Annotated in this window: 52 protein-coding genes; 17 read left to right on the top strand and 35 right to left on the bottom strand. The window is 46.7% G+C overall.

Features of this window, described 5'->3' with window-relative positions; all coding sequences use genetic code 11:
• Positions 1-108: 108 nt before the first annotated feature.
• The 6 genes from tyrS to rpmE form a co-directional block, all read right to left on the bottom strand.
• Positions 109-1,437 carry a tyrosine--tRNA ligase gene (gene tyrS / locus EV211_RS05110; protein WP_133528347.1) on the bottom strand — a complete coding sequence of 443 codons (1,329 nt, stop codon included), beginning with the start codon at positions 1,435-1,437 and terminating at the stop codon, positions 109-111.
• A gap of 170 nt (positions 1,438-1,607) precedes the next feature.
• Positions 1,608-2,237 carry a uracil phosphoribosyltransferase gene (gene upp / locus EV211_RS05105; protein ID WP_133528346.1) on the bottom strand — a complete coding sequence of 210 codons (630 nt, stop codon included), beginning with the start codon at positions 2,235-2,237 and terminating at the stop codon, positions 1,608-1,610.
• 23 nt (positions 2,238-2,260) lie between these two features.
• Positions 2,261-2,695, bottom strand: a complete 435-nt coding sequence (rpiB, locus tag EV211_RS05100) for a ribose 5-phosphate isomerase B (protein WP_133528345.1) — start codon at positions 2,693-2,695, stop codon at positions 2,261-2,263.
• A 2-nt stretch (positions 2,696-2,697) separates the two neighbouring features.
• Complete coding sequence (locus tag EV211_RS05095; RefSeq protein WP_133528344.1) at positions 2,698-3,696, bottom strand: L-threonylcarbamoyladenylate synthase; 999 nt, start codon at positions 3,694-3,696, stop codon at positions 2,698-2,700.
• Positions 3,696-4,760, bottom strand: coding sequence for a peptide chain release factor 1 (gene prfA / locus EV211_RS05090; protein ID WP_133528343.1), 1,065 nt, complete (start codon positions 4,758-4,760; stop codon positions 3,696-3,698). Before prfA ends, EV211_RS05095 begins: the two co-directional genes overlap by 1 nt.
• 174 nt (positions 4,761-4,934) lie before the next feature.
• Positions 4,935-5,135 (bottom strand): 50S ribosomal protein L31, encoded by a 201-nt coding sequence (gene rpmE, locus EV211_RS05085; protein WP_133528342.1) that lies wholly within the window; start codon positions 5,133-5,135, stop codon positions 4,935-4,937.
• 186 nt (positions 5,136-5,321) lie between these two features.
• Between rpmE and EV211_RS05080 the strand changes: the two genes are divergently transcribed.
• Positions 5,322-6,023, top strand: coding sequence for an ABC transporter ATP-binding protein (locus tag EV211_RS05080; protein WP_133528341.1), 702 nt, complete (start codon positions 5,322-5,324; stop codon positions 6,021-6,023).
• A 4-nt stretch (positions 6,024-6,027) separates the two neighbouring features.
• Complete coding sequence (locus EV211_RS05075) at positions 6,028-9,024, top strand: FtsX-like permease family protein (RefSeq protein ID WP_133528340.1); 2,997 nt, start codon at positions 6,028-6,030, stop codon at positions 9,022-9,024.
• Positions 9,025-9,068: 44 nt separating this feature from the next.
• Here the strand turns inward: EV211_RS05075 and prmC are convergent, their stop codons facing one another.
• Genes prmC through rho form a run of 3 tightly spaced genes read right to left on the bottom strand, consistent with a single transcriptional unit; the run spans position 9,069 to position 12,757 of the window.
• Positions 9,069-9,986, bottom strand: a complete 918-nt coding sequence (gene prmC / locus EV211_RS05070) for a peptide chain release factor N(5)-glutamine methyltransferase (RefSeq protein ID WP_133528339.1) — start codon at positions 9,984-9,986, stop codon at positions 9,069-9,071.
• A complete protein-coding gene (locus tag EV211_RS05065) occupies positions 9,983-11,026 on the bottom strand; it encodes a DUF1385 domain-containing protein (RefSeq protein WP_133528338.1) in 1,044 nt (347 codons plus the stop codon). The genes prmC and EV211_RS05065 overlap by 4 nt, the downstream gene beginning before the upstream one ends.
• A gap of 6 nt (positions 11,027-11,032) precedes the next feature.
• Entirely contained in the window at positions 11,033-12,757 is a 1,725-nt protein-coding gene (gene rho, locus EV211_RS05060) for a transcription termination factor Rho (RefSeq protein ID WP_133528337.1), read from the bottom strand.
• 305 nt (positions 12,758-13,062) lie between these two features.
• Here rho and EV211_RS05055 point away from each other — a divergent pair, with 305 nt between their 5' ends.
• A complete protein-coding gene (locus EV211_RS05055) occupies positions 13,063-15,318 on the top strand; it encodes a S8 family peptidase (RefSeq protein ID WP_133528336.1) in 2,256 nt (751 codons plus the stop codon).
• A gap of 75 nt (positions 15,319-15,393) precedes the next feature.
• Here EV211_RS05055 and EV211_RS05050 read toward each other — a convergent pair whose 3' ends face one another.
• Genes EV211_RS05050 through EV211_RS05040 form a run of 3 tightly spaced genes read right to left on the bottom strand, consistent with a single transcriptional unit; the run spans position 15,394 to position 19,268 of the window.
• Positions 15,394-15,903: a hypothetical protein gene (locus tag EV211_RS05050; protein WP_133528335.1), complete on the bottom strand. Its 510-nt coding sequence runs from the start codon at positions 15,901-15,903 to the stop codon at positions 15,394-15,396.
• A 52-nt stretch (positions 15,904-15,955) separates the two neighbouring features.
• Positions 15,956-16,339, bottom strand: a complete 384-nt coding sequence (locus EV211_RS05045) for a (deoxy)nucleoside triphosphate pyrophosphohydrolase (protein ID WP_133528334.1) — start codon at positions 16,337-16,339, stop codon at positions 15,956-15,958.
• 1 nt (position 16,340) lies between these two features.
• Entirely contained in the window at positions 16,341-19,268 is a 2,928-nt protein-coding gene (locus EV211_RS05040; RefSeq protein WP_133528333.1) for a DUF3427 domain-containing protein, read from the bottom strand.
• A gap of 192 nt (positions 19,269-19,460) precedes the next feature.
• Here EV211_RS05040 and EV211_RS05035 point away from each other — a divergent pair, with 192 nt between their 5' ends.
• Together EV211_RS05035 and EV211_RS05030 are read left to right on the top strand one after the other, a co-directional pair.
• A complete protein-coding gene (locus tag EV211_RS05035) occupies positions 19,461-20,378 on the top strand; it encodes an SseB family protein (RefSeq protein WP_133528332.1) in 918 nt (305 codons plus the stop codon).
• A 136-nt stretch (positions 20,379-20,514) separates the two neighbouring features.
• A complete protein-coding gene (locus tag EV211_RS05030) occupies positions 20,515-22,080 on the top strand; it encodes a sensor domain-containing diguanylate cyclase (protein ID WP_133528331.1) in 1,566 nt (521 codons plus the stop codon).
• 2 nt (positions 22,081-22,082) lie between these two features.
• Here EV211_RS05030 and EV211_RS05025 read toward each other — a convergent pair whose 3' ends face one another.
• Positions 22,083-22,982 (bottom strand): LysR family transcriptional regulator, encoded by a 900-nt coding sequence (locus EV211_RS05025; RefSeq protein WP_133528330.1) that lies wholly within the window; start codon positions 22,980-22,982, stop codon positions 22,083-22,085.
• Between the two features lie 162 nt (positions 22,983-23,144).
• On the opposite strand from EV211_RS05025, the gene EV211_RS05020 reads away from it, so the two are divergent.
• Complete coding sequence (locus EV211_RS05020; protein WP_133528329.1) at positions 23,145-23,423, top strand: hypothetical protein; 279 nt, start codon at positions 23,145-23,147, stop codon at positions 23,421-23,423.
• Positions 23,424-23,544: 121 nt separating this feature from the next.
• Here the strand turns inward: EV211_RS05020 and EV211_RS10685 are convergent, their stop codons facing one another.
• Positions 23,545-23,706 (bottom strand): hypothetical protein, encoded by a 162-nt coding sequence (locus EV211_RS10685; protein WP_166635376.1) that lies wholly within the window; start codon positions 23,704-23,706, stop codon positions 23,545-23,547.
• An 18-nt stretch (positions 23,707-23,724) separates the two neighbouring features.
• Positions 23,725-24,498 carry a hypothetical protein gene (locus EV211_RS05015; RefSeq protein ID WP_133528328.1) on the bottom strand — a complete coding sequence of 258 codons (774 nt, stop codon included), beginning with the start codon at positions 24,496-24,498 and terminating at the stop codon, positions 23,725-23,727.
• 201 nt (positions 24,499-24,699) lie between these two features.
• Between EV211_RS05015 and EV211_RS05010 the strand changes: the two genes are divergently transcribed.
• From EV211_RS05010 to EV211_RS05000, 3 genes are all read left to right on the top strand, one after another.
• Positions 24,700-26,625 (top strand): acyl-CoA dehydrogenase family protein, encoded by a 1,926-nt coding sequence (locus EV211_RS05010; RefSeq protein WP_133528327.1) that lies wholly within the window; start codon positions 24,700-24,702, stop codon positions 26,623-26,625.
• A gap of 4 nt (positions 26,626-26,629) precedes the next feature.
• Positions 26,630-27,835 carry an FprA family A-type flavoprotein gene (locus EV211_RS05005; protein ID WP_133528326.1) on the top strand — a complete coding sequence of 402 codons (1,206 nt, stop codon included), beginning with the start codon at positions 26,630-26,632 and terminating at the stop codon, positions 27,833-27,835.
• A 151-nt stretch (positions 27,836-27,986) separates the two neighbouring features.
• On the top strand, positions 27,987-28,805 hold the full coding sequence (locus tag EV211_RS05000) for a carbon-nitrogen hydrolase family protein (RefSeq protein ID WP_133528325.1): 819 nt from the start codon (positions 27,987-27,989) through the stop codon (positions 28,803-28,805).
• A gap of 12 nt (positions 28,806-28,817) precedes the next feature.
• Here EV211_RS05000 and EV211_RS04995 read toward each other — a convergent pair whose 3' ends face one another.
• Positions 28,818-29,876, bottom strand: a complete 1,059-nt coding sequence (locus tag EV211_RS04995) for a serine/threonine protein kinase (protein ID WP_133528324.1) — start codon at positions 29,874-29,876, stop codon at positions 28,818-28,820.
• Between the two features lie 87 nt (positions 29,877-29,963).
• Here EV211_RS04995 and EV211_RS04990 point away from each other — a divergent pair, with 87 nt between their 5' ends.
• The 3 genes from EV211_RS04990 (at position 29,964) to EV211_RS04980 (ending at position 31,716) form a co-directional block, all read left to right on the top strand.
• Positions 29,964-30,401, top strand: a complete 438-nt coding sequence (locus tag EV211_RS04990; RefSeq protein WP_133528323.1) for a hypothetical protein — start codon at positions 29,964-29,966, stop codon at positions 30,399-30,401.
• 124 nt (positions 30,402-30,525) lie between these two features.
• The gene (locus EV211_RS04985) at positions 30,526-30,891 is read left to right on the top strand and encodes a hypothetical protein (protein ID WP_133528322.1); all 366 of its coding nucleotides are present in this window, start codon (positions 30,526-30,528) and stop codon (positions 30,889-30,891) included.
• Positions 30,892-30,909: 18 nt separating this feature from the next.
• Positions 30,910-31,716: a hypothetical protein gene (locus EV211_RS04980; RefSeq protein WP_207667991.1), complete on the top strand. Its 807-nt coding sequence runs from the start codon at positions 30,910-30,912 to the stop codon at positions 31,714-31,716.
• 286 nt (positions 31,717-32,002) lie between these two features.
• Here the strand turns inward: EV211_RS04980 and EV211_RS04975 are convergent, their stop codons facing one another.
• From EV211_RS04975 to EV211_RS04945, 7 genes are all read right to left on the bottom strand, one after another.
• Positions 32,003-33,553 (bottom strand): Na+/H+ antiporter NhaC family protein, encoded by a 1,551-nt coding sequence (locus EV211_RS04975; protein ID WP_133528321.1) that lies wholly within the window; start codon positions 33,551-33,553, stop codon positions 32,003-32,005.
• Between the two features lie 59 nt (positions 33,554-33,612).
• A complete protein-coding gene (locus EV211_RS04970; protein ID WP_133528320.1) occupies positions 33,613-34,485 on the bottom strand; it encodes a serine hydrolase in 873 nt (290 codons plus the stop codon).
• 25 nt (positions 34,486-34,510) lie between these two features.
• Positions 34,511-35,275 carry a serine hydrolase gene (locus tag EV211_RS04965; RefSeq protein WP_133528319.1) on the bottom strand — a complete coding sequence of 255 codons (765 nt, stop codon included), beginning with the start codon at positions 35,273-35,275 and terminating at the stop codon, positions 34,511-34,513.
• Between the two features lie 26 nt (positions 35,276-35,301).
• Complete coding sequence (locus tag EV211_RS04960) at positions 35,302-36,657, bottom strand: amidohydrolase family protein (protein ID WP_133528318.1); 1,356 nt, start codon at positions 36,655-36,657, stop codon at positions 35,302-35,304.
• A gap of 25 nt (positions 36,658-36,682) precedes the next feature.
• A complete protein-coding gene (locus tag EV211_RS04955; RefSeq protein WP_133528317.1) occupies positions 36,683-38,071 on the bottom strand; it encodes an APC family permease in 1,389 nt (462 codons plus the stop codon).
• 213 nt (positions 38,072-38,284) lie between these two features.
• Complete coding sequence (locus EV211_RS04950; protein ID WP_133528316.1) at positions 38,285-39,112, bottom strand: serine hydrolase; 828 nt, start codon at positions 39,110-39,112, stop codon at positions 38,285-38,287.
• On the bottom strand, positions 39,081-40,868 hold the full coding sequence (locus EV211_RS04945) for a sigma-54 interaction domain-containing protein (protein ID WP_133528315.1): 1,788 nt from the start codon (positions 40,866-40,868) through the stop codon (positions 39,081-39,083). The genes EV211_RS04950 and EV211_RS04945 overlap by 32 nt, the downstream gene beginning before the upstream one ends.
• Before the next feature lie 141 nt (positions 40,869-41,009).
• Here EV211_RS04945 and EV211_RS04940 point away from each other — a divergent pair, with 141 nt between their 5' ends.
• Positions 41,010-41,876, top strand: a complete 867-nt coding sequence (locus EV211_RS04940) for a hypothetical protein (RefSeq protein WP_133528314.1) — start codon at positions 41,010-41,012, stop codon at positions 41,874-41,876.
• 1 nt (position 41,877) lies between these two features.
• On the opposite strand, the gene EV211_RS04935 is transcribed toward EV211_RS04940, so the two are convergent.
• From EV211_RS04935 to EV211_RS04895, 10 genes are all read right to left on the bottom strand, one after another.
• The gene (locus tag EV211_RS04935; RefSeq protein WP_133528313.1) at positions 41,878-42,363 is read right to left on the bottom strand and encodes a hypothetical protein; all 486 of its coding nucleotides are present in this window, start codon (positions 42,361-42,363) and stop codon (positions 41,878-41,880) included.
• Positions 42,360-42,848, bottom strand: a complete 489-nt coding sequence (locus EV211_RS04930) for a hypothetical protein (RefSeq protein WP_133528312.1) — start codon at positions 42,846-42,848, stop codon at positions 42,360-42,362. The genes EV211_RS04935 and EV211_RS04930 overlap by 4 nt, the downstream gene beginning before the upstream one ends.
• 347 nt (positions 42,849-43,195) lie before the next feature.
• Complete coding sequence (locus EV211_RS10680; protein WP_166635375.1) at positions 43,196-43,357, bottom strand: hypothetical protein; 162 nt, start codon at positions 43,355-43,357, stop codon at positions 43,196-43,198.
• A 65-nt stretch (positions 43,358-43,422) separates the two neighbouring features.
• Positions 43,423-44,319 (bottom strand): hypothetical protein, encoded by an 897-nt coding sequence (locus EV211_RS04925; RefSeq protein WP_133528311.1) that lies wholly within the window; start codon positions 44,317-44,319, stop codon positions 43,423-43,425.
• Between the two features lie 38 nt (positions 44,320-44,357).
• Positions 44,358-44,780, bottom strand: a complete 423-nt coding sequence (locus EV211_RS04920) for a hypothetical protein (protein WP_133528310.1) — start codon at positions 44,778-44,780, stop codon at positions 44,358-44,360.
• Between the two features lie 111 nt (positions 44,781-44,891).
• The gene (locus EV211_RS04915; protein ID WP_133528309.1) at positions 44,892-45,320 is read right to left on the bottom strand and encodes a hypothetical protein; all 429 of its coding nucleotides are present in this window, start codon (positions 45,318-45,320) and stop codon (positions 44,892-44,894) included.
• 111 nt (positions 45,321-45,431) lie between these two features.
• A complete protein-coding gene (locus EV211_RS04910) occupies positions 45,432-46,271 on the bottom strand; it encodes a hypothetical protein (protein ID WP_133528308.1) in 840 nt (279 codons plus the stop codon).
• Between the two features lie 209 nt (positions 46,272-46,480).
• The gene (locus EV211_RS04905) at positions 46,481-47,119 is read right to left on the bottom strand and encodes a DUF4367 domain-containing protein (protein ID WP_133528307.1); all 639 of its coding nucleotides are present in this window, start codon (positions 47,117-47,119) and stop codon (positions 46,481-46,483) included.
• Positions 47,120-47,121: 2 nt separating this feature from the next.
• A complete protein-coding gene (locus tag EV211_RS04900) occupies positions 47,122-47,661 on the bottom strand; it encodes an RNA polymerase sigma factor (RefSeq protein ID WP_133528306.1) in 540 nt (179 codons plus the stop codon).
• A gap of 2 nt (positions 47,662-47,663) precedes the next feature.
• Positions 47,664-48,917 (bottom strand): ATP-binding protein, encoded by a 1,254-nt coding sequence (locus EV211_RS04895; RefSeq protein WP_133528305.1) that lies wholly within the window; start codon positions 48,915-48,917, stop codon positions 47,664-47,666.
• Between the two features lie 326 nt (positions 48,918-49,243).
• Here EV211_RS04895 and EV211_RS04890 point away from each other — a divergent pair, with 326 nt between their 5' ends.
• From EV211_RS04890 to EV211_RS04875, 4 genes are all read left to right on the top strand, one after another.
• Positions 49,244-51,190 carry an oxidoreductase gene (locus tag EV211_RS04890; protein WP_166635374.1) on the top strand — a complete coding sequence of 649 codons (1,947 nt, stop codon included), beginning with the start codon at positions 49,244-49,246 and terminating at the stop codon, positions 51,188-51,190.
• Positions 51,191-51,309: 119 nt separating this feature from the next.
• Entirely contained in the window at positions 51,310-51,582 is a 273-nt protein-coding gene (locus EV211_RS04885) for a type II toxin-antitoxin system RelB/DinJ family antitoxin (RefSeq protein ID WP_133528303.1), read from the top strand.
• The gene (locus tag EV211_RS04880; RefSeq protein ID WP_133528302.1) at positions 51,579-51,860 is read left to right on the top strand and encodes a type II toxin-antitoxin system YafQ family toxin; all 282 of its coding nucleotides are present in this window, start codon (positions 51,579-51,581) and stop codon (positions 51,858-51,860) included. The genes EV211_RS04885 and EV211_RS04880 overlap by 4 nt, the downstream gene beginning before the upstream one ends.
• A 105-nt stretch (positions 51,861-51,965) precedes the next feature.
• A complete protein-coding gene (locus EV211_RS04875; protein WP_133528301.1) occupies positions 51,966-52,856 on the top strand; it encodes a Fic family protein in 891 nt (296 codons plus the stop codon).
• Between the two features lie 109 nt (positions 52,857-52,965).
• On the opposite strand, the gene EV211_RS04870 is transcribed toward EV211_RS04875, so the two are convergent.
• Both EV211_RS04870 and EV211_RS04865 read right to left on the bottom strand, forming a co-directional pair.
• Positions 52,966-53,538: a GNAT family N-acetyltransferase gene (locus tag EV211_RS04870; RefSeq protein ID WP_133528300.1), complete on the bottom strand. Its 573-nt coding sequence runs from the start codon at positions 53,536-53,538 to the stop codon at positions 52,966-52,968.
• Positions 53,539-53,563: 25 nt separating this feature from the next.
• On the bottom strand, positions 53,564-54,937 hold a 1,374-nt coding region (locus tag EV211_RS04865; RefSeq protein WP_330564562.1), incomplete at its 5' end, for an ATP-binding protein.

Below are 54,937 nucleotides of genomic sequence, written 5' to 3'. Positions count from 1 at the left end.
CTGTTGATGCTTTATTTGTTGTACTCTCTTTTACTTCAAAACTATTTTAAAGCTTTTTCTGTTTTTCTATTGACTATTCATAGTTGGTCTCCTTAAGATAACGGATCTTTATTTCATCACTACCTTGACGAATTTCTTCTTGCCCTTCTGGATGAGTATCTCGCCATCTTTGAACATGTCTGCAGTGACCTTAAGTTTAGGATCCGTGACCTTATCGCCGTTGATCGACAGGCCGCCCTGCTCGATAGTTCTGAATCCCTCGCCGTTGCTCGGAACCAGACCCAGTTCTTTGATCAGAGAAACAAGGCCTTTGCCTTCGCCGCCAAAGTCGGCTGCGGCAACTTCCGTCGTCGGAATATTATCAGTAGACGCACCGCCTGCAAATGCAGCGCGAGCCCCGTCAAGTGCTTTTTGTGCCTCGGCCTCGCCATGAACCAGTTTGGTAACCTCGAAGGCCAGGACTTCCTTAGCGTGATTTATCTCAGCGCCTTCCAAAGACGAAAGCCTCTTTACCTCGTCCATAGGCAGGAATGTCAGCATACGCAGGCACTTGTCAACGTCAGCGTCAGCCACGTTTCTCCAGTACTGGAAGAACTCGTAAGGCGATGTACGCTCCGGTGAAAGCCAGAGAGCACCGTTGGCTGTTTTGCCCATCTTCTTGCCCTCGCTGTTAGTCAGCAATGAGAACGTCATGCCGTAAACTTCCTTATCGCACATTTTGCGCGCCAGATCGATTCCGCCGATGATGTTTGACCACTGGTCGTTACCGCCGAACTCCATCTTGACGCCGAAGTCACGGGCCATAACGGTGAAATCGTAGGACTGCATGAGCATGTAATTGAACTCGAAGAATGACAGTCCGTCGACCATTCTCTGCTTGAAGCACTCAGCTCTGAGCATGTTGTTTACATTGAAATGTGTGCCGACTTCGCGGACGAATTCCACGTAGTTCAGCGGACGCAGCCAGTTGGCGTTGTTTACGCTGATGGCCTTGCCCGGATCAGGAGTCTTATTCTCGTGACCAGGTTTGTAAACGCCTTCATTGCCTTCATATTTCCACTCGTCATCGAAGTCCAGGAATTTGTCGAATAACTTCTTGAACTGTCTGCAGTTTTCATCTATGGTTTCTACATCCATGACCTTACGCATGTCAGTGCGTCCTGAAGGATCGCCGACCATGCCTGTGCCGCCGCCCAGAAGTACTACCGGCGTGTGGCCGAACTTCTGCATATACATCATGATGATGACCTGCATGAAGTGCCCTACGTGAAGGCAGTCTGCCGTCGGATCGAAGCCAATGTAGAATTTTATCTTTTCGTTGGTCAGTAGTTTACGTACTGCGTCTTCATCGGTGACCTGCTCGATGAAGCCACGCTCTTTCAGCACATCGTACACGTTATCGTATTTGCTTACGTTATCTGGAATAAAGTTTTTCATGAATATAGCAACCTTTCAATTGGTATAGTATTTGCGGCCGGCTGTCCGGCCTGAGTTATATCTTGCTTGCGGCCGGCTATCCGGCCCTGAGTTATATCTTGCTTGCGGCCGGCTGTCCGGCCCTGAGTTATATCTTGCTTGCGGCCGGCTGTCCGGCCCTGAGTTATATCTTATTTGGTTCCGTAAAGTCTGTCGCCTGCATCTCCCAGGCCAGGAACGATATATGCGTCATCGTTGAGATGATCGTCCTTGGCAGCAATGAAAATGTCGATGTCTGGATGAGCCTTCTGCAGGGCTTCGATACCCTCCGGTGCTGCGATGAGGCACATGAATGTAATATGAGATCCGCCTCTCTTCTTGATGAAATCTATAGCAGCTACTGCGCTTCCGCCGGTAGCCAGCATAGGATCAACGACGAATATACGTCTCTTCTCTATATCCTTTGGCAGTTTGCAATAATACTCGACAGGTTCATGAGTTTCAGGGTCTCTGTATAGTCCCACATGTCCAACCTTAGCGTTAGGCACCAAAGCCAGCATTCCGTCAACGAAACCAAGACCGGCGCGCAGAATAGGGATGATTGCGATATCCTCACCCTTCAGCATATTCACCTTAGTCTTGCAGATAGGAGTTTCTATCTCTACCTCTTCAAGGGGAAGATCCCTGGTGGCCTCAAATCCCATAAGCATGGCCACTTCCTTAGCCAGCTCGCGGAAATCCTTGACACTGGTTCCCTTCTCTCTCATGATTGCTACCTTGTGTTGAATTAGCGGATGGTCAAATACATAAACCTTTCCCATTTCATTCCTGCCTTTCTCTTTAATTACATTTCATTCAGCATATCCACGCGTCTCGAGTGGCGACCGCCGCTTTCGAACTCCGTGTCCAGCCATTCATCAGTTATTTTTATTGCCAGCTCTTCATCGGTGATACGCCCGCCCATGGCAAGCATATTGGCGTTGTTATGCTGCTTGGCCAGGTGAGCCATTTCCACTGAAGTGCAATTGGCGCATCTGATACCATGTATCTTATTGGCTGCGATGGAAATGCCTATACCCGTGCCGCAAAAAACCATGCCCAGGGGTGCTTTCCCCGCCGCTACTGCTTCGGCGCATACTTTGCCATATATAGGGTAATCCACCGATTCCTCAGATGTCGTACCCAGATCCACAATCTGATAGCCCCTGTCAATAAGGTGTTTCTTGACGGCCAGTTTCAATTTGAATCCACCGTGATCGCTAGCTACTGCAATAATCATATCTATACCTTCCTTACATTAAAACCCGCTGACTTCAGCATCCTGTTCATCACAGAAAAGCCTACGCCCTCCTGCGGCAAAGCCGATGCTAGAATCACGTCAGCTCCATTTTTATCTGCCTCACGAAGTTTGGCGAAGAACTCCCTCGCCGCTTCTTTTTGTTCGTCATCTTTGAAAACTATAACGGCTACATTTTGTCCCAGTTCTTCCCGCTGAAGGCGTTCCGCGTCTATGGCCGCCATAACCTTTTCATATGAACCATCGTAGATTATCATATCCGCCTTAGGTGCGTAATGCTTGTATTTCATGCCCGGGGCTTTCGGTTTGAAGTCCGCTCCCGGTGCCGGTCGCTGGTTCAGCGTCGGGTCCAGCAGTATGGTCTTGCCAAGTGCCCGCTCAAAATCCGACTTGGTTATGATCCCCGGTCTGAGGATCATGGGAATGTCACCGGTCATATCGATGACGCTTGACTCTATGCCCACTCTGCATGGTTCGCTCTGTATTATGGCGTCGATGCGACCGTCCAAATCGTCCAGAACGTGCTGTGCCGTTGTCGGGCTAGGCTTTCCGGAAAGGTTGGCGCTTGGTGCTGCAATGACGCATCCGCTGCGTCTAATCAGTTCTCTGGCTACCTGATTGTCCGGCATCCTGATACCCACTGTGTCCAGATTTCCTGTGGTCACATTTGGCACTATGTCCCTGCGCGGTACGATCATAGTCATTGGTCCCGGCCAGAATTCCTTCATCAGAACCTTCATATCAGCTGTCATTGTGTATGTCAGCTTAAGCATATCGCTTATCTGCGATATATGCACTATAGTCGGATTATCCGAAGGTCTGCCCTTGGCCTCGTAGATCTTCTCCACGGCCTCTGGATCCAGGGCATTGGCCCCCAGTCCGTAAACCGTCTCCGTAGGGAAGGCCACCAGACCGCCGTCCTTGATTATCTCAGCCGCCTGAGTTATATCTTCACTTGTATCTAATAATCTAATCGTTTCCATTAAAAATCATTCATCTTCTTTGCTTGGTCGTCTGTAGTCAGTGCATCTATTATCTCATCGATGTCGCCGTCCAGAATGGCGTCCAGTTTATATAGTGTGAGGCCGATGCGATGGTCGGATACTCTTCCCTGAGGGAAGTTGTAAGTTCTGATACGCTCGCTCCTGTCTCCGGAACCGATCTGGTCCTTACGTTCAGCCGCAATCTTATCAGCCTGCTCCTTCTGCATTTTATCATACAAACGGGCTTTCAAAACCTTCATAGCCTTGTCGCGGTTCTTGATCTGTGACTTTTCATCCTGGCATGTAACTACCAGTCCTGTAGGCAAATGAGTCAGTCTCACGGCGGAGTCTGTAGTGTTTACGCACTGACCGCCGTTGCCGGAAGCCCTGTAAACATCTACCTTCACATCCCCCGGATCAATGCTGACTTCAACATCGTCGACCTCAGGTAAAACAGCAACCGTCGCCGCAGAAGTATGTATCCTGCCGGAAGCCTCCGTCTCAGGTACCCTTTGTACACGGTGAACGCCGCTCTCATACTTAAGGCGTGAATAAGCGCCCTTGCCCTTTATCAGTACCTCGGCCTCCTTTACTCCGCCGATGCCCGTATCATTCATGTCCATTACCTCGACCTTCCAGCCATGCCTCTCGGCGTAGCGGGTATACATGCGCAAAAGGTCGCCTCCGAATAGTGCCGCCTCGTCGCCGCCTGTTCCGGCTCGTATCTCGAGAATGACGTTTCTCTCGTCGTTAGGGTCCTTAGGTATCAAAAGTACCTTAAGTTCGGCCGCAATGGTCTCGATATTGTCTTCCTGCTCACTGATCTCGGCCTTAGCCAGGTCTCTCATTTCCTCGTCGGACTCGTTCTCAACCATTTCCTTGGCAAAGTCCAGTTCCTCCTTGGACTTCTTATATTCCTTATACTTCTTCACGATAGGCTCCATCTCGCCCATCTCTTTCATATGCTTCTGCCAGACATTCTGGTCTGCGATCACTTCCGGATCGGCCACAACGCCTACAAGCTCGTTGTATTTATCTACAACTGTTTCCAACTTTTCAAACATGTGTTTTGTTTCTCCCTTTATATTTATCGGAGCCGCTTTCGGACTATACAGTCCCCTGCGAAACCCGATGACTTCCTAACATAATATATTACCATATTTTTCGGCCTCTGTCACCCTTAGTTACCCGAAAAAAACCGGGATCCTCTGGATCCCGGTTCAGGTTTCTTCTGATTATTACTCAAGGCCATACTTGCTCTTGAATTTCTCAACACGACCACCGCGGTTGAGGAATTTCTGCTGACCTGTAAAGAACGGATGACATGCTGAGCAAACGTCAAGTCTCATTTCTGGTTTAGTTGACTTGGTTACAAAGCTATTTCCGCATGCGCAAGTTACTTTACATTCCATATAATCAGGATGGATTCCTTCCTTCATGCTTTTGCCTCTTTCCTGCTCAGGCCCTCGCCCTTGCAAATATTGTCTGCACTTATGCAGCCTAACTATAATATCACACTAAGGGTAGATATGTCAACGGTTATTTAGCAATTGCGCCCACCCCACATTTATAGTACAATTGTAGCAACAGCGGACGCAGTCAGGCGGCCGTAACGGAGGAGCATTATGAGCTATGTCAGATTTGAAAATGTAAAGAAGATATATCACGCTGGAGAAGTGGACATCGAGGCTCTTTCAGGCGCCAGTTTTGAAGTGGAGAAGGGCGAGATTGCCGCCATCGTCGGGGCTTCCGGCGCAGGGAAAACGACTCTCCTCAACATCTTAGGCGGTATGGACAAGCTGACCAGCGGCAGAGTCTTCCTGGACAACAGAGAGATCAGCAACCTGAGCCAGCGTGAGCTGACCACTTACAGAAGATACGACATCGGTTTCGTCTTCCAGTTTTACAACCTGATACAGAATCTGACGGCTCTGGAAAACGTGTCCCTGGCCACACAGATCTGCAAAGATCCTGTGGATTCTGCCCAGATCCTCCGAGAGGTGGGCCTGGCTGACAGAATGGCCAACTTCCCGGCTCAGCTATCCGGCGGCGAACAGCAGCGCGTAGCTATTGCAAGAGCCCTGGCCAAAAACCCAAAGCTTATGCTTTGTGACGAACCCACCGGCGCCCTGGACTATAACACCGGCAAAGCCATTCTGAAACTTTTGCAGGATACCAGCCGGCGCACGGGTATGACCGTCATCATCATAACCCACAACCAAGCCCTGACCGCCATGGCCGACCGTGTCATCAAGGTCAGAAACGGCAGTATTTACTCAGTTGAGAAGAACGATCACATAACGCCGGTAGAAGAAATAGAATGGTAGACAGATGCTGAAAAAGAGTACTTTAAGAGAAATCAGGCACACCCTCGGACGATTCGTAGCCATCCTGGCCATCGTCGCCCTTGGCGTGGGCTTTTTTTCCGGTCTCAAGGTCACTCGCGAATCTATGGTCAGCACGGCCGACGAATTCCTCAGCACCCACAAATTATACGACTACGAGCTGGCCAGCAGTCTCGGCTACGACAAGGACAGCGTGGCGTCCGTGACTAAGACCGACGGGGTGCGCACGGCCGAAGGCAGCATTTCCAAGGACATAATCGTCACCTCCAGGGACAAAGCAGAGCGGGTTTTCAAGGCTTTGTCTATAACAAAAAAGACAAACCTGCTGAAGCTTTCGTCGGGGCGTATGCCAAAGGCGGACAACGAGTGCGTCGTGGACAGCCGATTTTTCAAGAAGTCGGCTATCGGAGACTATGTGACCCTTTCCAGTTCCAACACCAGCGATGATAAATCGGCTTTCAAATACAGGAAATATAAGATAGTCGGCCTGGTAACTTCACCTCTCTACCTGAATTACGAGCGGGGTACCTCCAGCCTTGGCAGCGGATCCATCAAGGCATTTTTCTACATTAACAAGGGTGGCTTCGACCTGGATTACTACACGGAGATCTATGTGCTTTTGGACAACGATTCCGTCATCTATTCAGATGCATATAAAGACGCGATCAAAGACGCCAAACCTGCTATGAAGGCTGCTGCTGCAGCGGCTACAGCCCAGCGACGTTCCGATTTAATAGATACTGCCAAATCCAAACTAGCTAAACAGAATATCAAATATAACAAGAGCTACGATAAGTATGTCTCATCTAAAGAATCTACCTACGCCAAACTGAACAGCGCTCTGACTAAGATAGAAAACGGCGAGGCTCAGATCAAGTCCAATAAGGCTAAGCTTTCCAGGAATTATAAGACTCTTACCCAGTCAAAGTCTAAAATCGAAGCCGGTCTGAAAACTATATCAGAGAAGCAGGCCCAGCTGGAGGCCAACCGCCAGTACATGACTGACGCAGAATATCAGGCAGCCAAGGCTCAACTGGATCAGCAGGAAAGTTCCCTGAAATCCCAGTTGAAAAAGGTCGAATCAGGTCTGATACAGGTGAAAAATGGTGAGAAAAAACTGGCCGTTTCAGCATCGACACTGCAGGCCTCACGGGCAGAATATAACTCCGGAAAGGCCAAAGCCGATTCCCAGTTCGCCAAGGCCAAGGCCCAGCTTGATAAGGGCCGCAAAGCTCTGAACAGAGCTGAAAACAAAATAGAGAAAATATCCGCGGGCAAGTCCTACGCTCTGACCCGCAGCATCAATATAGGTTATGTAAGTTTCGAGAACGACTCCCAGATCGTCGATGGCGTGGCCAAGGTATTCCCGCTGTTCTTCTTCCTGGTAGCCGCCCTGGTCTGCATGACCACCATGACCAGAATGATAGACGAGGAAAGGACTCAGATAGGCGTCTTCAAAGCCCTAGGCTACAGCAACAGGGCCGTCCTTGGCAAGTACATGTTCTACTCGGGCAGCGCCGCCATCATAGGAGCAGTGTCGGGATTTTTCATAGGTTGCTACCTGTTCCCGGAGGTCATATGGAAGGCCTACGGCATGATGTACAACTTCAGCGGCACCATAAACTACACAGTCAACTGGATACTGTTTGCAATTTCCATGCTGGTGGCTATACTTTGTTCCATGGGCGCCACCTGGCTGTCCTGCTCCAGCGACTTCACCGTTGCGCCAGCCCAGCTCATCAGGCCTAAATCTCCTAAGAGCGGTAAGCGCATACTCCTTGAGAGAATTGGATTCCTGTGGAACCGCATCGGCTTCCTGTACAAAGTGTCCCTGCGTAATATTTTCCGCTACAAAAAGCGTTTCTTCATGATGGTCCTGGGCATAAGCGGCTGCACGGCCCTGCTCATCGCCGGCTTCGGCATAAACGACACCGTGAAGAATATCGCCGTTTTCCAATACTCGGAAATAATGAAGTACGACTACAGCGTCACCTTTGATGCAAACATGACGGCCGCCAGACAGGCAGACTTCAAGGCATACATGAAAGACGACGCCAACAGCATATATTTTGTTAACGAAAGCAGCGTAGACCTAGACTCCGGCTCCAAGACATCAGCGGTCAGCCTGATAACTGCAGACGGCCGGGGCTTCGGCGACTTCGTCGATCTGCACGACGGCTCCACATCTATCAAATATCCGAGCAAAGGCAAGGCTGTGGTCTGTCGCAAGCTGCACAAGCAGTATGGCGTGGACGTTGGCGATAAAGTCACCCTGAGGCAGGGCAGCAAAAAGATGACTGTAACAGTTTCAGCCATCTGCGAGAATTTTGTAAATAACTACGTCTATATAAACGATGAAACCTACGAAGAAGGCTTCGGCAAAGCGCCAGCCCAGAAAACGGCCTATGTCAGTGTTGCGGCGCCTGGGAGCGATTCCTCGGGAACGGAAGTTGTGGCCGGATCCGGCGCATCTAACACGGCTGTGCACGCATCGGCCGCCCATTGCGACGATTATAAATACGCAGGGGGCACCAATATAAATCAGGACATGCAGAACCGCGTGGATAACATGATGAGCAGTCTCAACGCCGTCATAATCCTCGTGATACTGTCGGCGGGAGCACTGGCTTTCATAGTCCTCTATAACCTGACCAATATCAACATCACCGAGCGTATCAGGGAAATAGCTACCATAGAAGTACTGGGATTCTATCCGCGGGAAATTTCCGCCTATGTATATCGCGAGAACTTCTTCCTGACCGGTATAAGCGCCCTGGTAGGCATACCCCTGGGCAAGTGGTTGCTGGATTTCGTCATAAGCCAGATAAATGTAGATCTGGTCTACTTCGATGTGCGCATAACTTTCCTCAGCTACATATGGTCTGTGCTGCTGACCTTCGTATTCGCCATTATCGTAGCCGCTGTCATGTATAAGAAAATTACCAATATCAGCATGACAGAATCCCTGAAATCCATAGAATAAACTGCAAAGAAAATAGCGCCTCAACGGCGCTATTTGTTTACGCTTTATTTTTTCTTTTTCCCGGCCAGGGTAGCGAATACTACTCTGTCACGACCGGCCAGATCCTGCAGGCCCATGACGTTCTCGAAACGCTCATCGGCTTTGAACAATCCTTTCACAGCATCCATCTGATCGTAACCGATCTCCAGCATCACTATGCCTTCCTTATTCAGATGGTCGGCTACATCCGGGATCAGCCTGCGATACTGATCCAGACCATCCGGACCGCCATCGAGAGCTAGTATCGGCTCGTGCTCCTTGATCTCCCGCTGAAGAGTAGGTATCACATCTGATCTGATATATGGCGGATTGGAGACGATCATATCAAACTTACGCTTTTTGAAATGGCCCTTAAAGGGTTCCAGCAGATCCCCCGACTTGAATTCGATATCCTTGCCGACGCCGTTAAGGGAGGCATTTTTCTCTGCTACTGTCAGAGCGTCCTTACTTATGTCAGAGCAGGTCACCTTCACACGCTTGCCCAGCTTGGCTATAGATATACCGATGGCCCCGCTGCCGCAGCCGACATCCAGCACTTCATAGTCTTTTTTGTGCTTGACGGGAAGTTCCTCGCCGCCGAATTTGCCTTCATTGACTATACTGACTGCATTTTCCACCAGGACTTCCGTGTCCATACGCGGTATCAGCACGCTTGGATTCACCCTGAATGTCAGCCCCATGAATTCCTGGAAGCCTACGATATACTGAAGTGGCTCGCCTGCGCTACGCCTGTCCAGCAGTTTGAAATATTCATCGCACTGAGCGTCGTCTATAGTCCGCTGGTACTCCAGTATCAGCTTTGAATTCGGTACGTGCATGAGAAAGCAATACAGCTGTTTGCTGTCGATAGCCGCGTCAGCTACCCCGCACTTCTCCAGTTGCGCCTGTCCGATATTCATTAGTTCCTTCACCCGCATGCTCATTGTTCACTTTCCTCCGTCTTATCCTTATCTCTTTCTATATCAATGTGTTCCAACAGATTTGCATCTGTATCCACGATTCCTTCAATACACTCTGTTTCCTCAGGTACCAGAACTGCCTTCAGGGAAACTATGGCCACCTCCAGCTGCCAATCGTCCGGCGGCCTGGTTGTCAGTTTCTGCAAGTACAGTCCCGGGATGCTCATAGCCTTGACGAACCAGTTATCAGACCGGCCGGCCCACTTGAGCAGCTCATATGAAAGCCCTGCCACTACAGGTATCAGCAACAGTCTGGACAGAATCCTCCATAGCAGGGACGGCCAGCCCAGAAACGAAAACAGTATCAGACTGATGACCATTACGAACATGAGGAAACTGGTTCCGCAACGCGGATGCAATGTGTAAAACTGCTGAGCGTTGGCCGGCGTCAGTTCCAGATTGTTTTCAAAGCAGTGTATGGTCTTATGCTCGGCCCCGTGATACTCGAAGACCCGCTTGATATCTTTCATCTGGGCAATCAGCCCTATGTACAGAATAAACAGAGCTATTCTCAGGACGCCCTCTATAAGGTTCAGGGCAATGCTGTTATGTATGTATTTGCCCATCCATCCTATGCCTGCCGTAGGAAGCAGCACGAAGATGCCAATTGAAAACACCAGTGCCACGACTACGGAGAAACCTATCATGAAATTCCAGATGCTCTGCTCGCCGAAGTGATCCAGAAGCCACTGCTCGAACTTCCCCGGCCCCTCTTCATCCTCATCATCGTCCATAAAATATTCCAGCACATCGGCAGAATATGTCAATGTCTTAGTCCCTTCGATCAGAGACACGACGAAGGAAATCACACCGCGGATGATAGGTATACGCATCCACTTGCTTGACCCGTTATTCTTTTGTGTCTTAAGATGTATCCTTCCATCGGGCAGTCTGACTGCAATGGCCGTTCTCTCCAGCCCGCGCATCATGACACCTTCCATGACCGCCTGGCCGCCTATAGGCGTCGGACAAGCCCCCTTCAGGAAAATTTTGCTCATATCCATAAATCTTTACCTGTTATTATCATAGAATATTTTCTTGATGATTTCAATGAAATCTCTATTAGTCTTAGTATGAGCCAGATTGTCGATAATGGATTCCGTCACATCCTGAGTGGACTGATTGGCCAGGGCCCTTCTCATAGCCCATATAGCCTCCATCTCGTCCTGATTCATGAGCAGTTCCTCACGGCGGGTGCCGGATTTATTCAAATCGATAGCAGGGAAAATACGCTTCTCCTGGAGCTTGCGGTCCAGATGCAGTTCCATATTGCCCGTGCCCTTGAACTCCTCGAAAATCACGTCGTCCATTCTGCTGCCGGTGTCTATAAGGGCCGTAGCCAGAATAGTTATGCTGCCGCCCTCTTCTATATTGCGGGCAGCGCCGAAAAATTTCTTAGGCTTGTAAAGAGCGCCCGGGTCGAGGCCACCGCTCAAAGTGCGACCTGAGGCAGGGATCACCAGGTTGTATGCTCTTGCCAGCCTAGTTATGCTGTCTAACAAAATGACCACGTCTTTTCCATGCTCGGCGTAACGTCTGGCTCTCTCGAGAACCATCTCCGCAACCTTTACATGATGCTGAGGCTGCTCGTCGAATGTGGAATAGATCACGTCTCCCTCTTTCAGGGATCTCTTCATGTCCGTGACCTCTTCAGGTCGTTCATCTATAAGGAGAACGATCATCTCAACTTCCGGATGCTTCTTCTCGATGCTTCCGGCTATATTTTTCAAAAGTGTAGTCTTGCCTGCTTTCGGCGGTGCAACTATGAGGCCTCTCTGGCCTTTGCCGATAGGGGCAACCAGGTCAATAAGTCTCATGGATAGGTTGGTCGGGCTGTCTTCCAGTGTCAGCCTTTCTCTCGGGAATATAGGAGTAAGGTCCTCAAAATTAGGCCTGTGGATGGCTACTCCCGGCTCATCGCCGTTGACCTGCTCTACGTAAAGCAGCGCACCGAAACGTTCTCCCTGGTTAGGCAGTCTGCTGATGCCAAGGATCTTGTCTCCTGTCTTAAGGTTAAATCTTCTTATCTGAGTAGGCGACACATAGATATCCTTGTCGCTTGTAAGGAAATTATCAAATCTAAGGAATCCGAAACCGCCGTCTGCGATCTCCAGTATTCCCGTTACTTCCGGACGTGGACGGGCATCCTGAGCTGCCTTGCGCTCAGCGGCTGTCATCTCTCCGGAACTGTGGTCATGGTCTTCATTGTGCTCATGGCCCTCATGTTTTTCGTGCCCTTCGTGATCATGATGATCATGGCCGTGGCCCTCATGGTTTTCACTTTCCGAGTAGTTTGTTTCTGAATCTGTTTGATCTTGATTCTGCTCATGATCTGTTACTGAAGTTTCTTCCTGTTGATCCTTTTCAACTTCAGCATCGTCTACTGTGTTCTTAACTTCATCTTCAGTAGCGGCGATCTCCTCCAGAGGCTTCTTAGGTATCCTTTTGGCCGGAGTCCTCTTGGTAGTTGTTTTCCTAGCTGTCGTTTTCCTGGCTGCAGGTTTCTTCTCTGTTTCAGTTTCTGATTTCTTAGTAGTCTTTCTAGTCGTTGTTTTCTTAGCTGCAGGCTTGTCACCTGTTTCAGCTTCCGCCTTCTTAGTAGTCTTCCTTGTTGTCGTTTTCCTGGCTGCAGGCTTCTTGGCCGTTTCTTTCTTAGGCTTACCTGCTTTCGCAGCCTCTTCAGCCGCCTTGGCCTCTATGGCCGCCGCAATTGGGTCCTTCTTTGTTCTTGGCATGAAATCACCGCGCACGAATGGCGCTTCTCCTTTTCTATTAATAACGTCGGCACGCAAATATGTCGACCAATATCGATTCTAATTACTCAAGTGGGAAATGCGGCTAACTACCGCCATTAGAATTATTACGCTTCTATTGTAGAACATTTCCGCAGCCTGTGCAAGTGTAATTACGCAAAAAATACCTCGTGGCATTCATATTGTCCCATAGCCAGCTTGAGTTACTTTAAAGTAATTGACTTTTTGTTCTTACTTTAGTACAATGAATTGATAAAGTATGTGATTTTTACCGAAAGGAAAGTGTTATGAGTAAGTTATTAAAACTGACAATATTATCTCTGACAATAATCGCTTTAGCTGTTCTGATATTCGCAGTCTGCGACACTCTGACTGCAGACCATACCAGCAGTAAGGACTCACCATCCAAAGCAAAGACCACAACAGTTAAAGCCGAAGAGAAAGCTGAAGTTCTGAACGAAATCAGCGATAAAGCTGAATTTGATCAAGGTGTCCGAAATGCCCTGGATTCTTATTATACGAAAAATGACACTGCAGGTGTCAGAGCCTTCAGTGAAAACATTGATAGCAGAGCAGACACCATTGTCTCAGATTATGCATCTGCAGCTACTGAGCGCAGCAAAAGCGAGAGTAGCTTGGGCTATAAAACCGGACAGATCTGCGTAGTAACTAAAAAGAGCGTGACTAAGGCCCAACTAAAGGCTATAGCCGAGAAGTACAGGGGAGAACTTGTGAGCGTGACCGAGTTGTCAGACACAGAGAACTTCGCAGTCTTAAAATTATCCCTGGAATACACCACGGACAAAGCCCTATCTTTGATCGAGAGCAACGAAAAAACTATAGAATATGTCCAGAAGGACAACCTTTATAAACTTACAGACGAAGAAAGCTGCGATACAACCGCCTTGGCAAATCTCGCCTTCGATAATGAAGCAAACAGCAGTACAGCCGCAGATAATTCTCTTTCGAAAAAAGCCGTGATCCAGACCAATGATGCCTATTCAAGTTACCAGTGGTATCTGGACAAAATATGTGCTACACAAGCCTGGACAACCCAAGCTAGCGTCAAAACCAGCAAAGTCAGAGTCGCCGTAATTGATAGCGGTTGTGACATGAATCATCCTGATCTTAAATCTACAGTTAACCGCAGTTTGTCTATACGCATCTACAACAACGGAAAGAGTAGAAAGCTCACATCTCTGAGCAGCGGTGATTCTGTAGGCCACGGAACTCATGTGACCGGCATAATCGGAGCTACCGGGAATAACGGCATTGGAGTTACAGGAGTGGCTACCGGCTATACCAATTCCAAACTCGACATAGTCGCTATAAATGTTGTCTACAAGGGAAGCGTCAGCGATAGCGCCGCTATCAAAGCCATTGCCTATGCAAGAAAAAAGGGTTGCAAAGTCATCAACTGCAGTTGGGGTTCTTACGCATACAATAATAAATACAGCAGAGCAGAACGAACTGCTATTGCTACAGCAGTAAAGAAAAACATAGTTGTAGTTTGTGCAGCCGGTAACGGGAATAAATACGGTCAGGGAGTAACGACCAAATGGACGCCTGGTGATTCAAGCAGTGCAATAGAAGTAATCGCCACGAATAGATTTGATACTAAGGCCGCATATTCGAATTATGGAAAGGCCAAGGATATTTCTGCACCTGGAGGATCCAACATGAATTCAACATACTATGATATAGTAAGCACCTGGAAGGGAAAGACATATAAGGCGAGTGCAGGCACATCTATGGCGGCTCCTGTAGTAACGGGCATAGTAGCTATGATGCGTTCGGTCAACAGCAAACTTACAGTCAAGCAGGTCAAGAGTGCACTGTATTCGACAGCTACAGACTTAGGTACTTCCGGTAAAGACAGCTACTATGGATACGGTCTGGCCAATGGGTCAAGAGCTGTATTCAGGTCTTTCAAGCCTACTTTGAAGGCATACTATGGTACCACGTCTTCCAATATAATCGCAGGGTTTTCTTGGAATGCAATATCCGGTACCGGCAATACTTATTATAAGCTGTACGCTAAGGTAGGAAACGGCTCTTGGATTTTACAAGGAACTACTACCAATACATCAATAGAGCTTTACAAAATTAGAGATGCTAATGGCAATACTCCTGTTTTTCTTCCGGGTACCAAGTACTCCTATTTCCTGAAAGCATACAATAACTACAGTGTTGAAAACTATGCAGGCAGCAAGACCACTTACACACAAAATTCAAATGTTGTTACCTTTACGCCAGCAGTGTCAGCACCAACTGAACCGAAAATAACCAGAAATACAGATGGCACCGGCGCTCAGCTGAACTGGACACCTGTTTCTACAAATAATGCCGGCTATCAGATACAAAGATATTACAATAAAACATGGACGACATTAGGCGCAGACAGCCATTACACTGTTGCATCCGGAACTGCCTCATATTATGACAGCCCTCTGCTGCCGGGCAAGACCTATCAATACAGAATAAGATCTGTGCAATTGTACAATGGTACTTATTATTACAGCAAATACATACTCTTTAAATAGTGCTAAATCAAAAACCAAGGGGCATATCGCATCAGAATCAGTCTAATGCGACAGCCCCTTTTTTGATTTCCATAATCACGCTTTTTCATACCTCATGATACTCTTAAGATATGCTCTGATATCGTCCTTTTCTTCCGGTGGTACTACTCCTCTCGGCAGGCAATAGGTATGCTCCCTGTCAGTCCTTATGACGAAACAGTTGACAGACTCGTAGGTGCATGCAGTTTCATCTCCCGCCAGCTGTCTGGATTCCTCTCCTGCAAACTGTATAGTACCGTCGTTCCTTATAGTCAGTTCCAGTTCCTTATTTGCCTCCTCCACTATCTTGGCAGCCTTCTTCGCCTTGGATCTCGGCATGAGTATGAGCACGCAAACCTCTATCAAAGCCGCCAGGGCAACGATCAGAAAAATCACATTTTGTGACAGGGTCCCGTAAATAGCCAGTGACCCGAAGCCTATTACCACCAGGCCGGCTTTTACGGCCGCCTTCTTAGTCCGGCTCATGAGAAACGCCGTCAGGTAATACTGCTCGAAAGCCTCCCCATATTGCAAAGTGTAAGTGTATGTGTACGATTCCTTTTTCATCAGTGTTATTCCCTCCCCCGATAAATTCATAGTGTTATTGTAACATCTATGTCTATAGTTTTGCCAGCATTCCGATTATTCCCAGATCCGCCGGAAGCCAATCCACAGCCATGAGCTCATCCTTCGCCAGCCATCTGGCTGCCTCATGCTCCTTCAGGATAAGGTCGCCGCTGACCAATTTGCAAAGATAGCAATGCATGGTCAGATGGAATGACGGATAGTCATAATCGACAGTGGTCAGAAGTCTGCCCACATCTATGACCGTGTCCAGTTCCTCCTCGATCTCGCGCACCAAAGCCGCTACGGGAGTCTCGCCAGGCTCTATTTTGCCCCCGGGAAATTCCCAGCCATCCTTGAATTCTCCATATCCCCGCTGAGTGGCGAAAACCCGGCCGTCTTCTATTATTATTGCTGCAACTACTTCTATTGATTTCATTTTACTCTCCCACTATGTATTCGTAAATGTCGTCCCTGACCGGCACATCCAGCCTGTAGTCGATCTCGAAGGCATCGTCTTCCTTGCCCTCAGGCGTAACCATTCTTATCTGCTCCGGCTCTCCGGCAGCGCTTATTTCTCCCAGGAAATAGAACTCCTTGGCCTCTTTATCGTCCTTATTCTTTCGAACAAAAAGCAGTATGTGATTGTTTTTGTCCTCAGGTTTTCTCTTGTAAATGTGATCCGCGTCGCTGGATTCTACAGTGCGCGGGTGCTTGGACAAAGCAACCAGCTCGTTCTCTGAGACAAACCTGTCCTCATATGCTATGGCGTCGTCGTCCTTGTCATAGTTTATGAATACCGGCAAAGTCTTAGTGTATGAGTCGTAGAAATATCCGCCTATGTTCAGGGCGTTCATATTGCTCTTCCAATCCAGAAGCCTGCAGACATCCTCATAGGTGTATTTCTGATAAAGCTGGAAGCTGGTATCTCCGTACCGCTTAGAGTAATTGATCTCATATCTTTCGATGCCGAAATCCACCAGCTCTTCTACCATATAACGGAATTCATCGTCACCAAGTAGGCTGTTGAAACTATCGCTGATATCGTATCCTCCTTCAGACGTTTCCTTCAGAAATACGCAGTTGCTGTATTTTTTCTTTTCCTCCGTCTTGCCGAACTTATTTGTAAGATTGAGTACTACTGATTCTCTTTCATAAGAAGTCAGAGCTACTCCGTATTTCTCTTCCATAAGTTTGTCGTAGTAATATTTAATACGCTCCTTTCGTTCAAGGAGCATCTTAAGCATAACCAGCTCATGGATGCGCTTGCCCGCCGCAAACTTCTTAGACAGAAATTCGACAATTTCCGACTCGGCTCCACTTAACTCAACATTATAATCTTTTTCATACTTTCTCAGGAAAGCGTAGTAGGACCCGCACTTATCGAAGATCTTAGTAACATCAATCGCTCCGTATTCTCGGAATTCTTCGATTCTCGGAATTCGTCCCAGCTTGTATTTCAAGTCCCTGTATGAATCCTGAATTAGCTTCATGGTATTGGTCCTGGCCTCGTCGATTGACGAATATATCTGCTTCCTTGCGATTTCATCGAAGTGTATGCTTGAACTACCTGGGATTATACGTGTTCCGCCGGCTACATACCTGCGCATATTATCTTTATTATATGAACGGTCTCCCGACAAAGCAACCGGGATCATGAAGTTGTTTGCGTAATTTCCGATGAAGTCCAGGATCACGACGTACTCCTTTTTCTCAGCCTTCCTGAGCCCACGGCCTAACTGCTGCACGAATATTATCGGGCTTTCCGTCGGCCTCAGCATGATCACCTGATTGATCTCGGGTATATCCACGCCTTCATTGAAAATATCTATGGTGAAGATATAATCCAGCAGATCATCACCTGCGTCCGCCGTCAGCCGCTCTATGCAATCCTCCCGGCGCTCCTGAGAATCATCGCCGCAGATAAACTCCGTCCGATAACCCCGCAGGTTGAATTTTGTTGAAAGTTCCGCCGCCTCGTCCTTACTGCTGCAGAAAATCAGTCCCTTGACCCGATCTCCGCTGTAGCCGTAGTATTCAGCCTCTTCTATCACATGGCTCACTCTATCTTCGCTGGTCAGGCAGCCGAAATCCCGATTGTCATCAATAAGCTTGTCATCCACCGTCAGATCTGTGATGCCGAAATAATGGAAAGGGCACAGCAGATCCTCTTCAAGAGCCTGCTGAAGCCTGATCTCATAGGCCACATTATGATCGAATAAACTGTAAATATCGAATCCATCAGTTCGCTCGGGACTTGCTGTCATGCCCAGCCAAAGCCCTGGCTGGAAGTAATCCATTATCCTCTGATAACTTTCGGCACCGGCTCTGTGTACTTCGTCTATAACGATCACGTCGAACTCGTCCTTCTGGTAACGCGCCATTATCTCCGGTTTGGACATCATCTGCATAGTAGAGAAAAGGTAGTCCGCGTCGAAGTCTTTCTCTGTGCCGGACAATAAGCCGAAAGTCTTGGTATTGCCGAAGACCTTCTGGTAACTTTTGATAGCCTGCCGCGCGATTTGCTCTCTGTGAACAACAAAGAGTGCTTTGCGTGGGTTTGCCTCTCGCAGGGCAAAGGCTGACGCGTAGGTTTTGCCCGTGCCGGTGGCTGATATGAGCAGGGCCCGCCTGTCCCCCTGGTCAACCATTGTCATCAGGCTCCCCACAAATTCCGTCTGCATGGAGTTGGGTTCCAGCCTGTACTGGTCCAGATCGACCACCGCCTGACTCTCCGCAACCTTACGCTGTTTCTTTACCAGGTCGTATTTTGTTCTATAACTATCTATGACCTTTGCCAGATTCTCAGCATAAGCACTACCCCAGAGACTTTCGAACTCGCTGACGATATGTTCCGCATACTCGCCCCGGGACCCGGAAACGATGCGGGTGTTCCATTCCTTGTTCTTCGTAAGGGCGTTAAGAGTCATGTTGGAACTGCCCACGACGATCCTGTAAATGTTACCGGTTCGGAAGAAGTATCCCTTGGTGTGGAAACCGTCGCCACCCTTTTCCGTGCTGTACATTTTCAGGGTAATGTTGCTCAGCTCAGACAATTTCTCCAGAGCCTTCGGCTCGCTGAAGGTGAGATAATCCGTCGTCAGGATACGACCTTTTACGCCCTTTTTCTCCAGTTCTTTAAAGGTCTGAAGCAGGGGAGTGATCCCGCTCATAGTAATAAATGCCACGCTGAACTGAAACTCCTCACAATTGAGCAGCTCGTCCTCTATGGTGGTCAAAACCTTGCGTCCCTCTTCATAATTATTAGAAACGAACTGTGGCTTGTAAGCAGGGTTTGCCGCCAGATTCCCATCTACGAAGGCCGCCGTCAGGCCCTTATTAAGTTCTTTCTCTACATTATTCATCATGATCTGATTATCTCACATTTGCGGTGTTAAGACAATGCTTCGAAGTGATTTTCCGCCAAAGCGCAGGTTGTAAAATGTCGGAAATCCCCATAAAGCGCAGGGTATGATTTATTTGCCGAAACGTGTAGAATGAGTTAGAATGTACATATAACAATCAAGCTAAATCAGTAATTTAAAAGGCAGGTAAATAACATGGATGAAATCAATGATAACTACAGGATAGATAAGGCCCTTGTAGAATTCAAGGCTAAACCAAATAGAGAAAACGCCGTAGGTGTAATGGAAACCATTCGTCTTTCAATGGATATGGAGAAGAATATACTTGTGCCCGTGGAACTGCCCGATGGAATTACCGACTGGGAAAGTCTGTTGGACCCCAGCGGCAATTTCGTAGTGGCTGAAGACACTCCTATCAACATCCGTACCTTAGGCAATCCCGAAGGTACCGATAGTTACTATGTAGCCTTTACCAATGCAGACGAACTGTCCAAGGGCCAGCCTACGGCCTCTCTGGAAATCGATATCAACGAGCTGATCGATATGTTCAACGATAACGATGAAATCGACGGCATAGTCCTGAACCCGTGGGGCATATCCTTCCTTCTCGACAAGGATATGATCGAGATGATAGTCGAGGCAGACGACGCTCCTATGATCAAGAGCCACATTTTCATTAATGAAGGAGACATCCGCGACGTGGATGTTGACTGCATAGTTGTAGCCAATGAGAGCGAAGCCGTAGATGTAGGCGAAGCAGCCGCCAGCGAAGAGGACGATAAATTCGACTACATCATTTATACCACCGGGCCTAGATACACAGGCACCGACCAGTGCAAGGAGCAGCTTACCCTTTGTTATCAGGCCTCCCTTGACCTAGCCAGGAGCCTGAACATACACAACATAGCCTTCCCATCCATTTCCACCGGCGGGGAACTGGGCTATCCTATGCCGGAGTCTGTCATGGATGCCACCTACGCTGTCACCGACTGGCTCAACGATAACCAGGACTACGGCATAGAAGTGATTTTCTACTGCAGCGATCACGAGACCTTCGAGGCCTATAAGAGTTTCTTCGACTTCATGCAGAAGGAAGCAACCCCGGAGGAATAATCAATCGACGAAAGATATGTGTTGAAATCAATAAAATTGTGCTCATAGTATGGAAAAAATTCCGTTTATATGGTAGAATAACTAAAAAGTACCTTGGTAGTTGCCGGCTTTTGTGTGCGCCGGCGAGGAGGTAGGTATGACTGTATGTGAATTAGTATTAGATATCTATGTGCTTATGAAGGATGGCAACCTGGATCAGACTCTCAGGGAAGTGGCTATCCCCGAAGATGTTGTGTGCAGGTTCCACGATTCGGCGCCTTGTACAGACGCGCCAGTCCACAGCAACTGTATTATCATATCGGATGATACCCACGAGCTGAAGGCTCTCTGCAATATCACTGAGAAAAATGTCAGTGTCATCTTACTAGGCACTGAGGGAGATGTCTTAGCCTGCGCCGGAGAATTTCCTCCATGTCTGAGAGATATCTGGCCAACTGAGGCTTCCGCAAATGAATATAAATGGCGTTTCTCAAGGCTTCTCTGCAATTGTCTCGCCGAACACGAAGCCTGGCTGAAGGACGCCCTTCTGAAGTACACCATCAACAGTATGCCGGAAATGGTCTGGTATAAGAATCTGGAGGGCAACCACCAGATCGTCAACGACCAGTTCTGCAAAATCGTACATAAAGATAAGGACGATGTTCAGGGCAAAGGTCACTGCTACATCTGGGACGTCCCGCCTGAGGATTACGAGCGGTGCGAGTTCGTGTGCAAGGAATCAGACAACGCCGTCATGGACAAAAAAGAAACCTGCATTTTCGAGGAGGCTGTCAAGACCAAGGACGGTATGCGGCAGTTCCGGACTTACAAGTCCCCTCTCTTCGACAAATATGGAGGCGTCATGGGCACCGTCGGCATCGGCCACGATGTTACGGACTTTAGCAACACGGACATCGAGCTGGGCATCCTTATAGACAATATGCCTTTCCAGATGGTCATCTGCGATATCAACTGGAAAGTTGTCAGGATCAACGACCAGTTCAAGCTTACATTCAATGAAGAAGCTGACTTCATGAGCAAGGATTTCCGGCAATGGAAGAATTCCACCTTCGCAGTTATCAAGAATCTGGAAAATACTGATGATGGCCACGGCAATTATCAGGAGCTGACCTTCGATGGCGACGGCAATCTTAGAATATTCAAGTTGGCCGAGAAGGAAATAGTAGATTCATTCGGTTACGTCTCCGGATATTACTGCATGTTCTCAGACATCACCGTAGATAAACTCTATGAGAAGGAAATGACCAGAGATGCCAATACTGATCCTCTCACAGGTCTGTACAACCGCAGATATCTCTACGACTATCTGCATGACCACGAGTCGGAGCCTATGTCAATATACTATATGGACCTGGACTTCTTCAGGAAAATAAACGATACCTACGGTCACGCCTGCGGCGACTACATACTTGAAGCTACCGCCGATACTATCGGAGAAATTTTCCCGAAGGGCATGGCTGCCAGAATGGGCGGCGATGAATTCGTCATAGTCACCCTAGGCAAGCACTCTAAAGACGACATCGATAAATCTACCAAGGCAATGATGGAAGCTATGGGCAATGTCCAATACGGCGATTGTCAGAAAGTCACCATAAGCATCGGCGTCGCTTCCAGCTCCGGAGGCGGCACTGACATGCAGAATCTTATCAACGAGAGCGACTCTGAAATGTATAAAATCAAATCCCATAAGCACGTTCTTTGATCCTATACGACTCCCGGCAGCCACTGCTTCAGCACATCGTTCACGCATTTTATGAAAGACTTGGTAGCCGGCAGCGTATCCTTGCGGGATCTGACTGCCATTCCCAGGGATCTGTAAAGATGCGGCGACAAGGGCAGGTTGACGGTCTCTCCCGGGTAATTACTCAGGAGCAAAGCCCCCGCCAGGGTCACTCCCAGGTTATGGGTGACCATGTGTATGGCCGTCATGTCATCCTTGCAGGAATACATGGTGTTGAATTTGATTTTATTCTCGGTGGCTATTTCCGGCCAGCCCATTTCCGTCGTGCTGGAGTCTCCCGTGGAATATGATACAAAGGGATACTTGCGCAGCTCGTTAAGGCTGACTCTGGTCTTGAATGCAAGCTCGTGATTAGGCGGAACTACGGCCAGTATCTCATCCTTCAGCAGTTCTACAGAGTCGTAATCCTTGTCTCCGTGAAGTTCCGTTATGCCTACATCTATACGCCCGGACTTGAGCATCCACTCGATCTGAGGCGCTTCATTTTCCTTCATGTGCACCCGGATATTAGGGTACAATCTCGCGAACTCCTCCAGTATCACCGGCATCCACGCAGTAGATACACTGGACAGACAGCCAACGGTCACAGTACCTGTTTCTTTCCCTGTCATTCTGTCGCATTCCTGCCTTATGCGGCTTTCCCATCTGTGTTCCTCTCTCATATATGGCAGTAGAGTCTCTGCATTGCCGGTAAGTACTACACCTTTGTTGGTTCTTATGAGTAGCTGCAGACCCAGTTCCTTTTCCATACTGTTTATCATCTGTGTAAGACCAGACTGAGTATATCCCAGTTCATCAGCTGCTCTGGTGATACTGCCGCTTTCATAAATGTGCAGTAGCGCCTCGTATTTTCTATTGTCCATAAGGTCTCCTTTTGATATGAGATTTTCTAATATCAAATATTAATTTTTACCGTTTTACTTATTATACAATCTGATTTACTATATAGTCAAGAAGAAAGAAGACATTAAATATACAGCATAAATAACAAATCCAAATATATAATTATGAAGGAGGAATATAAGATGAGTACTAAGATGAATTTATTGAGTTTCGCAACTCTGGCTTCAGTATTGGGCGCAGTTGTATGCGCACTGGCAGCTGTAATGATCGGATCGATGACAGCAGTTTCATCAGTACTGTTGGTAGCAACAGTTGGCTTCGCAATGGTAGCATTGCAGATGTACGGACTTGCCGCAGAAAGCAAAGGGGCAGATGAAAAGCACATAAAATCACAGACTTTGCCGGCACTTCTGTTCGTAATCGGAGCAGGACTAGTCCTGATAATAGCAATAGCTCTCTAGTAACAAGAATAATACCTTGTACGAATAAAAATTACAGCAAAGAACCGTCACACAAAGGTGCGACGGTTCTTTGTTTTTTGATTTACAATATATCTATTGCTTTAATTCTTCATAAAACCAGCTAACTTCGATTGCCAAAATACACGATTGGCGGAGCCATAAAGCCCACAAACCCTCCAATATAGAGAACATCCACACTATCGGCTATGGCTCCAAGCAAGTAGCCTACGACAATTCCACATACTATTGATCCTATCAGCAATATCCATCCTTTGTATTTCATATAAATAACCTCCTCCTATTAAAGCTTAGCTTTCTTATATGCTTCATCACCACTTAGACAACTTATACTTGGTGTGAATCCCATAGACACTCCTGTTGCCGAAAATGATACAGACGGTGTCAAAGATAATACCGAATGACCATAATTTGAAGCAATCCCAGTCTGTCTAATCTTACCGTTAACACTCCAAGTAACTGTCATACTTCCTGAGAGCGCAATTTTTCTGTATGTCTTCGCCTCTTTATCATATTCCTTCCCAACCTTTATCCTTATAAATGTACCTGTTCCTGCACCATTAGTCTTAACTTTTTGTGAGGTGACTTCTCTTTTTTTATTTTTGTTTCCATACAAATAGTATACTACCTTCGTAGAACCTTTGTCCTTTGTAAATGCAGAACTAGTGGTCATTCCTATAATGTCCTTTAAGGCAAATACCGGTTTCTTACTCCAACTCCATGTAGTTTTAGTCGTTAAATATGTGACTCCCTTTTTATACTTCATTTTACTGTAACTGACCGTATAAGTAACCTTACCATATTTCTCCTTAGCTTGTGTAACAGTTCGAATTTGCTTGATTTCTTTCTTGGAATAGCCTCCTTGTGTTAACTGCAAGTCGGTTTTTGATTGTAACGATTTGATCATATCGTATTCTGACACCGTCCTTGTAGTCACCATACCCTTTGTTGTAGCTGATTCAGCATCAACCGGTACTGTGGCTACGCATATCGCCATAACCAACACCACAAGAAATAGTAATGCCTTGTAAATCAAACTGATTGTTATTTTGTTCATAAAAACTTTCCTCTTTCATTTTCATTATAACATAATAAAACATTGCCTGATAGCCTATCGATATTATTTAGATGTATTGTGAAATTACTATACAGGTCGCGAAAAAAAGAGTATTATAAAAATATAGGGAGTTATTATCAAATTATTCTGTGTATAATTATAATATAATGTTAAAATTCGCTCTTAAGAAGGAGGTAAGATATGCTATATCAGACAACTGAGCAACACGAAGAATTGAGGAACAAGATAAGAGCTTTCGCAGAAGAGGAAGTGAAACCGATAGCTTTTATGCTGGATAAGAACAACGATTTCCCTTATGACATGGTCAAGGAACTGGCCAAAATGGGGATGATGGGTATCCCTTACGAGAAGAAGTACGGCGGCGCCGGTCTGGACGTGATCAGCTACGCTATCGCTGTAGAGGAGCTGGCCAGAGTCGACGGAGGCGCAGGCGTTATCCTGTCTGCCCACACATCTCTGGGCACATATCCGATCTACGCTTTCGGAAATGAGAAACAAAAGAAAAAATACCTTGTGCCTTTGTGCAAAGGTGAGAAGCTGGGCGCTTTCGGTCTGACGGAAACTAACGCCGGCAGTGACGCAGGCGGAACAGAGACAACGGCCGTACTCGAGGGCGATCATTACGTACTCAACGGCGGCAAAATCTTCATTACCAACGCGCCGATCGCGGACACTTACGTGATCTTCGCAGTGACTACGCCTGGCATAGGAACCAAGGGAATAAGCGCGTTCATCGTCGAGAAGGGCTGGGAAGGCTTCGATTTCGGCGACCATTACGATAAGATGGGCATCAGATCCTCATCTACTGCTGAACTGGTATTCAACGATGTGAAGGTACCTAAGGAAAACCTGCTGGGCAATGAAGGCCAGGGCTTCAAAATCGCCATGGCAACTCTCGACGGCGGCAGGATCGGCATAGCTGCCCAGGCACTGGGAATAGCCCAGGGAGCCTTTGAGCACGCAGTGGAATACTCCAAGGAAAGAGTACAGTTCGGCATTCCGATTGCACATCAGCAGATCAACTCCTTCAAGATCGCCGACATGGCCACCAAACTCCGCTGTGCTAGATTCCTGATCTACAGCGCCGCTGAGCTGAAGGGACACCACGAACCTTACGGCATGGAATCAGCCATGGCCAAGCAGTACGCTTCAGACATCGCCTTGGAAGTAGTCAACGACGCACTCCAGATCTACGGAGGCACCGGCTACCTGAAGGGCATGGAAGTTGAAAGAGCTTACAGAGACGCCAAGATCTGCACTATATATGAAGGAACCAATGAGATCCAGAGAGTCGTTATCGCCTCCCATATCATAGGCAAACCGCCTAAAACAGAATCATCTACAATGATGCAGCAGAAGGGGCCCATCACAGGCCAGCGTAAGAAGATGATATTCAACAGCGGTACTGCTCAGGAAAGAGTCGACAATCTGGTTGAATCCCTGAAAAACGACGGCTACGACTTCACCATCGGCATCGACCCGATGACGCCTATAACTCTGGCAGACAGAGTAGTCAGCGCCGGCAAGGGAATCGGACCTCAGAAGAACATGAAGCTCATAGAAGATCTGGCTTATCAGGCAGGCGCCGCTATCGGTTCGTCGAGACCTGTAGCCGAGACACTGAAGTATCTGCCACTCAACAGATATGTGGGAATGAGCGGGCAGAAGTTCTCAGGAAATCTGTACATAGCCTGCGGCATATCGGGAGCAGGCCAGCATCTGAAGGGAATCAGAGAAGCCACTACAATAGTAGCTATCAATAAGAGCAAGAACGCACCGATTTTCAAGAACGCCGACTACGGTATCGTTGGAGATGTACTGGAGATCCTGCCACTGCTCACCAAGGCCTTGGACAATGGCGAAGCCAAGAAACAGGCGCCACCGGCAGTGAAGATGCATAAACCAACTATCAAGAAAGAAGCTTCCCCGTGGACTTCATATGTCTGCAACGGCTGCGGATATGAATATGATCCGGCTGTAGGGGATCCGGAAAACGGCATTGCGCCGGGAACGACCTTCGAGAACCTGCCTGACGAATGGGTATGCCCTATCTGCGGCGAATCCAAGGCGGCTTTCGTAGAGGTCCAGAAAGAAGAGGAGGAATAACAGCATGCAATGTGTAAGAAAGATAACTGACGATCTATATTTCGTAGGTGCCAATGATAAGAGACTGGCACTCTTCGAGAACATCCACCCTCTGCCTAACGGAACGTCCTACAACTCATATCTTTTGCTGGACGAGAAGACAGTACTCTTCGATACGGCTGACTGGTCGGTTTCCAGACAGTTTCTGGAGAATATAGAATACCTGCTGGGAGACAGACCTCTGGACTATCTGGTAGTAGGTCACATGGAGCCTGACCACGGCGCTTCTATCCACGAAGTGCTCCTCAGGTATCCTAAGGTGAAGATAATATGCTCCAACAAGGCATCCATGATGATGAACCAGTTCGGATTCGATTGCCAGAAGAGAGTCAAAGTCGTTAAGGAAAAGGACACCATGAGTTTCGGCAAGCATGAGGTCACATTCTATATGGCCCCTATGGTCCACTGGCCTGAGGTAATGGTCACCTTCGACAATACCAACGGCGTCCTGTTCTCAGCCGACGCCTTCGGTTCCTTCGGATCTCTTGACGGCAAGTTATTCGCTGATGAGGTGGATTACGACAGAGACTGGATCGAGGAAGCCAGAAGATATTATACGAATATCGTAAGCAAGTACGGACCTCAGGTCCAGAAGCTGCTGGCCAAAGCCGGCGGTCTGCCTATTAAATACATCTGCCCTCTTCACGGACTTGTGTGGAGGAAGGATCTCGGATATTTCATCGACAAGTATGACAAATGGAGCAAATACGAGCCTGAAGAGCAGGGCGTTCTCATTGCCTATGCGTCTATGTACGGTGATACAGAGTGCGCGGCCAACATACTGGCCAACGAACTCTGCCAGAAAGGCATAACCAACATTGCTATGTATGATGTTTCCAAGACCCACATATCTTACCTGATCTCGGATGCATTCAAGTACAGCCACATGGCGTTGCTCTCAGTAACATATAACCTGAAGATCTTCCCGCCAATGAACTCATTCGTGGAAGACATGGCTGCGCTGAATCTGCAGAAACGTACAGTAGCTGTAGTAGAAAACGGCACCTGGGCTCCGCAGGCCGGTTCGCTGATCTGCGAGCATCTGGATGAAATGAAGGAAATGACTGTTCTAAATGAGCAGTGCACTATCCTGTCGTCACTCAACCAGAGTACCTACGACGAGATCTGCGGTATCGCGGACGCCATTGTAGAATCTATGAAGGCTGAGTAATAATCACGTATCAACCTGACCCTGGTTCAGGGTCTCATCTAATCCACAACAGCCTGCTTGACCCGGCAGGCTGTTGTATTATCAGGATCTGCAGTCAGGCGGCCAGATACGACAGCTCGCCATGCAATCATGATCCGCAATGGAGGTTCCTATGAAAATAGCACAGATACAGATGTCGCCTCTGGAAGGTCGGTTCCAGTCTTTGGAAGTCGCCCGCCAGATGATAAACGAGCAGGTGCCGCAGGACACAGACCTGATAGCCCTGCCGGAAATGTTTGCCTGCCCGTATCAGGTGAAGAATTTCCCGCAGTACGCTGAGACCGAGGGCGGGGAAATGTGGCAGCTCTGCTCAGCTATAGCAAAGGAGCGCCATTGCTATTTTTCTGCCGGCTCCGTACCGGAGGCAGGGGAAGACGGTAAGGTGTACAACACGGCCTATGTCTTCGGCCGCGATGGCTCGCAGATCGCCAAGCACCGCAAGGTCCATCTCTTCGACATCAATATAAAGGACGGCCAGCATTTCCGTGAATCGGAAACTCTGACCGCCGGAGATTCAGTTACTACTTTTGAAACAGAATTCGGCACCTTCGGTCTGGCCGTCTGCTACGATGTGCGCTTCCCGGAACTCTTCAGACTAATGGCCCTTAAGGGCGCCCGTCTGATCCTGGTTCCTGCCTCCTTCAACATGACCACAGGCCCTGCCCACTGGGAGCTGACCTTCAGATCCCAAGCCATGTTCAGCCAGGCTTTTGTTATAGCCACGGCCACATCACAAGCCGATGGCGCATCATACCGTTCCTATGGCCACAGCCTCTGCGCGGATCCGTGGGGTCAGATGATCGCGGAGCTTGAAGATGCACCGGGAGTACTTCTCACCGATATAGACCTCAGCCGCGCCGATGAAGTCAGAAGACAGCTGCCCCTGCTGACAGGAAGACGGACAGATGTGTATAGACTGGAAGAGGTGTAACTTCTGCATCTTTCACCCGGCAATCAGCGCTACTATAATAGACCAGGCTGATATCGGAGCCAGAAAAATAATGACCGATGCCAGGATATACCGCAGCATCTGCCACCTGGAATCTGCTTTACTCTTATATGGGAATACCTCTCTGAAGCCTCTGTAATCGGCTATATAGAATGTGAACAGCAATAATGAAAGCACAAGTGTTGCAATACCCGTATAATATTCATACGGGTTCATGTTGTCCACGTTTGGCACGAAGAAAAGAGCCGCCAGTGTAAAATACCAGGCAGACGCCAGAATCATATGCAGCGGTTTCTTTGTTCTGAACCCCGGCGGAGTCCACGAATCACCAAGCTTTTTCAGGGTGACCGACTTCAACGCCTGGGCCAGCTCATCCACATCACTATACCTTTTGTTCGGATCCATTCGAGTGCACTTTTCGACTATGCCAGCAAGTTTACCGCAGTCGTCAGCCGCAGAATCAGCCCTTCCCGTGAGCATGGTTTTCATCAGTATTCCTACAGAATATATGTCCGTCCGCTCGTCGGACTGACTGAAGCCATACTGCTCCGGAGCCGCGTAATCCAACGTGCCCATAAGAACAGTATCTCTGTCCTTTCCGGGTTCATAACTTCTGGAAGCATCGAAATCTATCAGATGCACGGACCCTTCGTTATCTATGATAATATTTGACGGCTTGATATCTCTGTGAATTATCTTGGGATCGTTGCCATGCAAAGGCTTCAGAATATTACAAAGCTGCATGACCATGTCGGCAGTGTCCTTCTCCTCCAGCCTGTGATCCTCGATGATCTCAGCCAAAGTCCTTCCAGCCACATAATCCTCTATAATTATGAGGCTGTCACCGTCAGTCGTAAGATCTCTGATCCTGGGTATCCACGGGAAATTTCTCTCCTGCAGCAGCCTGTAGGTAGCCATATCGTAATTGCCCGTCCTCTTCATGACAAATATTTCCCCGGTCTCAACATGCTTGACCATATCTACATCATGAGCCTCACTGAGAGTATCTATTTTCTTGTAAAACGACAGAGCGAACTCCGTTTCATGATCCATATTCTTTCCCTCGCGCTATTGATTTATCCTTCAGAATATTGTACCATATCAGCAAACATTATTAAAGTTTTACGAAAGAGGGCTGAAATGGACAAACCGACCACAAGGGAACTATCCAGAGTGCTGGAGCACACTCACGGCGCCGGCGCAGACGAATTCGTCAAGACCAACGCGGACACCGAGTTTGAGTATTTCTATCAGTTTATGAACAAAATGATTGCTGATAAGGATCTCGATGCCGGCCGTGTCATAAAGCGCAGCGGTATCAACAGCAACTATGTCTACAACATCCTGAACGGCAACAGGCTCAATCCCGGCAGGGACAAAATGATCAGTCTCTGTATCGCTGCAGGCTTAAGTTACAAGGAAACACAGCGCGGGCTGGAAATCGCAGGAGCGGCTCCTTTGTACCCGAAGAATGAACGTGATTCGCGCATCGCCGTAGCCATAAACGACGGCATTACCAGCGTTTGCACTGTCAACATAATGCTCAGCGACCACGGCCTGGAGCCGCTGAAAGTATAGCATCGTCCGCACTCCCCGACGCATGCGGTCTTCTTACGTTATACAATCGTGCTGACAGCACGATTTTTTATTGCTTTCTCATATACAATAAAATCAAAATATTATGTGAGAAAGGATGATTTGTATGAAAACGATCAAATTGATTTTAGGGATTATTTCCCTGGTTCTGTCGGTATTTATCGGACTTCAGTCCAGCGCCGCCGGACTATATAATACGCTGTCAGACAACGGACAGTTGGGCGGCACGGCAGGGCTTTTCCTGGTAATCTGTCTGGTGATCGCTGGTATAGTGGCAATAGTCACAAGAAACGGCGGCAAAGGTGGAGCATTCACTGCCGCAGGCTTCTATATCTTCGGTGCCCTTCTGGGCTACGCCAATGCTGGCAGCTACTCAGATCTTTACATTTGGTCAACCGTATCGCTGGTATTTGGGGTCGTATTTATTATAGGCACGCTCATATCACAGCGTAAATCTAAGAAGAATAATTGACATAAGGGAGAAAATGCGATGAATATAAAAAAAATATTAGTTGTAATACTGGCCCTGGCCCTTATTTTCTCGCTGGGAGCCTGTGACAAAGAGAAGTCTGCTGCTAAGAAGGACTTCAAAGCTGCCGTAGAGCAGGCCAACACTGCCAACGACAAACTCGACGAGGCAGTTTCCAATGCCCAGGGCCTCCTGGAAAATCACGGGAAGCCTTTAGACAAAACCACTGTCAGCAATTTGAAAAAACAGATAGCGGTAACTAAGAAGGCTAAAATCAAGATCCCGGACCAGCCGTCAGAAACAGAAGATATCAAGGCGGCCACCAAGAAACTGACTGCTGCCGATAACAGCGGCCAAGTCAAAGCCCTTAAAAAATCCCAAAAGGCCCTGACTGATAGCGTGAAACAACTTAAACTACTGAATAAGCCGTCCGAGAAATTCGTAGTATCACGACTGAAGAACGCCAAATACGTAAACAAAGTCGTCGCTGCTACTGAAGACAACGATCCTAACGGGCAGTTACACAAGGCTGGCGGCTACACTGCAGCCGTGTTCTTCCAAAGTTCTCTGGTGGATCAGTCAGATGTATATGGCAGTAGCCTGATCGATAAGGGAACCGATGCAGGCGGTTGCATAGAAGTATATGGAACAGCTGCAGACGCGAAGGAAAGAAATGAATATCTGTCCGCTTTCGATGGCGGCATACTCAGTTCAGGCGGACACAAAGTCCTAGGAACCGTAGTTATCCGTACCTCCTGTGAGCTGACCGCTTCCAAGCAAAAAGCTCTGGAGAAACAGGTTATCGCTGCACTGACCAAGTTAAACTGATATCGAATGGGGCAGAAAAAAACTCTCCAGCTATTCGATCATGAACAGGAATGGCTCCACGCACGTTTGTCCCAGATAATCAGATAAGAGGTGCGCGCCCCTGGCGCCGGGTCGATATGCGGCTGCTGAATAAGAAGTCATCGCCGCCCTGACCAATCTGCAAGCCAAACCAAAGAAGCCGCCTCCGCCATGCTTTTGACCGCATGGCGAAGACAGCCTCTTTTCTATGTATTGTGTTTATTATGAATCCGCTATTTTATAGGGGCGGGCTCTGCGCCCGTCGAGTTCAGGCTCTCTGGGCCTGCTGCTCTTTTCTTCCCAGGAACTTATTCAGCAGGAAGATCAGAACGAAGAGTGCGATGAATGCTGAAGCAAGTACTGCTACTACATTCTCGTGTGTTAATGCTGAAACGAAATATCCTACGCAGCATGATGCAGCAGCCGTCAATGCGTACGGTATCTGTGTCGATACGTGATCCAGATGCGGACAGCTTGCGCCTGTTGAAGACATTACCGTCGTATCTGAAATCGGTGAACAGTGGTCGCCGAATACTGAACCGCCAAGGCAGGCAGCCAGGGCTACTGTCAGCAGGTTAGGATCCGAAGTAACTGACGGATCGATCAGCGTAACTACTATTGGTATAAGGATTCCGAATGTGCCCCATGCAGTTCCTGTGGCGAAGGCCAGTATGCAGGAAGTGACGAATATCAGCAGCGGCAGGAAAGCGATCGGGAAGTTGCTTACTTCGACCAGATGGCCGACGAACTGTCCCGTGCTCAGAAGCTGTCTGCAGACTCCGCCAAGAGTCCAGGCAAGAGCCAGGATCATGTTAGGCATGACCATGTTTTTGCCGCCCAGAACGACGCCGTCAAAGAAATCTTTGAAGGAAATCAGCTTGCGCGGAACGAACATGATGAAAGAGATTATCAGGCCTGCGCAACTGCCCAGTACCAGTGACAGGGAACTGTTGCAGTTACCGAAAGCAGCGCTGATAGTATGAGTTTTACCTGTGAACAGACCGCCTGTATAAAGCATGGCAAGGACTGTGAAAATTACCAGGCAGAGTATTGGAACTACCAGATCCGCAACAGTGCCGTGCTCGGAAACATCTACACCCATATCCACATCGATATCAGTGGCGTGGAGATTGCCCAGTTCAGCCTCGTCCTCCAGCTTCTTCATTGGACCGTAGCTTACCTTCGTCAGCGCAAGTACAATGACCATGGTTATGGTCAGCAACGCGTACAGATTGAAAGGAATAGTCGCTATGAATTCCGACATGCCGCTCTTGGAACCGCCGGCCGAACCTATGCTCGATGCGACAGCAGCTACCCAGCTGGAAACCGGCGCTATGATGCAGACCGGCGAAGCTGTAGAATCTATAAAATACGCCAGCTTAGCTCTGGAAATATTGAATCTGTCAGTTACAGGCTTCATTATAGTACCTACTGCCAGACAGTTGAAATAATCATCGATGAATATTAAAATTCCTAAAATAACAGTGGACAACTGAGCCATGGCCCGCGATTTGATATGCTTGGCCGCCCAGGCGCCATAAGCCTGCGCGCCTCCGGCGATAGTGACCTCCACGACGACGGCACCAAGCAATGTCAGGAAAATGATATTGGTGATATTGTCTGCAAGACAAGTTCCCATCAGATTGAATGTTGTGGTGAAAATACCGACAAAACCTGTGCCTACTTTGAATGAATAAATTACAGCGCCGGATAAGATGCCGACGAATAATGAGGATATTACTTCCTTAGTCCAGATAGCCATGGCTATGGCTATTACCGGTGGAAGTAAAGATAACCAACCTACAGTTATACTATCCATAAACAATTGCCTCCTTAGCAACAACAAGGACCGTCCCTTCAGCGGGACGATCCTCGTATTTAAACATTATAATAATTATAAACCTCTAGTGCTGCATCCTGGCACAGACGATCTGCTGCTGCCACATCTACGCCATTGGACGCGAAACAGAAAATAAACGGATTCTTTGCAAACACTATACCGACATCATTGGCGATACCGCAGTCTTCTCCCGTCTTATGAGCTATAGGTATCTCACGAAGGAAGAACGGTATCTTATACGTCGTCTGCTGGTTCTGCATCATGCTGCTCATCTTCTCGCTGGCCTCGGCCGAAACCAGAGTGCCATCGTAAAGCTGCCGGAAAAACCAGCCTGTTTCCGAAAGTGATATTGAATTTTCCTGTCCCATTCCGCTGGGGTCCGAGTCGAAGAGCCGGCGGCAAAGCCTGCTCTTGCTCATACCCATCTTATTGAGGAAGTTGTTGACAACATCCAGCCCAACCAGATCGATCATCATGTTGGTCGCCGTGTTATCACTTATGAGTATCATTAACCTGATCGTGTCTTCTACGGTGAGTTCCAGACCGGGATGCATGGCATTCAGCACTCCGCTCTCCGGGAACATATCCTCCGTCAGCTGACCTCGCGCCTGATCCCGGGCGTAATCCTCATCCCCCACAAAAGGCACTTTGTCGATGTCTTTCAGGGTAAGGATCTCGTCAGGGCTCAGTTTGCCTTTTGCCATAAGGTCATAGGCCGCCGCCATTATCCATATCTTGATGACGCTGGCAGACTCGAACACATCCTCCTCCGCCGGCCGGTCCCCGAGACGCTTGCCGTCGACCACATCCATGGTCTTTCCCGTAGCCAGCTCCTGGCAGTAAATGCCCACATGGCCCGCAAGACTCCCCGTCCTGTCCCTGAGATATTCTTCTAATTCCTCTTCACTCATTTTTACACCGCCTCACGATCATCAACTATTTATTGTATTCCTTAAACACCTCATAGGACACGTGCCTTATGAGATCCTCGAATTCCGGTACGTCTGTATCTGTCCCGGCGAAGCATATTACAAAAGGTTCCCTGGCGTATACGATGCCCACGTCGTTGGTGACTCCGTCATCCTCGCCGGTCTTGTGGGCAATCGGCACTTCGTCGTTTATTATGCCGCCGATCTTATGATTTATCTGCTGCAGGAGCAGGGTATCCTCTATGTCCTTGGAAACCTTTTTCGACACAAAAGTACCTCTGTAGACTTTTTCCAGCAGCATGGCCATCTCCGATGGAACGATACAGTTCTCCAGGCCGGCGTGGCTCTTGTCGGGATCGAAGAGTATGCGGTTGAGTTCCGTGTCCTTCAGCCCGATCTTCAGAAATTCATTGCTGAGTTCCAATATGCCGTATTTCTTTATGAGTAAGTTTGTAGCCGTATTATCGCTTATGGAAATCATCAGATTACATAAAGTCCGTACGTCTACTACCGGTTCGTCTGTAAAGAGAGTCAGAGCACCGCAGATAGGTTCCTTATCCTCATTTCTCACCTGGACCTTATCTGACATGGAAGCTTTGCCTTCGCTGTCCCACTTGGATATAGACATGAACACCGGCAATTTAATAACGCTGGCAGCCAGATACTGTTCGTCCGACTTGTATTCCATGACCTGCCCCGTGACGAGATTCTTACAGTAGAATCCCACGCGGCCCTTTTGTTCCTTTAGCCTTTTAACGATGTCTTCTTTCATTATTACCTCCGTATCCACCAGATCTGTCAGCGTCTCACGGCCCTGCCAAGTCTTTTGTTCACGACTATGCCGTCTTCAAGGGCACGCTGGCCGCCAATGAGCACCTGCTCGATGCCTGTCGGCGGAATCTGGCCGTTTTCATATGTAGCTTTGTCCTCGGTCTTATCCAGATCGAAAACCACCACATCGGCGTCGCTGCCCGTGATAAAGTTGCCTTTGTTGCTCAGGTGAAGTCTGTCGGCGGCCATTGTGGTCATCTTCCTGACTCCATCCAGCAGAGTGACTTTGCCCGGTCTTATATAGTCCGATATGAACCTCGGGAATGTTCCCGATGCCCGCGGATGGCCGAGGCCGTCAGTCCTGACTCCGTCACTGCCTATCATGACCAGCGGCGAAACCAGAGCCCGTTCTATGTCATCTTCCTTCATGAAGTAACCTATGGTACTTGTGTCAGGGGCGTTCCGACGCAGGTCTTCATATATGGCCTCCGTACATCTCTGCCCCTCGTATTTGCCGTTGACTATGAGGATGTCCCCGTAGTCAGCCTTATATCTGTCCAGGAACCCCGGATCGTAGGTTGTCGCACCTATTTCCGTACTGAAGGCCGTGTAAGGATAGCAGTCGCACATCATGTCCACGCCCTGCATCCTGTATTCCTCCACGTTCTGAAGGAGGGTCTCCATCTGCCCGTAGGCGCCCATGCTCCCTATGTGGGAAAACTGGACTCGGACTCCTGCTTCACGACCAAGCTCTGCCAGTTCGTCGGCTGCCTGGAACACTCCGTCCACGTCCTGCCTCACATGAGAGGCTACGATTTTCTGATCGCCGGCGCATAACCTGGCCAGCGAATACATTTCATTCCACGTAGTCCCCGGTACATATTTTACTCCGAAGGAAACGCCGATACAACCTGCATCCAGATATTTCCTGCATTCCTCGGTCATGGCCCTGATATCCGCTTCGCCGATAGGTCTATACTTGTCCTTACGGCCATTGCGATTTCTCAGGTATGTATGACCCGCCAGCATCGCGACATTTACAGGAACGCCGTCGCGGTCGGCCATATCCAGGAATCTGTCCGGGTCGCAGACATTGTCGCCGCAGTTGCCGGCCACATCCGTAGTCACGCCCATTTTCAGAGCCGAGACCGACATGCTCTCTTTGATTTTGTTGCCGCCCGGCTCCAGCTCGTCTTCATGCATGTGCATGTCTATAAAGCCCGGGCAGACGATCTTCCCTGAAGCATCGATGACCTCGTCAGCCTCCGGCGCCTCGTCGGTTACTGCCCGTATCCTGTTATTCTCTATGAGCAAATTGCTTATTCTGTCTATTCCCTGCTTGGGATCGACTATGCGTCCCCCTTGAATCAATGTTCTTTTCAATCTATTTTCCTCCCAGGTCTATCGGCTACTCGATATTTTCTCCGTTGAATTCCTTGCCGCCGTTCTTCTTCTTGAAGTAGAAGTAGAATACCAGGCCTACCAGAGGAATGGCGAATCCGATAAATGCTGACCTTGGGTCGCTGACGAATTCATTGACCAGAAGAACAGCAAAGAGTATTACTGTTACCACTACTGTCGGAATGCCGCCCCAGACCTTATACGGTCTTTCCATTTCAGGCCATTTGACTCTGTATATTATTACTGCGGCCATGCACAATACATTCAGCAATGCCGAAAGAGTGATCAGCATATCCGTCAGATCCTGCAAACTGTTGAAAACTACCAATATGATAGCAACTGTTGAGGAAGCGATCGTAGCTGGTACAGGTACTCCTGTCCTCTTGCTTATCTTAGTAAATGATTTAGGGAAGTATCCTTCCTCCGCCATAGCATAGTATGTTCTCGGGAATACGAGAACATCGCCATTAGTAGTTCCTAGTATTCCTATAGTCATACCCGCAAGGACGATTATATATCCGAAGCGTCCCATAAGTTTCTCTGCTACGGCATTCCCTACGTAAATGTCTCCGCTTCCGACCATTGCCTTGATTTCTTCAGCCGGCATTACTCTGTAAAGAGCAAACTGGAACAAAACGTAAACTGCCGTAATGAATAACAAGGATATGATAATTGCCAAAGGTAAATTTTTCCTCGGGTTTTTAATTTCCTCGCCTACGGTGTTCAAATTCTCCCAGCCTTCATAAGCCCACAGTGAAGCAAATGTTGCAAAGGCTATCATAGATATCATTCCGCTGAAGCCGCCGCCTGCAGCAGAAGTCCCCGCAGGTGACAGGCTCAAGTCTACTGATTGGTCTCCCATGAATACGCCTACAAATATAATCAGTATTAGAGGAATTACCCTCAATACCATGGAAATATTTTGTAATATTACTCCATATTTGGCGCCGATCAAATTGATAGCTGTGAAAAATACTATAATTGCTATGGCCCAGATTTTAACCTCGACCTCGCTAAGGCCAAATGTTCCCTTTAAGCCGGTTACCGCCGCCATTGCCAGCGATGCTATGGATCCTGAGCATGTCAGAATAAAGCAGGAAAAGGCATTAACAAAACCCAGAGCAGGGTGATATGCCTCGCTTAGGTAGACCGTCATGCCACCTGCCACAGGTCTTTCTGCTCCAAGCTCCGCAAAGCACAGCCCACCAAGTATGGAAACTACTCCTCCAACGATCCAACATACCAGAGCCCAGCCAAAGCTGAAACCTGTACGTTCCAGTACATAACTGCCAAGATAATAAACTCCTGAACCAATGGTCATCCCAGCAACCAGGCTGATACCACCAAACAGGCCTATTACTCGTTTAAATTGGCCGTTGTCATTGTTTTCACTCATAAAAACCTCCTTAAATTATTGTAGAGAATAATCGTTCAACATTCTATTCATTAAATAGAACACCCATAATGCCTTATTACATTGCATTATTTATGCCAGAACTTATACTCCCCCTCAGGCGGCAAAAAACAGCCGATCCGAAATTATGGACCGGCTGTTCAAATAGTTTTCCGTTCGTGTTTCCGAACATCTGGGTCTTTTTTTAAACCTTTTTTACTGTTTCCTATGGTTTTCATAACACATAGTAGTAATGTCACGCATCACCGCCTCTGCATCTCTAACATCGGCGTTTTTAACTCCCATTGCCAATATGAATGGCTCCTCACTGTATATTATACCGGCATCCAGCACGACCCCTTCATCAAGGCCTGTCTGATGAGCCACGGAAATATCATCGGGAATAGGGTAGGGAATTATATTAGTCCTCTGGTGCTCCTTCAGCAGATCCAGCATGCGCCTGCTGAAGTCTTCGGAAATCACCTGGCCGTTATACATTTTCTCATATAAAGCAGTCAGTTCGCTTACAGAGACATAGTTGTCCACTATATCATCTTCCTTCTCTCTGTCCGCCTTTCCGAACAGCATGAACCTGTTTATCCTGCTCTTGTTCATTCCAATGTCATAAAGAGTACCATTGACCCTGTCTATTCCTGCCTTGTCCAGCAAAATATTAAAGGCAGTGTTGTCGCTGATCACCATCATCATAGTACATACATCTCTGACTGTAAGCTTGAGACTCGGATCCAGATATCTTGCTATACCATAAGATATTATTGGATTCACCTCATTTTCCGCATGTTCATCCCTGTAATACCTTTCATCAGCCAGCTTGATTTTCTCGTCTTCAGTGATTTTCCCCTCATTCAATTGATTAAATATCTCTATAAGCAGTAAAAGCTTGGCTAGTCCCGCAGCAGGATAAACGTCGCAGTTTCCTGCATAGCATTTTTTTCCAGACTTCAAATCTACGTAGCCTATACCTATATCACCAGGGAAATGTTCTATTCTGTTATTTATCATTTCCAGAAGCATCGTTTTCATCAACCTCCCATTTATCCAAATCGTATTTCTTTATTTTCTCGAAGAGACTGGTTTTGCTCACCTTCAAGATCTCAGCTGTTTTCCTCCTGTCGCCTCCGGTGCGCTTTAAGGTTTCGGCAATTATATTCTTCTCGAAGAGACTGCACCGCTCCTTAAGAGAGCCGCCCGCGGCATCAGGATTTCCTGCCTTTGGCAATATCACATCATCCGGCCTGATAATCTTACCATCACATAACAATGCCGCCTTCTTCAAAGTATTGTCCAGTTCCCTGATGTTCCCCGGCCAATCATACTCTTTCATTTTGTTCAAAGCCTGTTCACTGACCAGTAACGGTTCTATACCGAAGTCGCTGCAAATGTCAGGCAGCAAATCCGAAATAATATAGTGTAGCGAGTCCATTCTCTCCCGCAGAGGAGGCAACTCTATAGGGAAAACATTGATCCTGTAAAACAGGTCTTCCCTGAAGCAATGCTCATCTATTTCCTTTTTCAAGTCTTTATTGGTAGCGGTAATAAGTCTCACATCCACACTTACTTTTTCTGTTCCTCCTACTCGATAGTAGCATTTACTCTGCAAGGCCTCCAGAAGCTTGCCCTGAAGTGAATAGGGTATCTCTCCGATCTCATCCAGGAACAATGTGCCTCCGTCGGCTGCTTCGAAGTATCCCTTCTTACCGCCTTTGTTGGCTCCCGTAAATGATCCGGCCTCGTATCCGAAAAGCTCACTCTCAATAAGGTTGTAGGAAATGGCCGCACAGTTGACATGAACAAATGGTTTATCCCTACGCAAACTATTATTGTGTATGCCTCTAGCCAAAAAAGTCTTGCCGGTGCCGCTCTCGCCGCCAAGAAAAATGGCTGCATTGGTCCTGCAGGATTTCTGCACCAGATACTTCACCCGCTGGACCTTTTCATCATTGCCGCTGAAATCGATGTCCAAGGAATATGGGCTGATGTCAGAGTTCCTATGCTCTGCCGAGTCTATTCTAAGATACTCATTACTGTCCTTTTCTATTTGGGACAAAAGGGCCGCTTTAGATAGGATCTGATATGTTATCACTCTGTCTGGCCCTTGCTGTGTCTCCGCCTTGGTCACGGAAAGATATTCATTCCGCAGTTTTATTACAGCCGGACCAGCTGCGTTTTCCTTTAATAGTGATAGGAAATCCTCACAGAATATTTTATCCACATGCATACCCACATTATTGAGTATGCTTTTTTTATAAAAGCCCCTGTACTCTTTGCCCGACAGCAGTTCCTCTATAGATTCCCTGCTTTCGCCTTGGCCGCTGCTGTAGAAATACTTGATGCCTCGCTGATTACAGATCATGCACTGGTCAGGGCACACATCAAGCGATAGCTCAACGGCCTGTTGATTGACGACCATCCGCAAAGCGTTCTTCCTGATCTCCGCCTTTATATGCTGATTGCAATAAACTGTCTCGCATATCTGTTTTGGCAATTCCTGTCCGGAAAAATATATAGGCGATATAGCGCTTTGGCAAACTGCGCACGCGAAAAGCCAGCCCTCTTCAGGCAGCTCCTCAATGCGAAGCTTCTTCAAAAGGCCGGTCACTTTCTTAGTCAGTGTAGTCACATCCCTGAAAAACAAAAAGACCATGTCGTTTTCTTTAAGTTTGCTTGCAGGGAAGGCAAAAGGATCTCTGCTTTTCACGTCCACAAAGTCCAGCAGTTTTTCTCCGATGAACTGCAATCTACCGTCTGAAGTTTGTACGAATTTATTACTTTGCTCCAAATCAACACGTTCCTTTATATATAATTATTGTTAAACATATAACGGATATAGCATAACACGATTACCCCCAATAATCAACCAGCCATACCTGTTGTCTTATCCATAGGTTAGTAGTAGAATGTCTCTTGGAGGTATGCGAATATGTTTGATAAGAATGATCCTGGATTTTTCGGATTTGGATTTGATATTGACAATGATGGGAAGCTGGACACGGGCGAACGTGCTGACGATCTGGCCCAATTTATGGATACTTATGGGAAGAGCAGTACTGAAAGCGATTTTGATGATTTCGATGAAGACTCGGACGATGGCGCTGATGACGGCAGTGAAAGCCACGGAGTCTACATGCACTTTCAAAAAGATCCGCAAGAGCAAGAGACGGATACTGCAACCCAACCGACAGATCCGGCGATACAGCCTGCGGCCGCCGGAGTGAAAAAGCCGGCAAAGCACATAAACAAGCTGGCTTTTGTGCCTGTAATTATAATACTTCTTCTGGTGATATGGTTCATTTCGCCATTAAGCCCCCTGGCGCCGACAGGCCTGGGGGACTACGACCATTCTGCCGATCTGAAAACCTATGAATTTGACGGACTGAGTTTCCAGCTAAACAAGGCATGGACAGAAGACGCCGTCACAGACGACAATGAAGACGACAGTTCGTACCAATACGATGAATGTAATTTCTCTCTTTATGATGGGGATACTGATGTGGCCAGTTATACTGTCCGCGTGTCCTATGAGAGTACTACGGCCAATGACATAAAATACGCTGATAACCAGATGACGCCGAGCGACGAGACGGTCAGGGGCACCAAGGGGATATATTACAGTGAAAGCAAGGATAGAGAAAACGGCGTCACTTATGTAGTGTTTACTAAGGTCTTTTATTTCGCGGACTATAACGTTGAGGCTTATATTGTAACTACCAGGCAGCAATTCGATCGTAATGCCGCCAGGGAAATAGTTGACCATGTGGATGCGGCCTCTGCCGCAAATCTGCAATAGTTTATGTGACCTTGCGATCGTAGGATGCGATGATTCCGCGGTTGCTTCCGGCGGTGTAGATCTTCCACCGGCCCTTTTCCTTATGTAGTTTCATATACATGGATGCCCTGCCGATTTCTTTGTTCCTGAAATCCACGTAGAACATAACCTCGCCGGGGTTCATGCGCTTGTCCTGCACCTGCCTGACTTTGAAAAGAATCGTATCGCCTTTTCGCGACTTATCGGGGTTTGCCTCGGGTTCTCCAAGAGAGCTGACCAATCCGTTCCAGAGACTATGCCTGCCGGCCTCATCGTTGACATTGCAATAGTAAAAGTACAGCCTCACAGTTTCCTGAGCGGAAAGCGACGACGGAGCTTCGATCTGTGTCTGGGACAGACCCATATGATAATTGCTGTACATTACGATGGCAAGGATCGGCACCAGCGATAAGAGTATCACGGTTTTTATCACTGACGGGACCTCACGCCTTAAATTATTCTTCTTCATTTCCATACCTGCTGATTATCAATTTCAAAGTCAAACTTGGATCTGATACTGTCGACGCCATATTGATACAGCGTAGCAGCGAGTGCAAGGCAAATAATCATGATTATATCTATGGTTGTCTGCTGGGTGCCTTCGGCGCTGTGTGGCATGAATATCACGAGGATAAATGAAACGAGATTTAACGCAGAGCCAAGAGCCACCCCTGTGATTTCTCTTTTTATCTTTTGCCAAGGCTGTACTATTTTAATAATGTGCCTGATATACAGCAGGCCTATGACACAAAATATGCCTACGACTGCCAGGACGATGATGATCATGCATAGTCCCTTATTATCGGAAACGCTCCATTTCATGTCTGCAATAACATCGATTATCACGAAAATCGCGACAATAAATTCCAGTAAAAGCGCAATGCGTAATATCTGTTCTGTACGAAAATCCTTTGCTGAAACTTGTATTATCTCTTTTTCTCTGTTCTTTCTCATAATTAATCTCCTCCGTGTTTGATTCTGCTATTTGATTTGAAACTCAGCCCCGCAATTTTCGCATTTATATTCTTCGCAGCTTTCTTGTATATTCTTATCCATGAAAGCAGTAAGGCCAAATGCTATCACTTTCCACATACTTGCAGTTTTTTCATGGTGCGTTGAAATCAACTCGATCTCTGTTGATCCACATTTTGGGCAAAATATTTTATCATCGTACTTTCCTTTGATTCATGGGGAATAAAGCAACTTCAGGACATCATGGTCGATCGTTTTATTACAAATAATCGCTGAAGCATAAATTTTAAAGCACCTCAGCCCTCCCATGTATAATCGCGCATCAATGGTTACTTGTCTTTTAGTCTGTCACATATCAACCCGATACCAAAGGCTATCGGTACCAGTGCTGCGATAATACTCAATGCCACGTTTCCGTTAGTGCATGAATATACTCCGATCCCAAGTACAACAGTCAGGGCTGGCAGTGCCCAAGTAAATGTATGATTCATTGTCTCACCTCCAAATAAATAAAATTCCGCTTATTATAGGTATATTATGCCTATATTGGCTAAATTTATAAAGTAAGTCGTTGATAAGCTTCTGGTCCATATGACATGGATGTAGAAAAGGAAATCCCGCCAGTACCGTCAAAGCTAACACTAGGTGTCATTGCAATAGTACAATGACCATATAATGTACTAATACCGACCGATTTTATCTTTTTTGTTGCCTTGTAAGAAACATTGATTGAACCGTCATAAGCAAATATTGTCGTTGGACGAGGATGCGTTGTATCTGTGAAAGTAGTCTCGGTAGAAAAATCAGCATATGCACCTATTCCAGAATTTTTGGTATGCACACTAAGAGATTTAGTCTTTTTTGCGCTACCTGACGGCGACATTCTATAATTAACAGTTCCACTTGATGCAGTTACTAAAAAATCAGATACGCTTGTTGTTGTGGCTAAAGAATCAATAAAAGTACACACTGGCCTAGAGGACCATTTCCATGCTGCCTTGATTTTAAGTACAGTATTGCCAGATGAGTAACTATATGTAACTTTATTTATCGTATATGTTACTTTCCCGTACACTTCCTTAGCTGCTAATTGTGCATCACTTTCATTTCGTATGACATATATCTGCCTTTCAGTTAGCCCTCTACTTCCAAGCTCTTCATCTGTACACTTTTTTGCTTCATTTAGTACTTCAACATCATTAATCTCTCTCAGCTCATTAACTTCAGAATTTGTATATCCTATATCTTTCAATTCTCGATCTGTCTTACCCTGTAAGTACACAATCATATCGCGCTCGGATACTGTGACCTCGTTAGCCTCTGAAGTAAATAACGGTGCTATATATTTGTCAGTATCTCCTATGTACGATACCAAACTATCATCTGCGTAAACCATTGTAGACATTCCGAAGCATAAACAGACTGATATTGTAAACACTAAAATTTTTTTCATATCATTTCCTCCCTTGTAAAACATAAATCAACATTGCTCTAATACTTCACGCTACTACTTGTACCGCTGATTGAATCCTTAAGTTTCCCTGACTTATACGTTTTAATCGAATATTTGATATGGTATGTACTGTGTGCACTGAGTTTAAATACATGGCAAAAGCTTACCCTAGTGCTGATAGCAGTAATCGTCTTATTGTAAGAATCTTTGACATCTCCGCCTTTGTTCACTAATTGTTCCGCAACCACTATTTTGCTTATTTGAGCCACAGAAGGCTCTACTTTGACAGTGCATATTGCATTACTATTTGAAAGTGATAACGAAACATTGTAAGAATCTACAGTTACTACAGGCTCTATAACAACCTCGTCTACAGGGGTAGTCAAATCTGCAGCAAAACAGTTACAACTTAGCAACACGATTGACACCATTGTAATTAACACTTTAAATATTTTTTTCATTTTAATCCTCCATAAAAACCTTAATTATCATTCTTTCTTATATTGCTTAAAGTGATAGTTATATATTGCATAGTAATCATCACACTAACATTTATACAACCACCGGTTATACTAATACTTAAAGCGAACATTATCTATTATGTATTTCCAGAAAGCACCGTTCGCAACGCCGTATGCCACATAGGATACACCTGTAGCAATCAGAGCTGCATCTGATGTCAGATTCTTGGATAATATCAAAGAAAGTGCTCCAATGATAAATGATACTAATATTACGATATATGTAGCGATCTGCCTCTTCCTATGTGGCGTATCCTTACGCTTGATAACATTTATCAGATTCAACGCTATCAACAGCAGCATTATAACCGTAAACACGATCGATGTAGCGATATTGACTCCCAGTATTGAATCCATTTTCGCCTCTGAACCAGATGCTATCCCTACGAACAAAGCAACTATCGGAACCAGTATGTTTGCTATATACGCTACAAACATTGCGTACCTCAGATGCTTGTCATATTTCTCATAGTTCTCCATGATATTTCCCCTTTCTAATTATCTTTGTTTACGAGCAATTATCTATCAGCGCAAACGGCAAACCCAAAAACCAATTAGCCGTTTGCGCCATTACAGAACTTTTCCCCGGGTCTAAATTACAACGAAATGTTCGTAAGTATTCTGTGGTGCGTATGCGCCTTTATTATTTTTCAACGAATAAACCTTAGTGCGATACTGATAGTCCATGGAGCCTGCTATAAATGTTTTATAATAGCAAGAAATAGCCGTTGATGAAGGATGCGCAGCCTTTATGACATCATATATGTTCTTTGCTGTGCTAGCTGCACGAGCAACATGCCCCAAAAGGCTGTATGGCATAGCCATTGTTGTTAAAACACCCCATAATGCCCCTGCTGTCAGTTTGTCTAAGGCTTTACCCAAAGCAATATTCTGCGAACCAGATGCTAGGAGGGTCTTATAATCACTCGCACTATGTCCACTCATAGGAGATAGTGACTTAGAACTCCTGTATCCAGCTCTACTCAAGACTATTGGATTGCCTGCTATATTCTCTGACACTGTCTCAACCTGAACTTTATAGCCATCAAGAACAAATGATCCGTCTGACAGATATTCACAATGATCAACTTTACTGCCTTCACGTACAGTATATGAAATGGAATCACTTGTATTTTGTTCCATGGTTATCACATCCTGTGTTGTGCCAAAATCAATAGTAAACTCATTGCTTTTTGAGGTAACATTAATTTCGCTGACCATATCCTCAGCTATGCCAACCTGCTGTAGGCTATTCAAATCCGACTCCACAGATCGTAATGAGCTCGAATTTAAATTTTCTCCAGCAAGCGTTTCAATCTTTTCCGCAGATATAACCGAGTCACTCGCGAATATAGTCACTGGCATTGTTGCAATGATCATCGCCACTGCTACTGCAATCGTTAAAATTTTTTTATTAATCTTGCTATTCATGTCGTTTTCCTTTCTTAATAAGAAATAGTAATAAAATCAGCCGTCAATACTGCCTAGTATTTTACAGCTTTACAAATCGTAAATGTCGCTATGTCATTTTCATCACTCCCACAAAATGCTTTTTGTTCTACCTTCTATACTATTAAAGGCAAGCTGGAAGCGTTTTGTGACATTTGGGGCGAAAATAATTATGTTTTTATTTCAGTACATTATTCTTTCTGCAGGCCTTTGATTATTGCTATCATTTCGTTCTTGCTTATTCTACTGTGTATTTCAACGAATGTACCGTTTATCTGCATATACGCGGAAATCGTGTATGTATCGGTGCGCATATACAAACTGACTTCTATTCCGTTGATCACACGTTTCTCTATCACACAATTCTCGGTGTTGATACCGAATTTAGTATACCTGCTTTTATCTTCATCAATATTGATATATGCTTTATCTCCAGCCTGATAGGTCCATGTCGCCGCCGTATCTCCAACAAAAATGTTCTTCATTTTCTCTGTCAGCTTGTACCCCTTCGGTACGTAGGTCGGCTCGTAGAAGTATTTGCCGTTTTCCGCGCCGCGGTTTTCCAGCTCCGCATAGCCTGCCTTTTGCGCAAAATTAAAATTGAACACCTGCAGCTTCAGGGCGCTGGCTACTCCCAGGGCCATGGTGAACGCCAGGATCAGAATAAGGGCCACTACCGCGACACGCCGCAAACGCAGGCGACGATTGTGAAAGGCCAGGGCGCGGCTTTTCTCCGGCGCGAAGGAGTCGACGAAATTGACCCTTGCCGCGAAGAGCGCCTTGCCGTACCTTCTTATTAACTTGTCCGTCTGCCTTTTGTTATAGCTCATGCCTAGACCCTTTCATTATCTTCCTTGATGATCTTGCGAAGTTTCTTCCTGGCGCGCTCCATGCGTTTGCGGAGTATGGCTTCATCAGTGTCCATCATCCTGGCGATTTCCCGGAAGCTGTAGCCGCCGCCGTAACGGTAACAGATCATATCCTTGTCGGCCTCGCTGAGCTGATTTAACGCTATGGATACGCCGGCGCTGAATCCGTACTCATCGCAGAAACTATTCACATCTACATCCCCTTCTATATTATTAAAGGTCTCTGGATCGGAAAATGTGACATTATTTTTAAAGTTTTTTTCTGCCATGTGCAGAGCCTCGTTCTTGGTGACGGTGTAAATATAGTTTTTCGCCCGGGCGGAATCGAGATCCTCCAGCTTGTGCTGGTTTTTGTCAATGATAAGCAGGGACTCCTGAACGGCGTCCTCTGCCAGCTGGTGGTCCTTTAAAACGGAGTATGACACATACTGCATCATTTTCCGGTACTTCTTTTCAATTGTCTCGATGACGGTCTGTATGACCTGAAGTAAAATTGTTAACATTGTTACATATCCAAACTGTTATTCAGTAATAGAAAATCATATATACTCATAATTGTTATTCCGTCCTCATCATGTCTGACATTTATAATATCTTTCACTATAATAATCTTTTTAAAAGAATCTTTCACATTTACCAGCGATGCCTTTTCCTGTCTCATTTTCTCTATATCCGGAATACTATAGGCGGACTGAACATAATACTTCTTACTTCCCTGTGTCGCAATAAAATCTATCTCAAGTTGCTTCTTGGTAGTAACTCCGCTTGACATCCTCTCTCTTTTATTTACAACCCCAATATCTACCTGAAATCCTCGCACTTTAAACTCATTATAGATAATATTCTCCATGAGATGCGTCTCCTCAACTTGTCTGAAACCCAGCCTTGCATTGCGAAGCCCTACATCTTCAAAGTAATACTTGACCGGCGTTCCTATATATTTCCTGCCTTTAACGTCATACCTTTGGGCTTCATTAACAAGAAAAGCATCTTTTAAATACTCTATATACTGTCGTATCGTATTAAGACTAATGTCTGACTGGATCACACTTTTAAAAGTCGCTTTGATTTTAGATGGATTTGATAGTGCCCCTATGTTTGACGCAATTATGTTTATCAAGTCATTCAATTCCTGTATTTTTTCAATGTGATTTCTCTCAACTATATCTTTGATATATGTTTCATCAAACAGCGTACTCAGGTATTGACTCTTTTGCTCATCTGTTTTCATTGTTGCAGCCAGAGGAAGCCCTCCATAAGTCACATATTCTGCCCATCCCTTATATTGGTCTCCCTCATATACCTCCATAAATTCTTTAAATGATAGCGGATAAATATGTACCTCATCCCCTCGACCTCTAAATTCTGTAATAACATCCTTGGTTAAGAATTTAGAATTACTGCCTGTTACATAGACATCTGCATTTTGAATATGCAAAAGTGAATTCAGCACCTCTTCAAATTCTTTCAGCATCTGTACTTCATCTAACAAAATATAGTATTGTTCATCATCGTTCATCCGTGAATCAATGTATTCTAAAATCGCGTCCGGATTCCTGAGCTCTCTATTTTTCCTTTGATCAAGTTCTATCGAGATTATATGATTTTCCGGGGTTCCGATTTCTAATAGATAGCCCTTAAATATCTTAAACACCAAGTATGACTTTCCGCATCTGCGGATGCCCGTTATAACTTTGATCATATTATTATGCATCCGTATTTTTAACGCGTCTAAATATCTATCCCTTGCAATCAACATTCTCTTTCCTCCTTATAATAGAATCTAAGGGTAATTTTACCCTCCTTTTTCAATATTATACAGCTTTTCAATCAAAGTGTAAATCTTTAAATGAAAAGCAAGGGTAAAATTCCCCTCGCTTTTCATCTCAGTACACACATCCTGCACCCTTATCGCAACTTTTTCAAGGGAGTTTTTGATTATATGCGCAACTTTTTCAAGGGAGTTTCGCTTATGCTATCCATAAACAAATTGGCATTGACAGCCCCATTGTACTGGTATTGGAATGGTGGTACGATGATTGCATTAACAAATGAAACATATGTATTTAAGAAATGAGGCTTTATATGAACAGACAATTTTCTCATGTGCTGTCTCCAATCAGGGTAAACGGGGTTTTTTATAAAAACCGTCTGATCGTGGCACCCATAACGCCACATTCGTCTGACTGCGGACAACAGTATCCTAACGAAGATGCTATCTCTTACTTCGAATCGCGCGCCAAGACCGGCGCCGCTCTCGTATACTGCGGCGGGGCTAAGGCTGCAGACCTTTTCGACGACCACCAGCACTGCAACTGGGACACCTTCGCATTTAACCATAAGAACAAAATGACTATGCTTGCCGAGAGGATCCATGCCCACGGGGCTAGGGCCGGCATGGAAGTCCTGGGCGTTTTCCCTTTGAGCTGGAGAGGCCCGCTAACCTGCTCCAACGGCAACCGCATTATGGAATCTCCCCATTTCGGTCAGGAAATCACCAAGGAAGAAATGACGAAATTCAAGAATCTTACTGCTGAAATGTGTCACGACCTTCAGGCCTGCGGCTTCGATTCTCTGCTATTTCACTTCGGTCACAGCATTCCTGTAGCCCAGTTCTTCTCACCTCTTACTAATCATCGTACCGACGAGTATGGCGGATCTCTGGAAAACCGCTGCCGTTATCCTATCGAGATACTTGATGCATGTCGCGAGGCAACGGGCGGGCGCATGACTATGGAGGTCCGCATGTCCGCAAACGAGTTCGCCAAAGGTGGCATAGACGACGCCATGGGACTTGACATAGCCTGCATGCTACAGGATTACTGCGATATAATACAGGCGTCCTGCGGAATGCTCACGGAAAAATATATGACCTACACCCACCCGTGTCAGCACATGGGAAACCATCCTAATCTGCATTTTGCTGAAGCGTGGAAAAAGTCCGGCAGAATCAAAATTCCTGTGACTGCAGTTGGCGGGTTCGAATCGCTCCAGGCGGCCGAGGATGCCGTAGCCCAGGGCAAGTGTGATTTTGTTGCCCTCACCAGACAGCTTATCGCCGATCCTGACACATTCAAGAAAGCCGTCGACGGCCGTGCCGATGATGTGGTTCCCTGCATCAAATGCATGCGTTGCCATGATTCAGACGTTTATGGACATTTGTTCCGCTGCTCCGTCAATCCTCAGGTCGGATATGAGGCCTGCGTGGAAAGGATGTTCCCGGATCATGCAACAAAGGTGAAAAGAGTAGCTGTCGTAGGCGGCGGCCCGGGCGGAATGGAAGCGGCACTGACGGCAAAGGCACGAGGCCACAAAGTCACACTTTTCGAGAAGTCGGACAGTCTGGGCGGCGCGCTGAAATTTTCTGCGCAGGTGCCATTCAAGTATGCCCTATGCGGGTACAAAGATTTTCTGATCTATCAGTGCAATAAGCAGAAGATCGACGTGAAGCTGAACACCATAGCAACTCCGGAGATCATCAACGGGAAATTCGATGCTCTGATAGTAGCAGTAGGAGCAGAACCGCTGATGCTACCGCTACCCGGATTCAATGCTGACAATGGCGTAGTCGCTACATGGGCCTACGAGCACGCTGACTCTCTGGGCGAAACCATAATCGTCATCGGCGGCGGGCAGGTCGGATGCGAGACGGCGCTCTATCTGTGCGACAAAGGTAAGAATGTTTCTATTTTAGAGATGCAGAATTCTCTGTGTCCAGACGCATCCAAGACATGCGGCGATGAAATACGCATCCTGCTCCAGGAGAACGACAACTTCAGCGAGATACTCGGAGCAAAGTGTAAGAGCATCGACAAACATTCCGTAACTTATGATGACAAAAATGGTGAAGAGCAGACTGTTACCTGTGACACGGTGGTATTCGCCGCAGGCATGAGGTCCAAGACGGATCTTGCGGATTCCTTCATCACCGGCACCGACATACCGGAATGCATAGAGATCGGCGACTGTGTAAGAGCAAGGACAGTAGAGGAGGCAGTAGCTGAAGGATATAACGCAGCCATGAGTCTGTAGCAGTATGCTACAGACTGCCGCTCATGCACCTCTGTTTTGCATAAATTGCCATAATATTATTGTATTTCATTGTAATATGAATTATTTGTGGTATAATTGCAGAAAAGGAGGTCAATGTTATGAATAAGAAAATCAATATGACTCTCAGAGTCGATCCCGATATAAAAGCCCAGGCTTCAGCGCTTTTTTCCGATTTAGGTTGCGATCTTGGCACTGCTATGAATATGTTTATGGTTCAGGCAATCAAGCAGAACGGCTTTCCCTTTGAAATCAAAGAGGAGCCGAATGCCCTGACTATGGCCGCTATAAGAGAAGCCCTGCATATGGATCAGGACTCTGATGTGAAGAAATTCGATAATGTAGATGACTTATTTGACGAGCTCGAATCATGAAATACATAATTGAACGAACATCGCAGTTCAAAAAAGATTTCAAGCAAGTCAAATCAAGAGGTTGCGATTTAAACGAACTGAAGGCGGTTATCAGAATCCTTGCTAACGGTGATGACCTCCCAAAAAGTAATAAGGATCACGCACTTAATACTTCCAAAAATTATAAGGGCATGCGAGAATGTCATATCAGGCCTGATTGGCTATTGGTCTATAGCATAAACAAAACTACCTTGATCTTGAGGCTTATCAGAACCGGAAGCCATTCTGATATTTTTTAGTGTTTCATTGCCACTATCGGCAAATACTCAGCATTTATTCGATGATTGTTTTGATTCCTTGCCGATAATATGCTATAATAGTATAAAATCAAGGAGGGCCACATTATGAACTATCTGTCTGTTATGGATACGGCGAAAAAGTGGAAATTGTCAGACCGTACTGTGCGTAATTACTGCGCGCAAAGCAGGATACCCGGCGCATTCCTCACGGGCAAAACATGGAATATCCCTGATGACGCAGAACGGCCTGAGCGCAGCAATAAGCGTTCTGACACGCCCGAAACCCTGCTGGAGATCCTGCAGGCAGAGCAGGCAGCAAATATCTCAGGCGGCATTTATCACAAACTTCAAATCGAGCTGACCTACAATTCCAATCATATCGAAGGAAGCCGCCTGACTCACGATCAGACACGCTATATCTTTGAGACAAACACGATCGGCGCGTCTGACGGATCAATAAATGTCAACGATATAGTCGAGACTGCGAACCACTTCAAGAGCATAGATATGATCATCACCCATGCAAGATATGCGTTGACAGAAAAATTTATAAAGGATCTGCACAGGACCCTGAAGAACGGCACCACCGATTCAAGGCTTAACTGGTTTGCCGTGGGCGACTACAAGCGTATGCCAAACGAGGTAGGCGGTAAAGAAACGACCCTGCCTGAAAAAGTTTCAAACGAAATGAGGGACCTGCTTACTGACTACAACGCAGTAAAAGAACGGTCACTGGAAGATATCATTGATTTTCATGTCCGCTTCGAGGGCATCCACCCATTCCAGGACGGCAATGGCCGCGTCGGTCGGCTCATTATGTTCAAGGAATGCCTGCGCAACTGCATCGTGCCTTTCATAATCGATGACGACATGAAAATGTATTATTATAACGGGCTCAATCAGTGGGGTACTGAAAAAGGATTCCTCACAGATACCTGCCTTGCGGCCCAGGACAAATTCAAGGAGTATCTGGACTATTTCCGGATCGGATACTGATATGAAAGGATTGAGACTCAGCGATGGACAAAAAAATGCAGCCAACAATATTTTGCTGACTGCATTGGTTGAACACCTGCAAACTAAGTAAGTCACCAATCCCTATATGCTATAACTCATAATGTTTTCTCAATTCATCTAGAGATTCAACTGCATCTTTAGTTTTGCCCTGTGAAATCTCCTTTTCAGAGATTTCAATATCACGGTGCATATCCAAGTATTTCACATAAAATTTCATATCCGTCGGTGTATAGCCGACAGCCATGTAAAACTTCATCGCGTCGGGGTTGGTGAATTCAGACTGGAACTGCAACCTTTTGCACCCGCGTTCTTTAGCAAATTCTTCGATCATAACCATGGCCTGCCTGCCGCAACCCTTGCCGCGGCACTCCTCCCGGAGATAAAGGTCGTCGATTATCAGCGCCAGCCCGTGTGTCCAAACGCTGAAAACGGTCATGAGATTGGCAAAACCTACAGGCTTCCCATCCTCTTCAAATATCAATATACTGATCATGTCCTCCGCTTTCAATGCTTTACTGAAAGTCTCGGCAAATTGCTCATCGCTGACTTGATCTGTACTGTTCCAAAGATCCTCATCCTTGATTTCACCAGCCATGAATTCCCGATTGAACTCGATCCAAGTTGCGCAATCATCAGCTAATGCCATACGTTCTGTAAACATTTCCTACCTCCGCTTCATTCGCTCATCAAGCCTTCAACGCTGTGATCGGAACCACCAAAACGCCATCCTCACGGCAATAAGCCGCATTGGACATACCGCATAAAACACAGAGCACTGCAGGCTTACCACCTTTATTATCTCCTGCGATTTCATCTCGGATGCTGATAAGATTCTCAGCCGCGGCATCAATCTGATTTGCTCCCAACTTGATTTCGAAAGCGCACCATTTTCCGTTGGGTAATTCTATAACAGCATCGGCCTCGCGGCCAGCGTAATCCTGATAATGATAGAGAGTGGCGCCAAAGGATTCTGCATATATTTTTAAATCACGCTCACATAGCGACTCGAACAAAAAACCAAGCGTCTCAAGGTCATCCAGCAGTCCTTCCGGCGTAGCCTTAAGCAACGCGCAGGCAAGCGACGGATCTGCGAAATGCCGCTTTTCCGCCTGTTTGATAAGCGCGGATGAGCGAATTTTTCCGGCGAAAGGCGGCTGATTATCTGTGATAAATAGTCGTTTGAATATATTAAGATACGCAGCTACTGTATCCCGGTCAACGTCTTCGTCATCTACAGCCTTGATATCACTACGCAGTGTTTTATTCGTTACGGTCGTGCTCTCATTTCTCGCCAGCGAACGCAGCAACAAACGCATTTTAGATGTATCTCTTTTCACTCCATCCATTCGATACACGTCATCATCTAAAACGGCATCCAAATATTCTTTAGGCAACAGTGCAGCCTGCTTCACAGGAAGCCCCAAATTAGCCGGCCAGCCACCTCGTATAATAAGATCAATCAATTCTTTGATATCGATTTCGCCAGTCATTACCGGCGTCAGTTCACCTTCGCAAAGAGCCTTTAATGACACTTTTCCTGAAGAATCTCCGGACTCATACAATGACATTGGACGCATACGTAACTTAGCTATACGCCCGGCACCGCTGTGAAGGATTCCCTTATGGTTCGGCGTTGCGGAACCTGTCAGGATAAATTGCCCTTTTGCAGTCCGCTGATCGACCTGATAACGAACGGCATCCCAAAGTTGAGGGACTTCCTGCCATTCGTCTATCAATCGTGGAGTTTCTCCCTCCAGAACAAGTGACGGCTGAAGTTCTGCGAGTTTTCTGTTCTGAAAATTTCCGGACGGATCCCCGAACATTATCTCACTCTTGCTATGATAAGCTGATGACCAGGTCTTGCCGCACCATTTCGGTCCCTCGATGCAAACTGCGCCAAACGTAGAAAGGTACTCTTCAATCTGGCTATCAATCACACGGGGACGATACTTACTGTTTTTCATAAGGGTCGATTGCAAAACTAACTTCCAGTTTGCAAAAGAAAATTCCAGTAGAAAATAATTTGCAAGATTAATTTCTGTTTTATCAGAGCAAAACAG

Source organism: Aminicella lysinilytica, from assembly GCF_004362975.1.
Lineage (GTDB): Bacteria > Bacillota > Clostridia > Peptostreptococcales > Anaerovoracaceae > Aminicella > Aminicella lysinilytica.
This window is presented reverse-complemented; position numbering and strand designations above follow the sequence as displayed.

Bases quoted from the DNA above. Each gene is read 5' to 3' on its own strand.
- EV211_RS05055 (WP_133528336.1), top strand. From the start codon at position 13,063: ATGAGTAAGTTATTAAAACTGACAATATTATCTCTGACAATAATCGCT.
- rho (WP_133528337.1), bottom strand. From the start codon at position 12,757: ATGCCAAGAACAAAGAAGGACCCAATTGCGGCGGCCATAGAGGCCAAG.
- EV211_RS05030 (WP_133528331.1), top strand. From the start codon at position 20,515: ATGACTGTATGTGAATTAGTATTAGATATCTATGTGCTTATGAAGGAT.
- EV211_RS05095 (WP_133528344.1), bottom strand. From the start codon at position 3,696: ATGGAAACGATTAGATTATTAGATACAAGTGAAGATATAACTCAGGCG.
- EV211_RS05040 (WP_133528333.1), bottom strand. From the start codon at position 19,268: ATGATGAATAATGTAGAGAAAGAACTTAATAAGGGCCTGACGGCGGCC.
- EV211_RS04905 (WP_133528307.1), bottom strand. From the start codon at position 47,119: ATGAGCTATAACAAAAGGCAGACGGACAAGTTAATAAGAAGGTACGGC.
- EV211_RS05010 (WP_133528327.1), top strand. From the start codon at position 24,700: ATGCTATATCAGACAACTGAGCAACACGAAGAATTGAGGAACAAGATA.
- EV211_RS04990 (WP_133528323.1), top strand. From the start codon at position 29,964: ATGGACAAACCGACCACAAGGGAACTATCCAGAGTGCTGGAGCACACT.
- prfA (WP_133528343.1), bottom strand. From the start codon at position 4,760: ATGTTTGAAAAGTTGGAAACAGTTGTAGATAAATACAACGAGCTTGTA.
- EV211_RS04930 (WP_133528312.1), bottom strand. From the start codon at position 42,848: ATGAGAAAGAACAGAGAAAAAGAGATAATACAAGTTTCAGCAAAGGAT.
- EV211_RS05075 (WP_133528340.1), top strand. From the start codon at position 6,028: ATGCTGAAAAAGAGTACTTTAAGAGAAATCAGGCACACCCTCGGACGA.
- prmC (WP_133528339.1), bottom strand. From the start codon at position 9,986: ATGAGCATGCGGGTGAAGGAACTAATGAATATCGGACAGGCGCAACTG.
- EV211_RS04925 (WP_133528311.1), bottom strand. From the start codon at position 44,319: ATGAAAAAAATTTTAGTGTTTACAATATCAGTCTGTTTATGCTTCGGA.
- EV211_RS05065 (WP_133528338.1), bottom strand. From the start codon at position 11,026: ATGGATATGAGCAAAATTTTCCTGAAGGGGGCTTGTCCGACGCCTATA.
- EV211_RS04870 (WP_133528300.1), bottom strand. From the start codon at position 53,538: ATGTTTACAGAACGTATGGCATTAGCTGATGATTGCGCAACTTGGATC.
- EV211_RS04975 (WP_133528321.1), bottom strand. From the start codon at position 33,553: ATGGATAGTATAACTGTAGGTTGGTTATCTTTACTTCCACCGGTAATA.
- EV211_RS04910 (WP_133528308.1), bottom strand. From the start codon at position 46,271: ATGAATAGCAAGATTAATAAAAAAATTTTAACGATTGCAGTAGCAGTG.
- EV211_RS05020 (WP_133528329.1), top strand. From the start codon at position 23,145: ATGAGTACTAAGATGAATTTATTGAGTTTCGCAACTCTGGCTTCAGTA.
- EV211_RS04880 (WP_133528302.1), top strand. From the start codon at position 51,579: ATGAAATACATAATTGAACGAACATCGCAGTTCAAAAAAGATTTCAAG.
- EV211_RS05080 (WP_133528341.1), top strand. From the start codon at position 5,322: ATGAGCTATGTCAGATTTGAAAATGTAAAGAAGATATATCACGCTGGA.
- EV211_RS04935 (WP_133528313.1), bottom strand. From the start codon at position 42,363: ATGAAGAAGAATAATTTAAGGCGTGAGGTCCCGTCAGTGATAAAAACC.
- EV211_RS04915 (WP_133528309.1), bottom strand. From the start codon at position 45,320: ATGGAGAACTATGAGAAATATGACAAGCATCTGAGGTACGCAATGTTT.
- EV211_RS04950 (WP_133528316.1), bottom strand. From the start codon at position 39,112: ATGAAAACGATGCTTCTGGAAATGATAAATAACAGAATAGAACATTTC.
- EV211_RS10680 (WP_166635375.1), bottom strand. From the start codon at position 43,357: ATGAATCATACATTTACTTGGGCACTGCCAGCCCTGACTGTTGTACTT.
- EV211_RS04985 (WP_133528322.1), top strand. From the start codon at position 30,526: ATGAAAACGATCAAATTGATTTTAGGGATTATTTCCCTGGTTCTGTCG.
- EV211_RS04895 (WP_133528305.1), bottom strand. From the start codon at position 48,917: ATGTTGATTGCAAGGGATAGATATTTAGACGCGTTAAAAATACGGATG.
- EV211_RS04885 (WP_133528303.1), top strand. From the start codon at position 51,310: ATGAATAAGAAAATCAATATGACTCTCAGAGTCGATCCCGATATAAAA.
- EV211_RS05050 (WP_133528335.1), bottom strand. From the start codon at position 15,903: ATGAAAAAGGAATCGTACACATACACTTACACTTTGCAATATGGGGAG.
- EV211_RS04980 (WP_207667991.1), top strand. From the start codon at position 30,910: ATGAATATAAAAAAAATATTAGTTGTAATACTGGCCCTGGCCCTTATT.
- EV211_RS05035 (WP_133528332.1), top strand. From the start codon at position 19,461: ATGGATGAAATCAATGATAACTACAGGATAGATAAGGCCCTTGTAGAA.
- tyrS (WP_133528347.1), bottom strand. From the start codon at position 1,437: ATGAAAAACTTTATTCCAGATAACGTAAGCAAATACGATAACGTGTAC.
- EV211_RS05025 (WP_133528330.1), bottom strand. From the start codon at position 22,982: ATGGACAATAGAAAATACGAGGCGCTACTGCACATTTATGAAAGCGGC.
- EV211_RS04995 (WP_133528324.1), bottom strand. From the start codon at position 29,876: ATGGATCATGAAACGGAGTTCGCTCTGTCGTTTTACAAGAAAATAGAT.
- EV211_RS04970 (WP_133528320.1), bottom strand. From the start codon at position 34,485: ATGAGTGAAGAGGAATTAGAAGAATATCTCAGGGACAGGACGGGGAGT.
- EV211_RS04875 (WP_133528301.1), top strand. From the start codon at position 51,966: ATGAACTATCTGTCTGTTATGGATACGGCGAAAAAGTGGAAATTGTCA.
- EV211_RS05015 (WP_133528328.1), bottom strand. From the start codon at position 24,498: ATGAACAAAATAACAATCAGTTTGATTTACAAGGCATTACTATTTCTT.
- EV211_RS10685 (WP_166635376.1), bottom strand. From the start codon at position 23,706: ATGAAATACAAAGGATGGATATTGCTGATAGGATCAATAGTATGTGGA.
- rpiB (WP_133528345.1), bottom strand. From the start codon at position 2,695: ATGATTATTGCAGTAGCTAGCGATCACGGTGGATTCAAATTGAAACTG.
- EV211_RS04955 (WP_133528317.1), bottom strand. From the start codon at position 38,071: ATGAGTGAAAACAATGACAACGGCCAATTTAAACGAGTAATAGGCCTG.
- upp (WP_133528346.1), bottom strand. From the start codon at position 2,237: ATGGGAAAGGTTTATGTATTTGACCATCCGCTAATTCAACACAAGGTA.
- EV211_RS04900 (WP_133528306.1), bottom strand. From the start codon at position 47,661: ATGTTAACAATTTTACTTCAGGTCATACAGACCGTCATCGAGACAATT.
- EV211_RS05000 (WP_133528325.1), top strand. From the start codon at position 27,987: ATGAAAATAGCACAGATACAGATGTCGCCTCTGGAAGGTCGGTTCCAG.
- EV211_RS04965 (WP_133528319.1), bottom strand. From the start codon at position 35,275: ATGAAAGAAGACATCGTTAAAAGGCTAAAGGAACAAAAGGGCCGCGTG.
- EV211_RS05005 (WP_133528326.1), top strand. From the start codon at position 26,630: ATGCAATGTGTAAGAAAGATAACTGACGATCTATATTTCGTAGGTGCC.
- EV211_RS05045 (WP_133528334.1), bottom strand. From the start codon at position 16,339: ATGAAATCAATAGAAGTAGTTGCAGCAATAATAATAGAAGACGGCCGG.
- EV211_RS04920 (WP_133528310.1), bottom strand. From the start codon at position 44,780: ATGAAAAAAATATTTAAAGTGTTAATTACAATGGTGTCAATCGTGTTG.
- rpmE (WP_133528342.1), bottom strand. From the start codon at position 5,135: ATGAAGGAAGGAATCCATCCTGATTATATGGAATGTAAAGTAACTTGC.
- EV211_RS04890 (WP_166635374.1), top strand. From the start codon at position 49,244: ATGAACAGACAATTTTCTCATGTGCTGTCTCCAATCAGGGTAAACGGG.
- EV211_RS04940 (WP_133528314.1), top strand. From the start codon at position 41,010: ATGTTTGATAAGAATGATCCTGGATTTTTCGGATTTGGATTTGATATT.